The organism is Streptomyces sp. NPDC028305 (assembly GCF_055569495.1).
Genome location: NZ_JBVHTN010000006.1, coordinates 468,546 through 525,032, shown reverse-complemented (window position 1 = coordinate 525,032; position 56,487 = coordinate 468,546). Strand labels below are relative to the sequence as shown.

The window sequence follows — 56,487 nt, the reverse complement described above, 5'->3', positions numbered from 1 at the left end:
CTGCGTCGTGCTGTCCGCGGGCGGGCACATGCTCGCCTCCTGCACGACCGTGCCGCTGTGGACGCTCGGCGCGGGCTGCGCGGTGCTGTTCGCGACGGTGGCGCCGCTGGCCGGGCGGGAGCGGTCGCTGCCCGGGATCGCCGTGGTCCTGGGCGTGGGTCAGCTCGCGCTCCACGCCGTCTTCGCGCTCGGGCAGCGCACCACCCAGCAGACCCCGGCAACGGGCGGCTCCGAGGGCGGGGTGACCGCCATGGCCGGCCGGCTGCTGTGCGGCTCGGGCCCCGTCCGGCTGGACGCCGCCACGGCGCACCGGATCGTCACCCACGCCGGGATCGACCCCGCCACGGTGGGCTCCGCGCCGTCCCGGCCGGGCCCCGAGGCCATGCACCTGGACACCCTGCTGCCGTCGCTGCCGATGGCGCTGGGGCATCTGCTCGCCGCCCTCGCCGTCGGCTGGCTGCTGCGCCGCGGCGAGGTGGCCGTGTGGCGGGCGGTGCGGCTGTCGGCGGACGGGGCGCGCGGGGTCGCGGAAGCCGCGCTCGTGCGGGCGCTGCGCGCCGCGCTGCGGCTGGTCCGGGCGCTGCGCGCCGGCCAGGACGAGCCGCTCGGCGCCTCCGTGCGCCGGCCGCGCACACCCGAACGGGACGAGTGCGCGGCCGAGACCCTCGTACTCCAGCACAGTGTGATCAGGCGGGGCCCGCCTGGCTTCGACCTCGCGGCCTGACCGACGCGGCGCACTCCGGCGGGACCGGGGGCGTTCGCGCTGTCGCCGCACGCGCGCCACCCCCAAATCCCGATTCATTCCTGCCATGGAGTGTTTTGTCATGAACGCCATGCGTCTTCCCCGTCTCCGCCGTCTTCCGATGGCCTGCGGCATCGCCGCCGGAGCACTGGTGCTGTTCGCCGCCACCCCCGCCTTCGCGCACGTCAGCGTGCAGCCGGGCCAGGCCGAGCAGGGTGGCTACAGCACGATCGCCTTCAAGGTGCCCAACGAGAAGGACGACGCCTCGACCGTCAAGCTCGAGGTCACCCTGCCCGCCGACCACCCGCTGGCCTCGGTGATGGCGCAACCGGTGCCCGGCTGGGACGTGAAGCTCACCAAGACCAAGCTCGCCAAGCCGGTCGAGGTGCACGGCGAGAAGGTCACCGAGGCGGTCACCAAGGTCACCTGGAGCGGCGGCAAGATCGAGCCGGGCACCTTCCAGCAGTTCCCGCTGTCGGTCGGCGCGCTGCCCGACGACGCCGACCAACTGGTCTTCAAGGCCCTCCAGACGTACGACGACAAGGAGGTCGTGCGCTGGATCGAGGCGCCCAAGGAGGGTGCGCCGGAGCCCGAGAACCCGGCGCCCGTCCTCAAGCTCGTCAAGCCGGCCGAGGGCTCCGACGGCCACGGCGGCGGCACCCAGAACGCGAAGGCCGAGGCCGACGGCGCCACCGAGAAGACCGCCTCCGCGTCGAGCGATGACGGCGGCGACAACAGCGACACCACCGCCCGTGTGCTGGGCATCGTGGGCATCGTCGTCGGCGTCGCCGGCGTGGCCTTCGGCGTGCTCGCCGGCCGCCGTCGCAACGCCTGATCCCCACCCCGCAGCACCGAGGGACCCGAGGGGTGGTGGGCGCGCTTGCCCGCCACCCCCGCACCACCGATCCACCGATCCACCGATCCACCCGCATCTTTTGGAGAACGACTCCATGCGCAGCACCACATACCTGGGCGCGGCCCTCGTCACCGCCGCCGCTCTCACCCTGACCGCCTGCGGCGGCTCCGGCGGCGACGGCGACCGGACCGAGAAGGCCGCCGATGTCTCCGGCGGCAGCAAGCCCGGCCAGGCGATCGTCCTCGACCAGCCCAAGGCCAAGCCCGATCTCGTCCTGACCGACACCGACGGCAAGAAGTACGACCTGCTGAAGGAGACCAAGGGCAAGCCCACCCTGATCTACTTCGGCTACACCTACTGCCCGGACGTCTGCTCGCTGGTCATGAGCAACATCGGCCTCGCGGAGCAGAAGCTCCCCAAGGCCGAGCGCGACAAGCTCCAGGTCGTCTTCGTCACCACCGACCCCGGGCGGGACACCCCCAAGCGCATGCGCTCCTGGCTGGACGGCCAGGGCGGTCAGGACTTCGTCGCGCTGACCGGCGACTTCGACACCATCCAGGCCGCCGCGCGGCCGCTGGGCATCCTCGTCGAGAAGCCGAAGAAGGAGAAGGACGGCAGCATCACCGTCAACCACGGCGCCGAGGTGATCGCCTTCTCCCCCAAGGACGACAAGAACCACTGGCTCTACACCACCGAGACCACGGCCGACCAGTACGTCAAGGACCTGCCGAAGATCATCAAGGGGCAGAACCCGTGACCGGGACGGCGACCGGCGCGCGGCGGACGGCCGCCGCCGCGCTGGTCCTCACCCTGTCCGCCGCCCTCGCGGCCTGCGGCGGCGAGGACGGTGGCGGCGGCGACCGGCCGAAGCTGTCCGTCAGCGGCGCGTACGTGCCCCAGCCCCCGACCCGGGACATGGCCGCGGGCTATGTGACGGTGACCAACAAGGGCGGCGGCGCCGACGAGCTGACCTCCGTCACCACCTCGCTGGCCGGCGAGGTCACCATGCACACCACCACCGGCACCCGGATGAAGCAGGTGCGGTCGCTGAAGATCCCGGCCAATGGTGAGCTGCGGCTGGCCACCGGCGGAGATCATCTGATGCTGACAAATCTGACCCGCAAGCCGAACGTCGGTGACAAGGTCGGTTTCACCCTGCATTTCGCCTCCTCCGACCCCATCGAGATCAAGGTCCCGGTCGAGCCGACGACGTACCGCCCCAAGGACTGACGCCCGATGCCCTCGCTGCCCCCCTCCCTGACCAGGACGACCAGGTCGGCCTGGACGACCAGGCTGACCAGGCCGTCCAGGCCGACCACCAGGCGACTGCTGTCGGTCTTCGGTGCCCTGCTCGCCGCGCTGCTGTGCGCGCTCAGCTTCGGCGCGTCCTCCGCGTCGGCGCACGCCGCGCTCACGGAGACCGACCCCGCGGACGGCGCGGTGGTCAAGGCCGCGCCGTCGCAGGTGCGGCTCACCTTCTCGGAGGGGGTGCTGCTGTCCGGCGACTCCGTGCGCGTCCTGGACCCGAAGGGCAATCGGGTGGACACCGGCAAACCCGCCCATGTGGGCGGCAAGTCGTCCACGGCCGGCGTCGCGCTGCACGCCGGGCTGCCCGACGGCACGTTCACGGTGGCCTGGAAGGTGGTCTCGGAGGACAGCCACCCGGTGGCCGGGGCGTTCACCTTCTCCATCGGCGCGCCGTCCAAGACGAAGGCCAAGGTGCCCTCGGCCGCGGGCCCCGACGAGACGGTCGAGACGCTGTACGACATCGGGCGGTACGTCGCCTACGGCGGCTTCACGGTGCTGGTCGGCGGCTGTGTCTTCGCCGGGCTGTGCCGCTCCTCGCGGCCGGTCCAGAAGCTCACCGTCGGCGGCTGGGTGGCCCTCTTCTCCGCGACCCTGCTGCTGTTGCTGCTGCGCGGCCCGTACACCGACGGCAAGGGCATCGGCGGGGTCTTCGACCTCGGCGGCCTGAGCGATGTGCTGTCCACCAAGGCGGGCGCGGCGCTGCTGTCGCGGCTGATGCTGCTCGGCGCGGCGGCGCTCTTCCTGGCCGTGCTCTTCGGCTCGTACGCGCGCCGCGCGGCGGACGAGGACCAGGGGCGGCGCCAGGACCTGGCCTTCGGGCTCGCCTTCGGCGGCACCGTCGTCTCGGTGGGCATCGCCGCGACCTGGGCGATGGCCGAGCACGCCTCGGTCGGCATCCAGTCCACCGTCGCGATGCCGGTCGACGTGGTCCACCTGCTCGCCGTGGGCGTATGGCTGGGCGGTCTGGCGGCGCTCGTGGCCACGCTGCGCGCGGGGGAGCCGATCGGGCGGACGGCGGTGCGCCGCTTCTCGCGGCTGGCCTTCGGCTCGGTCGTCGTCCTGGTCCTCACCGGCCTCTACCAGTCGTGGCGGCAGGTCGGCTCCTGGGACGCGCTGACCGGCACCGAGTACGGGCGCTGGCTGCTGGTCAAGGTCGGCCTCGTGGCGGTGCTCGTCGCCATCGCCTCCGTCTCGCGCCGCTGGACGGGCCGCCTCACGGACGAGGAGGCGACGGCGAGCGGTGACGAAGCCGAGGCCGAGGAAGAGAAAGAAGAGGAAGAGGCCAAGGACACGGAAGAGGCTGCCGCCGCCGACCCCGTGCGCACCGCCCAGCTCGCCCGCCAGAAGGCGGCGGTCTCCAAGGCCGCCACCCTCCGCAAGCGCCACGGCGACCTCACGCGCGGCTCGCTCTACCGCTCCGTACTCGCGGAGACGGTCGTGGCCGTCGTGCTGCTCGCCGTCGCCACGGTGCTCAGCACGACCCAGCCCGGCCGGGCCGCGAGCGCCGTCGCGAGCGCGAAGTCCGGCGGCGCGGCCGTGGACACCACCCCGGCCGTCGACCCGATCAGCGTCGAGATCCCGTACAACACGGGGCCCAAGAGCGGCCGCGGCAAGGCGATCTTCATGCTGGACCCGGCCCTCCCCGGCGACAACCTGATCCATGTCTTCACCTTCGACCTGGCCGACCGGCCCGTGGACGCGGAGGAGGCGAAGGTGACCCTGACGCTCCCGAAGGAGAACATCGGCCCGCTGACCGTGCCGCTGGAGCACGTCGCCACCGGCCACTGGAGCGCGAAGAGCTTCCAGCTGCCCATGGGCGGCACCTGGCGGCTCGCCCTGACCGTACGGACCTCCGACATCGACCAGGTGACGGAGACCAGGACCCTGAAGATCGGCCAATGAGCAAGACCCCGAACACCCAGCACACCCCGGACACCCAGCCGGAACCCCCTTCCTCGATCTCCCGGCGCCGCCTGCTGGGCACGGCCGGCGCCGTCGGCGCGGCCGGGCTCGTCGCGGGCGGCGCGGCCGGGGCGTACGCCGCCGAGACGGCCCGCACCGACCCCGACCCGCTCAGCTCCGTCGGCTCGACCGCCGTGCCCTTCCACGGCGAGCGCCAGGCCGGCATCACCACCCCCCTCCAGGCGCACGGCCACGTGGTCGCCCTCGACCTGGCGCCCGGCGCGAACCGCAAGGCGGCCGCCGCGCTGCTGCGCCGCTGGTCGAAGACGGCCGAGGAGCTGACCGCGGGCAGGGCCCCGGCGAACGACACGGGCATCGCGCTGGACGCGGGCCCGGCGTCGCTCACCGTCACCTTCGGCTTCGGCCGCACCTTCTTCGGCAAGGTGGGGCTGGGCGACCGGCTGCCGGAGGCGCTGGCCCCGCTCCCCGACTTCTCCGCTGACGTGCTCGACCCGAAGCGCAGCAACGGCGATCTGTGGCTTCAGATCGGCGCGAACGACGGGCTGGTCGCCTTCCACGCGCTGCGCGCGCTCCAGCGCGAGGCCGGGGAGACGGCCCGGGTGCGCTGGCAGATGAACGGCTTCAACCGGACGCCCGGCGCGACCTCCCGCCCCATGACCGCCCGCAACCTCATGGGGCAGGTCGACGGCACCAACAACCCCAAGCCCACGGACGACGACTTCGACCAGCGGATCTTCGTCCCCGCGCAGGGGAAGCCGGACTGGATGGCGGGCGGCTCGTACGCGGTGGTGCGGCGGATCCGGATGCTCCTCGACACCTGGGACCACCTCTCCCCGGAACGGCAGGAGCGGGTGATAGGCCGCCGCAAGTCGGACGGGGCCCCGCTGTCCGGCGGCACCGAGACCACACCGGTCCAGCTGGACAAGGTGAACGCGGACGGGTCGCTGGCCGTCGCGGGCGACGCGCACGTACGGGTCGCCGCACCCGTCTCGAACCAGGGCGCGGCGATGCTGCGCCGCCCGTTCTCGTACCACGACGGCTTCCGCGCGGACGGCGCGCCGGACGCGGGGCTGCTGTTCATCGCCTGGCAGGCGGATCCGATGAAGGGCTTCGTACCGGTGCAGCGGAAGCTTGACCGGGGCGACGGGCTGTCGCGCTTTCTGCGGCACGAGGCGAGCGCGCTTTTCGCGGTGCCGGGCGGCTGCGCCCCGGGCGAGTACGTCGGTCAGGCACTCTTGGAAGGGTGAACCACGGCGTCAGGGGCCGGACGCTGGGTATCGTTGCGGTTCTCGTCCGTTCCAGGGAGTCAGCGTGATGTCGGCCAGTGTTTATACCTACCTCGGTCCCGAAGGCACGTTCACGGAGGCCGCCCTGCGGTCGCTGCCCGAGGCCGCCACGCGCGAGCTGACCCCCATGGTCTCGGTGCCGACGACGCTGGACGCCGTGCGGTCGGGCGCGGCGGCGGCCGCGCTGGTCCCCATCGAGAACTCGGTGGAGGGCGGCGTGACCATCACGCTCGACGAGCTCGCCACCGGCGAACCGCTGATGATCTACCGCGAGGTGCTGCTGCCGATCGCCTTCGCGCTGCTGGTACGGCCGGGCACCCAGCTCTCCGATGTGAAGACGGTGACCGGCCACCCGGTGTCCCAGCCGCAGGTCAGGAAGTGGCTGGCGGCCAATCTGCCGGACGCGGTGTGGGAGTCGGCCGCCTCCAACGGGGACGGGGCGCGGCTGGTGCAGGAGGGGCGCTACGACGCGGCGTTCGCCGGTGAGTTCGCGGCGGCGACGTACGGGCTTACGCCCCTGGTGAGCGGCATCCATGACGCGCAGAACGCGGCGACCCGCTTTGTGCTGGTCGGCCGCCCGGCGCGGCCCGCCGCCCGGACGGGCGCGGACAAGACGACCGTGGCGATCTGGCTCGGCGACGACCACCCGGGTGCGCTGCTGGAGCTGCTCCAGGAGTTCGCGGCGCGCGGGGTCAACCTGGTGCGCATCGAGTCGCGCCCGACGGGCCAGGGCATCGGCCGCTACTTCTTCTCGGTGGACCTCGAGGGGCACATCACGGACCGGCGGGTCGCCTCGGCCCTGATGGGGCTGAAGCGGATCTGCCCGAATGTGCGGTTCCTGGGCTCCTACCCGCGGGCGGGCTTCGAGCCGTCGGACATGTCCCCGCTGCGGTACGGGACCGAGGACAAGGACTTCGCGGCGGCGGACGAGTGGCTGGCCCGCTGCCAGGACGGCCGGGCCTGACCGAGTTATCCACAGGCACGAGGCGCGGGCTGGGGACAAGTCGACACATCAACCCGGCGTAATCGACAAATCACCCAGCTCGCACCAACCCACCTATCGCCACACCTATCACTCACGTCACCCCATTTCTCTCGACCAACTCTCCGGAGTGAGCAAATCCCACCCGAAAGAGTGTGTGAACGAGGTTTGATCGGGGAATCCATCGCCGAGCACTTCGCGTACCAGATGATCAGCCCGACATCCACAGAACTCACACACAGCCTGTGGATAACTTTGGACGCCACCACCCCACCCTGTGGACAACGCGAGGGTCAACTCCCCGTTCGCACAAGGGAACCCGGTCACCCATAGCCGCCCCTTCGCCCCATTTCAGGGAATGCGCGCTTTCGTCACCACGGCACGCGGATGCACAGACGGGCGAATTCTCAAGAATCCATACCATCCCAAACGCGGACAAAGTGCACCGCAAGGGAATATCGGGTCGAGCACCGGATGGGCACACCGGTAACCTGGTGACGTGATTGACCTTCGTCTGCTCCGTGAGGACCCCGACCGTGTGCGCGCCTCCCAGCGCGCCCGTGGAGAGGACGTCGACGTCGTCGACGCGCTGCTCTCCGCCGACGAGCGGCGCAGGTCGTCCAGCGTCCGCTTCGACGAGCTGCGCTCCGAGCAGAAGGCGCTCGGCAAGCTCATCCCCAAGGCCTCCGGCGACGAGAAGGCGGAGCTGCTGAAGAAGGCGGGCGAACTGTCCGCCGCGGTGAAGGCCGCCGACGCCGAGCAGGACGAGGCCGCGGAGGAGACCCAGCGGCTGCTGCTCCGGCTCGGCAACCTGGTCCACCCCGACGTGCCCATCGGCGGCGAGGACGACTTCGCCGTCCTGGAGACGGTCGGCACCCCGCGCGACTTCGCGGCCGAGGGCATCACCCCCAAGGACCACCTGGTCCTCGGTGAGCTGCTCGGCGCGATCGACACCGAGCGCGGCGCCAAGGTCTCCGGCTCGCGCTTCTACTATCTGACCGGCGTCGGCGCGCTGCTCGAGCTCGCGCTGGTGAACGCCGCGATGGCGCAGGCCACCGCCGCGGGCTTCACCCCCGTCCTCACCCCGGCCCTGGTCAAGCCCCGGGCCATGGAGGGCACCGGCTTCCTCGGCCAGGCCGCGGACGACGTCTACCACCTCGACAAGGACGACCTCTTCCTGGTCGGCACCTCCGAGGTGCCGCTGGCCGCGTACCACATGGACGAGATCCTGGACGCGGGCGAGCTGCCGCGCCGCTACGCCGGGTTCTCCTCCTGCTTCCGCCGTGAGGCCGGCTCGTACGGTAAGGACACCCGCGGCATCTTCCGGGTGCACCAGTTCGACAAGGTCGAGATGTTCGTCTACACCACGCCGGAGGAGGCGGAGGCCGAGCACCAGCGGCTGCTGGAGTGGGAGAAGCAGTGGCTGACCTCGCTCGAGCTGCCGTTCCGGGTGATCGACCTGGCCTCGGGAGACCTGGGCTCCTCGGCGACGCGGAAGTTCGACTGTGAGGCGTGGATCCCGACCCAGGGCAAGTACCGCGAGCTGACCTCGACCTCCAACACGACCGAGTTCCAGTCGCGCCGGCTGTCGATCCGGATGCGCGAGGACAAGCGGGTACGGCCGCTGGCGACGCTGAACGGCACGCTGTGCGCGGTCACGCGCACCATCGTCGCGCTGCTGGAGAACCACCAGCAGGCCGATGGATCGGTGCGGGTGCCCGAGGTCCTGCGTCCGTATCTGGGCGGACGCGAGGTCCTGGAGCCGGTCGCCCGATGAGCGACAGCCCCTCGCTGCCCTACCGCCTCATCGCCACCGACCTCGACGGCACCCTGCTGCGCGGCGACCACCGGGTCTCCGAGCGCACCCGGGCGGCGCTCGCCGCGGCCACCGCGGCGGGCGCGGCGCACATCGTGGTCACCGGGCGGACGGTGCCGGTGGCCCGGCACATACTCGACGACCTCGACTACCACGGGCTCGCGGTGTGCGGGCAGGGCGCGCAGGTCTACCACGCGGGCGAGCACCGGCTGCTGACGTCCGTGACCCTGGACCGGCGACTGGGCGCGCTGGCGCTGGAGAAGATCGAGTCGGAAGTCGGCCCGCTGTTCCTGGCCGTGGCCCGCGACGGGCTCGACGGCAAGCTGCTCTTCGGGCCCGGCTATGGGGTACATCCGGCGGAGCGGTCGGCCCGGTCGCTGAAGGACCGGGCCGATCTGTGGTCCGCCCCCGTCAGCAAGCTCTACATCCAGCACGCGCGGATGGGCGACGACGAGTTGGCCGAGGCCGCCCGCACGGCCGCGGGCGGCCTGCTGGGGGTGACGGTGTCGGGCGAGGGCCTGGTGGAGCTGTTGCCGCTGGGGCTGACCAAGGCGACGGGCCTCTCGCTGGCCGCCCGGCGCCTCGGGATGACCGCGGAGGACACCATCGCCTTTGGCGACATGCCCAACGACACAGCGATGCTCCGGTGGGCGGCCCACGGCGTGGCGATGGCCAATGCCCACGAGGAGCTGAAGGCCGTCGCCGACGAGATCACCGCGTCCAACGAGGAGGAGGGCATCGCCCTCGTCCTGGAGCGGCTTTTCAGCCCAGCGCCTTGACCGCCTGGTAGTACGTCCAGGCGGTGCTGTTACAGGCGGTCTTGGACGCCCCGCTGTAGCCGTTGCACACCCGCTTGAGGTCCTCGTAGAAGGCGCTGTCCAGGCGGGCCTTGTTCGCGCTGAAGGCACCTATCGCCTTGTAGTTGCGGTAGCCGAAGTCATGGCGGGCGCAGGCGGTCTTGAAGGGGAAACCGAAGGGGTTGTCGGGGGACTTGCTGCAATAGTCGGTCGACCAGTCGAACTGGTACGCCGACCAGGCGCCCTGGTTGTTGCGTGCCGCGAGCCACGCGTTGTAGCTGCTCGCGCTCGTCTGGGTCCAGCTGGAGAGCACCTGCGGCTTGTCCGCAGGGGCGGCTTGGGCGGGCCCGGCGAGGGCCACGGCGGTGGCCGCGGCGACCGCGGTGGCGGCGAGACTCGTGGCAAGACGACGCATCGGTTCCTCCGATGTCTGACGGTCCTTCATAAAAGGCCGTAGGGAAGGGAACTGGAACGAGTACGAGGCAGTGCGTTGGCGCACGCCAAGGGTTCGGCAGGTCCCTGACAATCGTCAAGATTTATTGGGTCGTCTGCTTGAACAGAGTTCAACCACCGGGAGTTGGGAGCTTCCTCCAAGTGCCGCCCTGGCCAGGGGATTTGACCGGGGTATGGCGGCAGGTGCGGCGGTACGTCAGGGCGCGCGCCGCGCCGCGCCCCGCGGAGACAGCGGCAGCGGCCCCGCGCCCTTGACCCGGCGGATCGTCGGCGAGGTCTCCATGCCCCGCACCCCCGGCAGCGCGGCGACCCGCGTGGTCAGGTACTCGTACAGATGCCGGACGTCCCGGCACACCACGACCGCCAGCAGATTGTGCGGCCCGGTGGTCGCGCAGACGAAGGCCGCCTCCGGGTGCTCCGCCACCGCCTGCCCGGCGGCGGCGAGGTGGGCCGGCAGCACGGACAGCCACAGCACGGCCGTGGAGCCATGGCCGAACATGCGGTAGTGGTAGTCGACGTCGAAGTAGAGGGTGCCGTCGGCACGCAGCTCCGCCATGCGGCGGCGTACCGTCGACTGCGACCAGCCCGTGGCGGCAGCCAGCTCGGCAAGACCCGCCCGCCCGTCGCGCGCCAGCACGGCCAGAAGCTGCCGGTCGCCGTCGTCCAGCCGGGCGCGGCCGTCCGGCGGGCGGTTGACGACGGGGACGACCAGCCGCTCGATCTGCCGGGGCGTCAGCGTGCCCGACTTGCTGACCAGCCCCTGCGGCCCGCCGAAGTACTCATGGAGCACACAGTGCGCGGCCACGCCCACCACCCGTGGAGTACCCGGCAACTTGCGCAGCAGCAGCGCGTCGCTGTCCTCGCCGGACGCCGCGCGCGTGATGCCGGAGATCTCGGTGCCGCCGGACATCAGGCTCACCCATGAGGTGTCGGGGCGGCGGGCCAGCGCCTCGGCCACCGACATGGCCGCGTCCGGGGTGCACTGCACCCGCAGCAGCCAGACGACTTCGCCGAGCGCGGCGGGGTCGGTGAGCCCCAGCACCCGGATGGCCCCGGCCGTGCGCAGCCGGGTGTAGCGGCGCGCCACGGTCTGGTCGGAGACGCCGAGCACATCGGCGATCCGGCTGAACGGGGCCCGGCCGTCGAGTTGGAGGGCCTGGACCAGTTGCCGGTCCAGCTCGTCGAACGCGTCGGAATTCACCGCAGAAGGCTAGCCGTTGTCGGATAGCGCCACAGATGCGGTGTTGGCTGGAAGGCGCGGGGTCGGCTGACGGAACTTGGGGATCACGGGGGGTACGGCGTCGGGCCGGGCCCCACTCTCTGTGGAACTCGGAGTTCGTCATGCGGAGCAAATGGTGGCCGCTCGCGGCCATCACCCTCGGCAATTTCATGCTGCTGATCGACGTCACCATCGTGAACACGGCGCTGCCGCAGGTGGCGCAGGGGCTGGACGCCTCCTTCACCTCGCTCCAGTGGGTGATGGACATCTACGCACTGGCGCTCGCCGCCCTGCTCATGGCCGCCGGTTCGGCGGCCGACGTCTTCGGCCGGCGGCGGCTGTATCTGCTCGGCCTCGCCGTCTTCGCGCTCTCCTCGCTGGCCTGCGGCCTTGCCCCGGACAGCGGGGTGCTGATCGCCGCCCGCGGGGTGCAGGGCGTCGGCGCGGCGGCGATGTTCGCCACCAACACCCCGCTGCTGATGGCCACATACACCGGGCGGGACCGCGGCATCGCCTTCGGCGTATGGGGCGGGACCAGCGGGGCGGCCGCGGCGGTCGGCCCGGTGCTGGGCGGGCTGCTCACCGAGTACGCCGACTGGCGGGCGATCTTCCTGGTCAATCTGCCGCTGACGGCGCTCGCGGTGTGGATCACGATCCGTACGGTCGACGAGTCGCGCGGCGCCCCCGGCGCGCGGATCGACTGGCCGGGCGCCGCCCTCTTCACGCTGTGCGCCGGGGCGCTGACGTACGGGCTGATACGGGGCGGCGAGGAGGGCTGGTCCGAGGGCGGCACGGTCGTGTCGCTGGTGGTCTCCGCCCTCGCGCTGGGCGTGTTCGTCCTGGTGGAGCGCGGGAAGCGACAGCCGCTGCTGGATCTGGGGCTGATGCGCCGTCCGTCCTTCGCGGTGCTGATGGTCGCGGCCCTGCTGCTCCAGGCGGCGGCCTTCCCGTACCTCACCTACGCGGGGATGTGGCTCCAGTCGGTGCTCGGGCTCAGCCCGGTGGAGGCCGGCCTGGCGGTGACCCCGATGGCGGGGGTCGCGCTGGTCGTCGGCGCGGCGGGCGGACGGCTGCTGGGGCGGGTCGCCCCGGGGCGCGCGCTCGGCGGCGGGCTGCTGCTGGTGGGCGCCGCGGCCCTGGTCACCGCCGTGCGGCTGACGGCCGACTCGGACTGGACGGCCTTTGTCCCCGGGCTGATGCTCGGCGGGCTCGGCATCGGTCTGGCCATGCCCGTCCTGGTGTCGGCGGCGCTCGGCTCGGCGCCGCCGGAGCGCGCCGGGATGGCCAGCGGCGCGGTGAACACCTTCCGGCAGCTGGGGTACGCGCTCGGGATCGCGGTCCTGGGCACGGTGTTCGCGGCGCGGGTGCGCGATGTCGTCGAGGACAGCGGATCCGTCCCGGCGCGCGCCGCCGGACAGGCGGCCGAGGCGATCAGCGGCGGGCACGCGGACGCGGTGATCGCCGCCGCCCCGGCGGGGCGGGCGCAGGCGGCGAAGGCGCTGGTGCACGAGTCCTTCGTGGCGGGTCTGGACCGGATCTGTGTGATCTCCGGGGTCACCGCGCTGGTGGCGGGCGCGCTGGTGCTGGCCGTCGTCCGCGGCGGCCCGGGCACGGCGGCGGGGCCCGGCGCCCCCGAGAAGACCGCGCCCGAGACAGAACCGGCCCGCACCTGAGCCGGGCCCGGTCCACAGCTGCCTCGTAGGTGACGTAGGGCTGATCGACAACTCCGCCCGTCAGGATCGCCTCATCGGCACCGACGAGGATCGGAGGACGGCATGAGCGGCACGGCGGTTGTGGGGCGTACGTCGGGGTGGGTGCGGATGCTGCGGGCACCGTGGACGGTGGCCTGTGTGGCGGCGACCGTGCTGCTCGGCTCGTCCGCCACGGTGGCCTCGGCCCTGGACCGGGCCAACGCCGCCCCTGGGCACAGGACGGCGGTGGCGGCCGCGCCGAGCGCGGCGGCCACCGCCGAGACCGGCGGCCGCTTCACCGCCGTCCCGGCCCGCTGGCGCCCGTAGGGCCTGTCGTCAAAGGGGTCACTCCTCGCCCGCGGTCACTCCTCGCCCGCGAGGGTCAGGGTCCGCAGCTTCCGGCCCGCGAACCAGATGGCGGCCACGGTCACGACGAGCAGCAGCACCACGCCGGTGGACAGGCTGACGACCGAGGTGACCGGCCCGCTGTCGGAGACCTTCTGGGCCAGCGCCAGCGACCACTGCTGGACGCTGAGCGTGCGGGCCCCGGGGACCAGGCTGCCGAACAGCGACTCCCACACCAGGGCGTAGACCAGGCCCACGATCACCGCGTGCCGGGTGACGGTGCCCAGCAGCAGGAACATCGCGCTGTAGGCGACCGAGGCGACGGTGGCGGCGACGGCGTAGGCGACCGCCAGTTGCTGGCCGTTGCCGTTGAGGATGAAGCCCGCCAGCAGGGTGGGCACCGCCGAGAAGAGAACCGTGACGCCGGTCGCGACGACGAACTTGGTGAAGATGATCGTGGGCCGCTTGACGGGCTTGGACAGCAGATAGAGGACCGAGCCGTCGTCGATCTCCGGGCCGATCGCGCCCGTACCGGCGATCACCCCGATCAGCGGGACCATCGTGGCCAGGGCGAAGCCGCCGAGGACGGAGTCGGCGGTGCCGTCGTCGACGCCGGCCAGCGCCCGTACGGCCACCGAGATGGCCAGCAACAGCGCGGGCAGGATGAACAGGATCAGCGCACGGCGGCGGCCGAGCAGGGCCCGGTAGGTGAGCCGGGCGACGGTGGGGTGGTAGAGCGAGGAGGACATCGCCTCTGGGCTCCTTTCCGGCCGCTCAGGCCGCGACGAGGTAGGAGAACACGCTCTCCAGGGACTCGTCGGAAGGCGAGACCGTGAGGAGCCGGATGCCCAGATCGCGGGCGACGCGGGGCAGCAGTTCGGTGAAGCGGGCGAAGTCGACCGCCTGGATGTGCAGCCCGGCTTCGGGCCCGCCGGTCGTGTCCACCTCGATGCCGGTGGTGGAGTGGTCGGCGATGAGGGCCGCAGCGAGCGCGCGGTCGTCGCTGGAGCACACCAGATAGCGGTGCGGACGGTCCGTCATCAGGCGGCGGATCTTGCGGAAGTCCCCGGAGGCCGCGTGCCGGCCCGCGACGATCACCTCGATGTGCGCGGCGAGCTGCTCGACCTCCTCCAGGATGTGCGAGGAGAACAGGACGGTACGGCCGTCGTCCCCCATGCGCCGCAGCAGGTCCATGAGTTGCATCCGCTGGCGCGGGTCCATGCCGTTGAACGGCTCGTCGAGCAGCAGCACCGACGGCTCGTGGACCAGCGCGGAGGCCATCTTCACCCGCTGGCGCATGCCCTTGCTGTACGTGGCGATGCGGCGGGAGCCCGCGAAGTCCATCTCGACGGTCTCCAGCGCCTTGCGGGCGGCGGCGCGGGGGTCGGGCAGCCCGTGCAGCTCGGCGTTGGCGATGACGAACTCGCGGCCGGTGAGGAAGTCGTACATCCCCTCGCGCTCGGGCACGATGCCGATCCGGCGGTACGCCTGCTCATTGCGCCAGATGGTGGCCCCGTCCAGGGTGACGGAGCCGGTGGAGGGCGCCAGGAAGCCGCCCATCATGCTGATGAGGGTGGACTTGCCCGCGCCGTTGGGGCCGAGGAGGCCGGTGACACCGGGGCCGATGGCCATGGTCACGTCGTTGACGGCGACCACGTTCCCGAACCAGCGGGAGACATTGTCGATGGCGATCGTGGTCACAGCCCGACCTTTCGGTAGCGGCGCAGGAGCAGGCCGTAGGAGCCGGCGATCAGGCCGAGGAGGACGAGGAGGAAGAGGAGTCCCGCCTTGGCGTCGGGCCCGAATCCGCCGGGGTAGGCGGAGGTGGCGCCGAGGAAGGCCGTCTGGACGCCGTCGATGATCGTGATCGGCGAGAACAGCCCGATCCAGCTGACCGCGCCGGTGCTGCCCTGGTCCCACGCGATGGCCTGAAGGGTGGACACCGCGCCGTAGGAGATGGTCAGCAGGGCGATGACGGCCGCCACGCCGAAGCCCCGGCGTGGGGTGAGCGCGGCGACGACCAGGCTGATGCCGGCGAAGAGGAGGGAGAGCAGAGCCACGGAGACCAGTCCTTGCGCGAAGGCCTTCGTCTGGTCGGCGAAGTCCAGCTTGGCGAGCAGGGCACCCACGTAAAGGATCACCAGGGGGACGCCGGTGAGGGCGAACAGGGCGGAGGCCATGGCGGCGAACTTGGCCGTCACATAGTCCGCCGCCTCGATGGGGCGGGAGAAGTAGAGCGGAATGGTCTTGAAGCGCAGGTCCCGGGAGACGGACTGGGGGGCCTGGGCCGCGGTGTAGAGGCCGATGACGGCCTGCATGATGACCGCGTAGCGCGTGTACTCGACGGGGAGGCTGTTCTGCTTGGTCACCACGGTGACCGCGACGAGGATCAGGGCGGGCACGCACATCACGGCGGCCAGCAGCATCGGCGCGACCTTGGACTTGGCGGAGCGGCCGAGGCCATAGGCGCCGCGCAGGCTCTGGGAGAACAGCGAGCGGCGGGCGTAGGCGCGGCCGAGGCGAGCGCCGTCGTAGTGGCGGTAGCCGATGTTGTGAATTTCGGCGCGTTGCTGGGTCTGGGTCTCAGGCGGCATCGGCGGCACCTCCGCTTCCGTTTCCGTCGTTTCCGTCGTTTCCGTCGTCGTCGCGGAAGATCTCCGCCATGCGGTGGCGGCGCTGCTCCATGCGGATCAGGCCGAGGCCCAGCCGGGCGATGGCGTCGCGGACCGCGTCGTAGGTCTCGTCACCGTCGACGTCCACGAGCAGCAGATGCTCGGAGGCGGACGCGGCCCCGTCCCCGGAGCGGCCCGCGGCCCGGACCGTGAGCCCGGACTCGGCGAGGGCGGCGCGCAGCGCGGCCGTGCCGTCCGGGTGCGCGGCGGTGTCGGTCACCTCGACCGCGAGCGAGGCCGTGGCCTGGGTGAACTCCCGGGTGGAGCTGGAGCGCAGCAGCCGGCCGCCGTCGATGACGACGACGTGGTCACAGGTGCGCTCCAACTCGCCCAGCAGATGCGAGGTGACCAGGACCGAGATGCCGAAGTCGGTGTGCACCCGGCGGATCAGGCCGAGCATCTCGTCACGGCCCGCCGGGTCGAGGCCGTTGGTGGGCTCGTCGAGAAGGACCAGCCGCGGGTCGTGCACCAGCGCCTGGGCGAGCTTGACGCGCTGCTTCATGCCGGTGGAGTAGCCGCCCATGGGGCGGTACCGCTCCTCGTAGAGCCCCACATGGCGCAGGGTGTCGGCGGTCCGCTCGCGGGCGGCGGTGGGCGGCAGCCCCGACATGCGCGCCATATGGACGACGAACTCGGTCGCCGAGACATCGGGCGGCAGGCAGTCGTGCTCGGGCATATAGCCCACCCGCTCGCGGATGGCGCTGCCGTCGGTGGCCACATCGAGGCCGAGGACGGAGGCACGGCCCTCACTGGCGGGGGACAGCCCCAGCAGGATCTTGATCAGGGTGGACTTGCCGGCCCCGTTGGCACCTACCAGGCCGGTGACGCCCGGCGTGATGTCGACGGAGAGCCGGTCAAGCGCGGTGACCCGGGGGAACCGCTTGCTCAGGCTTTCGGTGGCGATCACAGTCACGTCTTCGACCGTAGTGGTGTGGGACACACCCGACGTCAGTCCAGACGGCTGGATTTCCCTAGTTCTCGGGTCTGACGGTCCCGTAGGGGACCGGCACTTTCGGCAGGCCGACCGGTTGCGAAGAGCGGCGTGTCAGTCACCCATGGTGTCGGTCACCTGTGTGAAGATAGCCCTCATGTTTGGGGGAGGGAACACCAGACCGTCTAGACCGCCTGGTCAAGGCGGCAAAGCAAGCCTGGCCGACCTGGTACGCCAGGAGACCGCCGCGCAGATGTCGGAGCGGGAGAAGTGGGCGGCGCTGCGCCAGGCGCGGCTGTACTTCCAGCGCCCGGAGAACCCGGGATTCCTGGTCTCGGAGACGGCGGAGGCCGGCCCGCTCGTGCCGGTGTTCACCTCGCTCGAAGGGCTCGCGCGCTTCGCGGGGGCGTGCGGGTGGGCCTCTACGACGGCCGAGGACCTGGTGGGCCTGTTGCCGGAGGGCGTACGGGCGTTGGTGGACCCGCTGAGCAAGCGCCCGTTCCTGCTGGACGAGCAGACACTGCGCGAGGAGGAGGGGGCTGACGGTGGCGGATCCTGACGCGAGGGATGTGAACCGGGCCCCTACCGAGGGTGGCGCGGACGGCAAGTACGGCGGTAACGAGGGCGCTGACGGGTACAAGCTCGAGATCGCTGCGGTGAAGGCGCAGATCCTCCCGCTGGAGGAGTCGGTGGTCGCGGCCAAGGCGGTCAAGAACGGCCAGGAGAAGCTGACGGCCTATCTCCAGCACTGCGGCTCGCCCGAACTCCTGGAGTCGGGCAAGGCGTTCGTCAAGGAGTGGGGCTTCGGCATGGGTGAGCTCGCGGACCATGCGGATGCGGTGGTGGAGCGGCTGTACGAGGCCGTGGCCGGGTACATGCTGGCGGACCTGATGCGAGTGAAGGACTTCTGGCCCTCGGACGCGAACATGGCCAAGCTCCCGTCGGGCGCGGCCGGTAAGTGGTCCTGGGAACACATAGGGGCGCCGGAGATGGAGAAGCGCCCGGGGAATACGGCGTTGGCGGAGTTCGCGCGCAAGGCGCTGGGCGAGTACGAGGACGAGTCCTGATGGCAGACCCGGATGCGGTGCGGCCACCGCAGATACGGATACCGGCGGGCGCGAAGCCCAAGGACCTGATCCCCGGAAACCCGGGCGACGTCGACGACCTGGTGCTGGAGCTACGCGCGTATGCGGGCGCCTTCCAGGACGGCAAGGACAAGCTGCGGCCGCTGGACCTGGAGGACTGGCAGGGCAAGGGCGCGGGCGAGTTCCGGAAGGCCGTCGACCGGCTGCCGAAGGAACTGACCTCGGGCCATGACCAGTTCACGCACGCGGCGAGCGCGCTGGCGGCGTATGCGACGAAGCTGCGGTCGGTGCAGAAGCGGTGTGAGCCGATCATCGAGGACGCGGACGCGGCGCGGGCGGCGTCCAAGTCGCACCACAAGAAGGTCGATGCCTACAACGACGCGGTGACGCGGGGCGATGAGCAGTTGCCGGAGAAGCCCGCGGAAACCGATCCGGGCATCGCGGCGATGGAGGACTGTGTCGGTCGGCTGGACAAGCTGGTCGAGGAGCTGCGGTTAGTCGCCGAAGCGTCGAAGAAGAAGATCGACAAGGCGGCGGAGAAGGCCCCGAACAAGCCGAGTAACTGGCAGAAGTTCGGCGAGGGCGTCAAAGACGGGCTGTGGAAAGCCCACTATGGCATCCTCGGCCTGGCCGAGCTCCCCGCCTCGCTCCTCAAGGGCGACCTCGGCGGCTTCGGTATGCAGCTCGCCAATATCGGCGACGGCCTGGAGTACGCCAGACAACACCCGAAGGAGTTCCTGAAGGCGGCCACCAACTGGGATATGTGGTCCAAGGACCCGCTGCGGGCAGCGGGCGAGATCACACCGGAGCTGCTGCTCGCCCTGACCACGGGCGGCGCGAGCGTGCTGCGCAAGAAGCTGGACGTGGGCGGCAGCGCCGCCGAGCGGTTGGCGGCGCGCAAGAAGGCGCTGGGCCGGGACGGTGAGGCGCACGACCGGGCGAACAGCAAGGGCACGGACAAGTGCGGGGTCGAGAAGAAGTGCAAGGGCGACCCGGTCGACGTGACGACCGGCGAAATGGTCATGCCGGCCACGGACGTGTCCCTGCCCGGCGCGCTGCCGCTGGTCCTTGAGCGCAACTTCGTCTCCGGCCACACCTGCGGCGGATGGTTCGGCCGCACCTGGTCCGCCACCCTCGACCAGCGGCTGGAGCTGGACGCGGACGGGATCGTGTTCGTCGCGGCCGACGGCATGGTGTTGCGGTACGCGGTCCCTCGCCCCGAGGAGGACACATACCCGGTGCGGGGCCCGCGCTGGCCTCTGCGCTGGGATGGCACGGCGGGCGGCACGATGCGGATCGAGGTCCCCGAGCAGGCCCGCACCCTGCACTTCACACCCCTGGCCGCCGACGGCAACGAACTCCCCCTCCAGATGATCGAGGACCGCAACGGCCGGTCCATCACCTTCACCTACGACACCGACGGCACCCCGGTCGAGGTGGTGCACTCCGGCGGCTACCGCATCGCGATCGACGCCGACCCGGAGCTGCTGCGCATCACCGCGCTGCGCCTGCTGGGCGTCGGCGACGCCGAGGCGGGCACCACGCTGGTCTCCTTCGCCTACAACGGCGCGGGCGACCTGACCGACGTCATCAACTCCGCCGATGAACCGCTGCGGTTCACCTACGACGACGAGCACCGCATCACGTCCTGGACCGACCGCAACGGCACCAGTTTCGGGTACGTCTACGACCACCGGGGCCGCGTGCTGCGCACCATCGGCTCGGACAACATGATGACCGGCCGCTTCCACTACGACGAAGCGTCCCGCACCACCGTCTACACCGACTCACTGGGCAACCGGACCACCTACGTCTACAACGAGGCGTGCAAGGTGGTGACCGAGACCGATCCGCTGGGCAACATGACCCGCACCCAGTGGGATCCGAAGACCAATCGCCTCCCGCTCTCGGTGACCGACCCGCTGGGCCACACCACGCGCTACGCGTACGACGACAACCACAACCTCATACGCGTCGACCGCCCGGACGGCACGGCGGCCACGGCCGCGTACGACGAGTACGGCCAGCCGCTGGAGGTCCGCGAGCCGGACGGCGCAGTGTGGCGCCACGCGTACGACGACCGGGGCAACCGCACCCGGACGACGGACCCCACAGGCGCCGCGACCCACTACGCGTACGACGAGGTGGGTAACCTGACCTCGATCACCGACCCGCTCGGCCACACCACCCAGGTCGTGTGCGACGAGGCGGGCCTGCCGGTCGAGGTCACCGACGCCCTGGGCAACACGACCACCGTCCGCCGGGGCACCCACGGCCGCATCACCCGCGTCACCGACCCCCTGGGCCATGTCACCCGCCAGGGCTGGACCATCGAGGGCAAGCCCTCCTGGCGCACCCGACCTGATGGCTCCCGCGAGACCTGGACCTGGGACGCCGAGGGCAACCTCACCGAACACACCGACCCGGCTGGCAACACCACCCGCCACACCCACACCCACTTCGACCTCCCGGCGACGCGTACGGACCCGGACGGAGCGACGTACGCCTTCGCATACGACACCGAGCTACGCCTGACGACGGTCACGAATCCCCAGGGCCGGACCTGGACCTATACCTACAACGGAGCGGGGCAGGTCACGGCGGAGACGGACTTCAACGACCGCACGCTCAGGTACGAGCACGACGCGGCGGGCCGCCTGATATCCCGGGAGAACGGAGCAGGGGAAACCCTCACCTACACCCGGGACACACTGGGCCGCACGATCGTGACGCGCACGGCGGACGGCACGGAGACGACGTTCGCGTATGACGCCGGGGGCCGCCTGACGCAGGCAGCGAACCCGGACACGGACCTGCGCCGCACGTATGACGCGCGGGGAAGGGCCCTGACCGAGACGGTCAACGACAAGACCACCGTCTACGCCTACGACCAGGCAGGCAACCGCACCGAACGCATCACCCCGAGCGGCCTGCGGTCGGAATGGACGTACGACGCGACCGGCCGCCCCACAACGCTCACCACGGCGGACAACACGCTGCACTTCGCCCACGACGCGGCGGGCCGCGAGACATCACGCACGTTCGGCGCCGACGTGGCGCTCACCCAGACCTGGGACAACCTGGACCGCCTGACGACTCAGGCCCTCACCCATGGCGACACTTCCACGCTGCTCCAGCACCGGGAGTACACCTACCGCCCGGACGACCACCTCACCGAAATCCGCGAGCTGACCTCCGGCACCCGCCGCTTCGACCTCGACCCGGTCGGCCGCGTCACGGCGGTCCACGCCCACGGCTGGACCGAGACCTACGCCTACGACAGCGCGGGCAACCTCACCCACGCCACCGCTCCCAACCACGAAGCCTCCGGCGACCGCGAGTTCACGGGCACGGTCATCCACCGCGCCGGCCGCACCACCTACGAACACGACGCCCAAGGCCGCCTCGTCCGCCGCACCCGCAAACTCCTCAACGGCCAGACCCGCACCTGGACCTATACCTGGAACCCCGAAGACCGCCTCACCCAGGCCACCACTCCTAACGGCGAGGTGTGGACCTACACGTACGACCCCCTGGGCCGCCGCACCACCAAACAGCACCTGGCGGAAGACGGCAGAGCCGCCGACCGGATCCACTTCACCTGGGACGGCACCCGCCTGGCCGAACAAACCACCACCGACGGCACCACGACAACCTGGGACTACGCCCCAGGAACCCACCGCCCCATATCCCAAACCGAGCGCCACACTCCGCCCGAGCCGATGGACGAAAAGTCATCCATCCTCCAACAGGAGTACGACGCCCGCTTCCACGCCATCATCACCGACCTCGTCGGCACCCCCACCGAACTCGTCACCCCCGACGGCACCCTCGCCTGGCAACACCGCACCACCCTCTGGGGCACCCCACTCCCCGCCCCACCCGGCTCGGTCGACTGCCCCCTCCGCTTCCCCGGCCAATACGCCGACCCCGAAACCTGCCTCCACTACAACTACTTCCGCCACTACGACCCCGAAACCGGCCGCTACGCCTCACCCGATCCATTGGGCCTGGACCCGGCCCCCAATCCCACGGCCTACGTACCCAATCCTCTCGGCTGGCTTGATCCCCTAGGCCTTAACGCGTGCCCTGAGCGTCCTGGGCTTGACGACGAGTCCGAAAAATACATTCGCAGTAAGCACATGCCTGGAGGGAAGTATGCGGAAAGTGACAAGAGTGTATTTAAGGAGGATATTGACCTAGATGAGCTGGTCGAGGCATCCAGCAGCGTAAAGGCACGCGGCCCGAACGAAAGTGGATTTTACGAGCGCGACGTTGACGCGGGACGCGATATCGGGAATGTTTCACAAGATGTGGGCGGCCTCCCGACGACTTGGTATCGAGTGGTGCAAGACAAATACGGGGGTGTGATAACGATGCACCCAATACCCAAGCCGGTAACTTAGGGTATGGTGAGGCTATCCGGGCGGACGGGCGATCCGACTGGATAGCCTCCAGAAAGCAAAGGGGTATTCAAATTGGGCCTCGCCGTTTATCTCGAAAATCAGGTACATGATCGCACGTACGCAGGGCCGAACTCCGGCAAATGGTTGACCAGCCTCCTGCCTTTCGCCACGGAAAGCGGGCAGTTGTCCTGTGTTTCCAGGTACGGCGACACCATGTTCAACATCCTTCAGATGCATCGACTTCTCCGCGAGATTGAGAGAATCTCACTTGAAGTGCCCGATACGACATCAGCCGTAGCTGGTCTCACGGACCTCATTAATGAGACAATCAAGAGGCGCGGATATCTTTGGATATCTGGAGACTGACAGCGCCAACTAAAGCAATGAGAGACAGCCTCAACGCGCCGTTTCCTCCGGGAACTTGACGTTTTCGGCGTCGGTCATCCACTCCCGCCCACCTTCGGCCGGGCGCAGAAACGCGACGCGGGGCCCCGGCATCCTGTGGTCGAAGATGAGATCGTCAACATGACAGACCGCCTGGAGGACACCGACACGCCCCGTAGCGGCGTCGTACGCCTCCTGGCCCACCTTCGGGCCCCTGTACTCCGTCGGCCGACTCATGCGGGCAACCCCCAACGGGCCGTACGGCTCGGCATTTCGTGGGACGGGTGACGGCGGCGCAAGATCTCGTACGTGGTCGCCTTGTCGTAATCCCCATCCCGCTTGGCCTTCTCGCGCAGCGCGGTGTACTTCTCGCACTTCGCGCAGGATTGGGTTCCAGCGGTCATGCCCCGCACCATCAACGACCTCACCGGCGCCTCCCCCGCTCCAGGTGCTTGCGGATCGCCTTGGCCAGAGCCTCCGCGCGCTGCTCCAGCTCCTTGGGTGTGGGGCGAGGGCTGGAACCCCCCTGCGTCTCCTGTGATGGCGTGTCCGCGCTCACCGCGCCGCTCCCAACGCTCGCTCTCGCTCGTACTGGACGACGTACAACCCCACCGGGTCGAAGTCCCAGAGAATCGGGAAGTGCTCAGCAGCAGGGATGCGCGGAAGGCGGAGCGTGGGCGGATCCTCGTAGAGGACAGAGGAGGGCACGGGGGACTCGATGACAGCAGGCTTCGGAGGCGGTACGGGAGTATGGGCGGGGCCAACCGCCACGCATACCGCTACCGCGCTATGCCGACCCTGGCCGATCGCGATGACATGCCGCACGCGCCGCAGCAGCCCTCTGGTTGCGTTCGCCGTCCGGCGTAGCCGGTGAGCTATACGGACGGACACACGTCGGAGATCATTTCTGCTCGCGGCGTCCGGCACGGATTCGCTGATCCGTTCGGGGGAAACCATCACCAGGGGGCCTTCTCTCGTCTGGCGCTCCTGCTCGTGACCAATGGCCACCTTGCGCGGTAACAGCCTGTCGCCCCGCGCGTACGATCTGAAGTCATTGATGTCCCAACCGGCCCATCGGGAAATGAGGTTGCTCGATGCCAGCTCGGCCACGCGCACTGACGCCAGATCGATCCGCCCGTCACCTGTTCGGTTCGGAGATGCGCCGGTTACGTGAAGCGGCAGGGATGTCCCTTGAGGCTCTGGCCAGCGTGACCAAGTTCAGCAAGAGTTCGCTGGCGCGGTTCGAGACAGCAGAGGCCATGATCCCGCCGGAGCTGCCTTCCATGCTGGATGCCGCGTTTGGCACTGACGGCATCTTCGGGAAGCTGTACGCCCTCGCTCGCAAGGAGATCCACCCTGACCAGTTCCGCCGTCGCATGGAGCTGGAGGCACGCGCACAGATCATCCGGGAGTACGCCTGCCAGATCGTGCCGGGCCTGGTGCAGACCGAGGGCTATGCCCGTGCACAGTTCGAGAAGCACAATCCGAAGGCGACGCAGAACGAGATTGATGAGCTGTGGTCGGCTCGCGCGAGTCGGCAAGTACTGCTGCAAGCCGACCCCGCCCCGGACCTCTTCTACATCCTCGATGAGGCAGTGATCCGCCGTCACTTCGGTGGTTCAGTGGTCATGCGGGCGCAACTGGCCCGCCTCATTGAGTTGACGGAAACCCCCACAACCGTCGTGCAAGTTCTACCGTTCGAGCACGGCGGGCATGCCTTGGTAGGCGGAACGCTGACACTGATGACTCTGGACTCCGGTAGTCAGGTTGCCTACGAAGAAAGCATCACGACTGGAACCCTGCTGGAAGGCAAGGAGGCTGTCGCCTTCCTCCAGCGGTCCTACGATCTACTCACAGCGCATGCCCTCTCGCCGGGCGATTCAGCCGCGCTCATCCGGTCCACGATGGAGGCATTACCAACATGAGCACCATCCCCGACCTTTTCCGCGCAAAGTGGATCAAGTCCAGCTACAGCGGCAACGGAGGCGGCAGCTGCGTTGAGTGGGCACCGGACATCGCCGCCTCCGGCCTGGTCCCCGTACGGGACTCCAAGGTCCCGGACGGCCCTGCGCTCATATTCGAGGCCGCCGCCTGGTCGTCGTTCGTGGCCTTCGCCAAGACGTGCGACATCTGACACCCGCAGCGGGAAGGCCCTGGGCCGCTCAACCGGTCATACCTGGCGCGCCCCACACCGGGAACCAGCGGCTCAGGTCCTCCTCCACCCGTAGGTCGTCACCGAGCAGCCCCCGCACCTGGAGCTCAAGCGCGTTGTCGCGCTTCTCGGCGCGGCCGGGCAGCGGCGAGAAGGGGTAGAACGTGCCGCGCTTGTACAGATAAACCAGCGCCAGCGGCCGACCCTCCGGGTCCCGGAAGCCGACCAGCGAGCACAGCAGCTGGGGACCGAAACCGGCCTCCTGGAGCAGGGTGTTGACCGCGTGCAGATCGCTCACCAGGGCCGCCAGGTCGTCCGGCGGCTGCCGGGCCAGCAGCCAGGTGTAGCCGTACTCGTCCCGGCTGAACTCGACGGGCACCCCGCCGCGTTCGGTGTCCGCGTCCAGCAGGTCCCGTACGTCCGCCTGGAGCCGGTCGAAGGCGCCGCCCTCGACGCTCGCGAAGCACACCGAGCCCAGCCCGGTGGGGGTGAACCCCGCCCCCGCCTCCAGCGTCACCGCCGCCGACGGCAGCGCGAAGAGCTGGTCGAGGTCGGGGCGCGCAGGCTTGCTGCGGCCGAGGACCGCGTCCCAGAAACCCATGGCTCCCTCAGCCCCTCTCCGCCTGGCCGAGCTGCGCGGAGACGCGGGCCAGCTGGTCGAGGCGCTGCTCCAGCGTGGGGTGCGAGGCGAACAGCCGGGTCAGGCTCTCCCCGCTCAGCGCCGGGGCGAAGAAGAAGGCGTTGAACGGCTCCGCCCGGCGCAGATCGCTCGTCGGGATGCGGGCCATCTGCCCGGTCACCTTGGTCAGCGCGGCGGCCAGCGCCGAGGGCCGGCCGGTCAGCAGCGCGCCGGCGCGGTCAGCGCTCAGCTCCCGGTAGCGGGACAGCAGCCGGGTGAGCAGGAAGCTGATGGTGTAGACCACGGCGCTCACCAGCGGGATGATCAGCATCGCGATGGCGGTGTTGCTGTCCCGGCTGCTGCGGCTGGTCAGCCCGCCCCACAGGGCGATGCGGGTCATCATGCCGGCCAGCACACCCAGGAACGAGGCGATGGTCATGACCGCCACATCGCGGTGAGCGACATGGGACAGCTCGTGCGCGAGCACGCCCTCCAGCTCCTCCGGCTCCAGCCTGCGCAGCAGCCCCGTGGTCGCGCACACCATGGCGTTGCGCTGGTTGCGGCCGGTCGCGAAGGCATTGGGCACATCGCTGTCGGCGATGGCCACCTTCGGCTTGGGCATGTCGGCGAGCGCGCACAGCCGGTCGACCGCGCCGTGCAGCTCGGGCGCCTGCTCGGGGGTGACCTCCCGGGCGCCCATGGAGTACGCCGCGATCCGGTCGCTGAACCAGAACTGCGCCACGAACAACCCGCCCGCGAGCAGCACGATCAGCGGCCAGGCCCCGCGCAGCAGGGCCAGCAGCACACCGACGAAGACCACATACAGCAGACCGATGAAGAACATCGTGGTCACCATGCGGGTGGTCAGTCCCCGATCAGGGGCATAGCGGGTACGTGGCATGGGTGCCTCCCCAGCGACGGTCACGGCCGGAGTCTCTACACCCGATTCTGCGCCTTGTGTCCGTCTTGCCGGAGTAAAGGCGCCTCGCCGGGTGAATCCGGTGCGGGATCCGGTGCGGGATCCGGCGTGGACCCCGCGTGGACCCCGCGTGGATCCGCCGCTGGTCCGGCTACCCGTCGAGCTGCGCCAGACCCTCCGCGGCGATCTTCTCGAAGACGGCGAGGTCCGCCGCGAAGACCGAGTCGGGGATCGGCCAGTGCAGCACGATCTCGTCGATGCCCAGCCGCGCGTGCTCCCCGGCGAAGTCGACGAAGGCGTCGAGGGAGGACAGCGGCCGCCCCGGGTCCGGGGTGAAGCCGGTGAGCAGGACCTTGCCCAGCTCGGCCGCGTCCCGCCCGGCCTCGGCGCACGCCTCGCCCAGCCGGTCGATCTGGCGGCCGATGGCGGCCACCGACTCGGCCGGAGTGCCCGTCTCGTAGATCTTCGGGTCGCCCGTGGTCACCCAGGCCTGCCCGTAACGGGCCGCGAGGCGCAGCCCGCGCGGGCCGGTCGCGGCGACGGCGAAGGGCAGCCGGGGCCGCTGGACGCAGCCGGGGATGTTGCGCACCTCCCGGGCGCTGTAGTGCCGGCCCTCGTACGTCACCGCGTCCTCGGTCAGCAGCCGGTCCAGCAGCGCCACGAACTCACCGAAGCGATCCGCCCGCTCACGCGGCGTCCACGCCTGCTCGGCGCCGCCCAGCAGCGCCGTCGCGTCGAAGCCGGAGCCGCCCGCCCCGATGCCCAGGGTGATCCGGCCGCCGGAGATGTCGTCCAGGGAGATCAGCTCCTTGGCGAGCGTGACCGGGTGGCGGAAGTTCGGGGAGGTGACCAGGGTGCCGAGGCGCAGCCGGGACGTTGCCGCGGCCGCCGCCGTGAGCGTCGGTATCGCCCCGAACCAGGGGCCGTCGCGGAAGCTCCGCCACGACAGGTGGTCATAGGTGTACGCGGTGTGGAAACCCAGGTCCTCGGCGCGCTGCCACAACTCTCGGCCGCCGTCGGACCAGCGGTGCACGGGCAGGATCACGGTGCTCAAACGCATACCGTCGAGCCTAAGGGCATATGCCGCCGAGCCTGACGGCACTCGTGTCCGGCATATGCGGGAGGATGGTTGCCGTGACCCCAGCAACCGAGCAGTCCGAGCCTCCGGCCGCGCCCAGACCCGTTCCCGCCACCCCCCGGCCCCGGCTGATCGCCACCGACCTCGACGGCACCCTGTTGCGCAACGACAAATCCGTCTCGGACCGCACCGTCGCCGCGCTCGCCGCGGCGGAGCGGGCGGGTATCGAGGTGTTCTTCGTCACCGGCCGGCCGGCCCGCTGGATGGACGTGGTCAGCGCCCATGTGCACGGCCACGGCCTGGCCATCTGCGCCAACGGCGCGGCCGTCGTCGATCTGCACGACGGCGGCCGGCTGCTCGACGCGCGCCCGCTGCCCGGCGAGCGGGCGGTGGCCGTCGTGGAGGCGCTGCGCGGCGCGGCCCCCGGCACCTCCTTCGCCGTCGAGCGCACCGGCGGGATCGCCTACGAGCCGGAGTACCCGCCCTTCAACCGCGACCCGAGCGCCGTGATCGCCCCCGCCGAGAAGCTGCTCGCCGACGGCGGGGAGTGCGACGGCATGCCGATCCTCAAGCTGCTCGCCCACCACCCCACCCTGGCGCCCGACGCCTTCCTGGAGCTGGGCCGCACGGTGGCGGGCGCCCACGGCGACTTCACCCGCTCCAGCCCGACCGCCCTGCTGGAGATCAGCGGGCCGGGGGTGAGCAAGGCGAGCACCCTGGCGCGGTGCTGCGCTCAGCGGGGCATCGCCCCCGAGGAGGTCGTGGCGTTCGGCGACATGCCCAACGACCTGGAGATGCTGGCCTGGGCGGGCACCTCGTACGCGATGGCCAACGCGCACCCGGAGGTGCTGGCATCGACCACCGGCCTCACCGCGAGCAATGAGGAGGACGGCGTCGCGGCCGTCATCGAGCGGATCCTGGAGGGCATCCAGGAGGACACCCGGAAGGACGTCCGGGAGGACATCCAGGAGGGCTGAGGCGCCCGGGCCCGCCCCCCGGCCGGGTGGCCGGAGGGCGGTTCCACGAGCCGCCCGGAATCGGCATGGCCGCGCGGTATCACCAGAAGAAGACGACGTATCCGTCGCCACCGGGGTTGCCCGCCGTGCCGCGCGTATTGGGCGCGCCGCCCGGGCCACCGGCGCCGCCTTCGCCCCTGATCCCGGGCGGGTCGACGATGCCGTCGACCTCATCGCCGCCCGCGCCACCGGTCTGCCCGCTGTCGCCGGTCCGGCTCACACCGCCCGTGATGCACTGGCCCGTGCCGCCGGCCCCGCCCGTGCCGTCGGCGCCGTCCGTGGCGCCCACCCCGGCGTTGCCGGGGTTGCCACCGACGCCGCCGGTGGAGTTGAGAAGGGTGTTGCTGCTGGCATCGGTCACGCTCGTGGTGCCGCCGTTGCCGCCGGTGCCACCGGCGCCGCCGACAGGCCCGGCGGTACCCGCGGTACCGGCGACACCCAGGTTCACCGTGTAGCCCTGGAGGGCCTGGACCGGGATGACGCACCAGGTGAAGCCGCCGGCGCCACCGCCACCACCGGTGCCGCCGATAGCGGTACCGGTCGGGACGGCGCCGCCGCCACCGCCGCCACCGCCGCCACCGGCGCCCCATGCCTGGACATGCACCGTGGTCACGCCCGGGGGAGGCGTGAAGGTCCCGGTCGCGGTGAACTCCCGCACCCCGTGCAGGACGGCGGGGTACTCCGGCGGCCCGAAACCGGGGTCACCGCCGCCCAGAGGGCCCTCGTCGGCGATGGCGGCGGGGGCCGCGGTCAGCAGCTGGCTGCTCAGGGCCACCACCGCCGCGGCGGCGGCCAGGACGGCCCGATGGCGCGTTCGGAATCGTTTGGATGTTGCGCTCTGGCTGTTCACGTGACGACTTCCTTCCCCGCGTCGGGCCAACGACTGTCGCGGAGTGCGATAGGGCGATAAGAGGCAAAGCTGACCAAGCGGCCCGCGAAGCTCATCCCACTGCCCGCCCTGGGGGTGCGCATGCTGACGCCGCAATAGTTGGCCCGCCCAGGTGAGGAGTTGCCCTGACCGGGCTAACTCCCGGCCGGCGGCGGCCTCATCCGGGTTGCCGGGGCCGCCGCGTAAACCGTCCGCCGTGAAAAGTCACCTGGGCAGCGCCGCGGCCCCGGCCAGGGGAGATGGCGCCAGGGTGCCGCCCTCCTGGGCCTCCCGCTCCAGCATCCGCCGGAACGGACCCTCCGCCGCCGCGAGTTGGCCATACGTCCCGCGCTGCACGGCCCGGCCGCCGTCGAGCACGATCACCTCGTCGACCGCCTCCAGTCCCGCCAGCCGATGGGTGATCAGCACGGTCGTGCGCCCCCGTGTGGCCGACAGCAGATCGGCCGTCAGCGCGTCGGCCGTCGGCAGGTCCAGGTGCTCGGCGGGCTCGTCGAGCACCAGCACCGGGAAGTCGGCGAGCAGCGCGCGGGCCAGCGCGAGCCGCTGCCGCTGCCCGCCGGACAGCCGCGCTCCCGACTCGCCGACCAGCGTGTCCAGGCCGTCCGGCAGCCCGTCCACCCACTCCAGCAGCCGGGCCGCGGCCAGTGCCTCGCGCAGTTCGTCGTCGCTCGCGCCGGTGCGGGCCAGGCGGAGGTTCTCGCGCAGCGAGCTGTCGAAGATGTGCGCGTCCTGGGCGCACAGCCCCACCAGCCGCCGTACCGCGTCGGGGTCCATGGCCGCGGTGTCGCGGCCCGCGAGGGTGTACGCGCCCGCCCGCGGGTCCAGGAAGCGGAGCAGCACATGGGCGAGGGTGGTCTTGCCCGAGCCGGACGGGCCGACCACCGCGACCCGGCGGCCCGGGCGCAGCTCCAGGTCGAAACCGTCCAGGGCGGGCTCGCTCCGCCCCGGGTACCGGGCGGAAATCCCGCTCAGGACCAGTGGATACGTCTCTTGTGGGGTCTCCGTGGCCGCCGGGGCGGGGCCCGGTCCCCCGGGCGCGCCGTCCACCACGTCGTACACCCGCCGCGCGGCCCGCCGCACCCGCTGCCGGTGCTGTACCGCGAGCGGCAGCCCCACGACCGCCTCGAACGCGGCAAGCGGCATGAGCACCACCACGGCCAGCCACACCCCGTCGAGCCTGCCGTCGGCCACCGCCCGCACACCGATGAGCGCCGAGGCGGCCACGGTCAGCCCGCAGGCCAGCGCGGACAGTCCGGCGCCCACGCCGGTGGCGGCGGCCGCCCGCCGGGCGATCCGGGTCAGCACACCGTCAGCGCGGCGCACCTCGTCCAGCCGACGCGGCAGCGCACCGGCGACGGTCAACTCGGCGGTGCCCGTGAGCAGATCGACGACCTGGGCCGACAGCGCGCCGCGGGCCGGGGCCAGCCGGCGCTCCGCGTGGCGGGCCAACGCCCCGGAGACGAGCGGCGCCACGACCCCCGCCACCAGAAGTCCGGCGGCCAGCACGGCGCCCGCCTCCGGCAGCAGCCACCAGGTGAAGCCGGCGGAGGCCACGCCCACGGCCAGCGCGGCGCCGACGGGCAGCAGCCAGCGCAGGAAGTAGTCCTGGAGGGCGTCCACATCGGCGACCAGCCGGGAGAGCAGATCGCCGCGCCGGGTGTCCTTCAGCCCCACCGGCGCCAGCCGCTCCAGCCTGCGGTACACGGCGACCCGCAGCTCGGCGAGCACCCGGAGCACGGCGTCGTGCGAGACCAGGCGCTCGGCGTAGCGGAAGACGGCCCGGCCGATCCCGAACGCCCGGGTCGCGGTGACCGCCACCATCAGATAGAGCACGGGGGGCTGCTGCGACGCGCGCGAGATCAGCCATCCGGAGACGGCCATCAGCCCGACGGCGCTGCCCAGCGCGAGGGTCCCGAGCAGCAGCGCGAGCGCGAACCGGCCCCGCCAGGCCCTCGCCGACGCCCGCACCCACGCGAGCGCGGAGCGGCGCTCCCGGTGCGCTTCCGGCGCCGGCGGGGCATCGGGCCCCGCCGCCTTGCCATCCGCCGACGCGTCGCGTGCGTCGCGTGCGTCCTGTGCGTCGCGTGTGCCGTCCATGGGGACGGCCCGCGGGGCCGGGACCCGGGGGGCCGCGGTGGGACCGGGCAGCCGCACCACGCGGTCGGCGACGGACAGCAGGGCCGGGCGGTGGACGACCAGCAGGACCGTGCGGCCCTCGGCCAGCCGCCGTACCGCCTCGACGACCGCAGCCTCCGTCTCCCCGTCCAGATTGGCGGTCGGCTCGTCCAGCAGCAGCACCGGCCGGTCGGCCAGGAACGCGCGGGCCAGCGCGAGCCGCTGCCGCTGCCCGGCGGACAGCCCCGCGCCCATCTCGCCGAGGGGGGTGTCGGCCCCGTGCGGCAGCGCGTCGACGAAGCCGAGCGCGCCCGCGTCCCGCAGCGCGGCCCGCACCGCGGCGTCATCCGCGTCCGGGCGGGCCAGCCGTACGTTCTCGGCGATCGTCCCGGCGAACAGATACGGGCGCTGGGGCACCCAGGCGACCTGGGCGCGCCAGCCGTCGAGGTCGAGCGACGCCAGGTCCCGCCCGCCGATCAGCGCCCGGCCCTCGGCCGGCTCGGCGAACCCCAGCAGGACGTTCAGCAGCGTGCTCTTGCCCGCCCCGCTGGGGCCGACCACGGCCACCGTCTCCCCCGGGAGGATCTCGAACGAGGTCGCGGCCAGGGAGGGTTCAGCGCGGCCCGGGTGGCGGACCACCAGCCCCTCCACGCTCAGCGCCGCGCCGCGCGCGTCGGGAGAGGGATCGCCGCCCGGCGCCCTGGGCTCGCGTTCGAGGACCGCGAAGACCTCGTCCGCGGCCGCCAGCCCTTCCGCCGCCGCGTGGTAGTGCGTGCCCACCTGCCGCAGCGGCAGATACGCCTCGGGGGCCAGGACGAGCACCACCAGCCCCGTGTACAGGTCCAGCTCGCCGTGGACCAGCCGCATCCCGATGCCGACCGCGACGAGGGCGACCGACACGGTGGAGAGGAGTTCGAGCGCGAAGGAGGAGAGAAAGGCCAGCCGCAGGGTGCGCAGCGTCGCCCGCCGGTAGTCGGCGGTGATGGCGCGGATGGACGCGGCCTGGGCCTTGGCGCGGCCGAAGACCTTGAGGGTCGGAAGCCCGGCGACGACGTCCAGGAAGTGCCCGGACAGCCGGGACAGCAGCCGCCACTGACGGTCCATCCGCGACTGGGTGGCCCAGCCGATGAGGATCATGAAGAGCGGGATCAGCGGCAGGGTGACGGCGATGATCAGCGCCGAGACCCAGTCGGCGGTGACGATGCGGGCCAGCACCACCACCGGCACCACCACCGCCAGGCCCAGCTGCGGCAGATAGCGGGCGAAGTAGTCGTCCAGGGCGTCGATGCCCCGGGTGGCGAGGGTGGTGAGCTCGCCCGTTCCCCTCGCCTCCCGCCCGTCAGTCTTCCGCTCGCCCATCCGCTCGGGTCCCAGCCGGGCCGCATGCGCGAGCAGCCGCAGCCGCAGCTCGGACTTGACGGCCGCACCGGCCCGGTGGGCGGCCAGCTCGGTCAGCCAGGCGACCGCGGCGCGGCCGGCGGCGACGGCCGCCAGCAGCGCCAGCGGGCGCACCAGGTCCCCGGGCGCCGTCCCATGGACGAAGGCGGCGACCACCACCTCGGCGATCAGCATGGCCTGCGCCACCACAAGCCCCGCCGCGACCAGCCCCAACGCCACGGACGCGGCGAGGAACAGACGGGTCGCCCGGGCGTGACGCAGCAGCCGGGGGTCGACTGGTTTCACGTGAAACACACCACCCGTGGGGTCAGTGACCGGTCGGCTCGGGAATGTGCTGGGTGCCGATCCGCTTGCGGAAGACCCAGTACGTCCAGGCCTGATAGGCCATCACCAGCGGGGTCATCACGGCCGCGACCCAGGTCATGATCTTCAGGGTGTACGGGCTGGACGCCGAGTCCGCCACGGTCAGGCTCCACCGCGGGTCCAGCGTGGAGGGCATGACGTCCGGGAAGAGCGCGAGGAAGAGCATCGCGACCGCCGCGGCGATGGTCACCCCGGACAGGGCGAACGCCCAGCCCTCCCGGCCGCGCCGGTTCATCACCAGCGCCGCGAGCAGCGCGACCGCCGAGACCAGCAGCGCGGCCAGCGACCGCCCGTTGCCGCTGTCGTGTTGTGTCCAGCCGAGGAAGGCCACCGCGAGCACGGCGGCGACCGGGCCCAGCACCGCCGCGTACCGCCGCGCCCGGGTCCGGATGTCCCCCACCGTCTTGAGCGAGGCGAACACGGCGCCGTGGAAGGTGAACAGCACCAGGGTGAGCACCCCGCCGAGCAGGGCGTACGGGTTGGCCAGGTCGAGGAGGTCGCCGGCGTAGTTCTTGTCCGGTCCGATCGGCACCCCGCGCACCATGTTGGCGAAGATCGCTCCCCACAGGAACGCGGGCAGCAGCGAGCACCAGAAGATCACGTTCTCCCAGTTGCGCTGCCAGCGCTCCTCGGGGCGCTTGTGCCGGTACTCGAAGGCGACACCGCGCAGGATCAGACAGACCAGGATGACCAGCAGCGGGAGATAGAAGCCGCTGAAGAGCGTCGCGTACCAGTCGGGGAAGGCCGCGAAGGTCGCGCCGGCCGCCGTGATCAGCCAGACCTCGTTGCCGTCCCAGACCGGGCCGATGGTGTTGATCAGCACCCGGCGTTCCGTACGGTCCCGGGCCAGCGGCTTGGTCAGCACGCCGATCCCGAAGTCGAAGCCCTCGAGGAAGAAGTAGCCGGTCCACAGGACGGCGATCAGCACGAACCAGACGTCGTGAAGGTGCAGTGACATGGCTCTCTCCGGCTCAGTACGCGAAGGTCAGCGGCTTGTCGGCGTCGTCGTTACCGGTGGCGTCGCCCCCGGTGGCCGACCCGGCGCCCGGTCCGCCGGAGGGCAGCCGCAGCCGGGGGTCCTTGGCCGGCGGCTTCTCGTCGGTGTCCGGCCCGGCCTTGGCGTACTTGGTCAGCAGCTTCACCTCGACCACCGCGAGCACGCCGTACAGCAGCGTGAAGACGCCCAGGGATATGAGGACCTCGGTCCGGCTGACGCCGGGGGAGACCGCGTCGGCGGTCTTCATCAGCCCGTAGACCACCCACGGCTGACGCCCCATCTCGGTGAAGATCCAGCCGAAGGAGTTGGCGATCAGCGGGAAGCCCATGGTCAGGATCCCGATCCGCCAGGACCACTTGGTCAGCAGGGGGCTCATCTCGCGGTTCTTGGTGAGCATGAGCCGCGGCACCTCGTCCTCCCCGGTGCGGAACGCGGGGGAGAGCCACTTCTTGCGCCGGGTCGTCCACAGCCCGATGAGCGCGGCGACGAACGAGGTCATCCCGAAGCCGATCATCAGCCGGAAGCCCCAGTACGTCATGAAGATGCTGGGGATGTAGTCCTCGGGCTGCCCGCCGTAGGCGGCGGCCTCCCGCGCGGCCACGTCGTTGATGCCGGGGACGGAGTCGGTGAAGTTGCTGTGCGAGAGGAACGACAGCATCCCGGGGATCTCCAGCTCGACGCTGTTGTGCCCCTTGCCGACATCGCCGACGGCGAAGATCGAGAAGGGCGCGGGCGCCTGGGTGTCCCAGAGCGCCTCGGCCGCGGCCATCTTCATCGGCTGCTGCTCGAACATCACCTTGCCGAGCTGGTCGCCGCTGACCGCGGACCCCAGGCCCGCGATCACGGCGACCACCAGCCCGAGCCGCAGCGACGCGCGCATCGCCGGGATCTGCTTCTTCTGCTTCTCGCCGAGCTCCTCCCCGCGGTCCTGGCGGCGCTTGGCCCGCCAGAGGTGGAAGGAGGCGATGCCCACCATGAAGGCGGCGCCGGTGAGGAAGGCGGCGGTGAGGGTGTGGAAGACCACGACCAGGGTGGTGTTCTGGGTCAGCACCGCCCAGATGTCGGTGAGCCGCGCCTTGCCGGTGGCCTTGTCGATGGCGTAGCCGACCGGGTGCTGCATCCACGAGTTGGCGGCGAGGATGAAGTACGAGGACAGGATGGTGCCCAGCGCGACGATCCAGATACAGGCGCAGTGGATCTTCTTCGGCAGCTTGTCCCAGCCGAAGATCCACAGTCCGATGAAGGTGGACTCGAAGAAGAAGGCGAGCAGCGCCTCCATGGCGAGCGGGGCGCCGAAGACATCGCCGACGAAGCGGGAGTAGTCCGACCAGTTCATGCCGAACTGGAACTCCTGGACGAGGCCGGTGACCACGCCCATCGCGATGTTGATCAGGAAGAGCTTTCCCCAGAACTTGGTCGCATGGAAGTACTTCTCCTTGCCGGTGCGGACCCAGGCCGTCTCCAGACCGGCGGTCATGGCCGCGAGAGAGATCGTGAGCGGGACGAAGAGGTAGTGGTAGACGGTGGTGATGCCGAACTGCCATCGCGCCAGCGTCTCCGGCGCCAGAGCCAGATCCACGGGAATCTCTCCTTACGGTCTTGCCCGGTTGTGCCCGGTCTTGCGTGCAGGGTTCGCCTGCGCCCCAAGGGAGCTTGTGAAAGTATTCACATTCACAAGCACATCATACGCACACACATTTACGCCCCTTCTCACCGGGGGGTGGAAGGGGCGTAAGCGCAACGTATCGGTATGCTTCTGCCTTTACGACCGGTCGGCGTGGACGCCGGTTCGAGCGGGGCCGCCGCAACTGCTCTACGCCGACGGCCCGCCGCGCGTCACAGCTCCTTGCGGAACTCCTCGGTGACCCGCAGGAAGATGTCGTTCGCCTCCCGCTCGCCGACCGTCACCCGCACCCCCTCGCCCGGGAACGGGCGCACCACCACACCGGCCGCCTCGCACGCCGCCGCGAAGTCCATCGTGCGCTCCCCCAGCCGCAGCCACACGAAGTTCGCCTGCGACTCGGGCACCGTCCACCCCTGCTCGGCCAGCGCCCCGCTCACCCGCGCCCGCTCCGCGACCAGCGCCTCCACGCGCTCGCGCAGCGCGTCCTCGCTGCGCAGCGAGGCCACCGCCGCGTCCTGCGCCAGCTGGCTGACCCCGAAGGGCACCGCCGTCTTGCGCAGCGCCGCCGCCACCGGCTCATGCGCGATCGCGAAGCCGACGCGCAGCCCGGCCAGGCCGTACGCCTTGGAGAAGGTGCGCAGCACGCACACATTGGGCCGCTCCCGGTACAGCTCGATGCCGTTCGGCACCCGCTCGTCCCGGATGAACTCGATGTACGCCTCGTCCAGCACCACCAGCACCTCGGCGGGCACCCGGTCCAGGAAGCGGGTCAGCGCCTCCCGGCCGACCACCGTGCCCGTCGGGTTGTTCGGGTTGCAGACGAAGATCAGCCGGGTGCGCTCGGTGATCGCGTCCGCCATCGCGTCCAGGTCGTGCACCTCGCCGCCGGTCAGCGGCACCTGTACCGGCGTCGCCCCGGAGATCCGGGTGATGATCGGATAGGCCTCGAAGGACCGCCAGGCGTAGATGACCTCGTCACCCGGCCCGGCCGTGGACTGCACCAGCTGCTGCGCCACGCCGACCGAGCCGGTGCCGGTGGCCAGGTGCTCCGGCGGCACGTCGAAGCGGCGGGCCAGCTCGGCCGTCAGGGCGGTGCAGGCCAGGTCGGGGTAGCGGTTGAAGGAGGCGGCGGCCGATATCGCGGTCTCCAGCACCCCGGCGAGCGGCGGATAGGGGTTCTCGTTCGAGGACAGCTTGAAGGCGGCGGGGCCGCCCGCCGCGGCCGGCTTGCCGGGCTTGTACGTCGGAATGCCGTCCAGCGCTCCACGCAGCTTGGGGCTCTTCTCAGTCACCGCGGCTCCTCCTCGACCGTCCCGTCCGTGCGCGACCGCCCGCACACGTCGATACCTCTCACCTTATGAGGCATCCTGGGCCCGGCGTACCGGCGAGCGAGCCCCGGGGCACGGGCGGCGGGAACCGGGCGCGGGGGCGGCCGGGGCCGGCGCGGAGGCGGCTGCGGCCCGGCGCGGGGATGGCACACAGATGAGGGGGAGCGATTCCGCTTCCGCCGTGCGCCGGTGGCGAGCGCCCTGGCGCGCATCGCTCATGAAGGTGAGTTGAGACCTCTTCGAGACAACGACCAATCGGCAGGCGTGGATATGCCAGAGGCGACTACTGACCCGCGAGAACCCCCAACTATCTTGATTTCCAAGGGAATTGGGCGAAGCGCTCATGCAGAAACGTGCCTTCGCCAAGCCGAACGCACCCCCGCGCGGAGGGGCCACCCTCGCCCTACTATCGGCTCGCCATGACAGCAGCAGGGAAGCACCAGGTGAGCCGGTCGACCGGCCGCCGGCTGACACGAGCGGGCATCCGGGACGTGGCCGCCGCAGCCGGGGTCTCGATCACGACCGTCTCCGACGCGCTCAACGGCAAGGGCCGGCTCCCGGACGCCACCCGCCGCCATGTCCGCGAGGTCGCCGACCGGCTGGGCTACCGCCCCTCCGCCGCGGCCCGCACGCTCCGTACCGGCAAGTCGGGCCTCATCGGCCTGACCGTGACCACATACGGGGATGAACCTTTCACCTTCACCGAATTCGCGTACTTCGCGGAGATGGCGCGCGCCGCCACCTCCGCCGCGTTAGCACGGGGCTACGCCCTGGTCATCCTGCCCGCCACCTCCCGCCACGACGTATGGTCCAACGTCGCCCTCGACGGCACCGTCGTCATCGACCCCTCCGACCACGACCCGGTCGTCACCGAACTGCTGCGCCAGGGCATCCCCGTGGTCAGCGACGGCCGCCCGGCCGGCACCCTCCCCGTCACCGCCTGGGTGGACAACGACCACGAGGCCGCCGTCCTCGGCCTGCTCGACCACCTCACCGACTCCGGCGCCCGCCGCGTCGGCCTGCTCACCGGCACCACCACCGACACCTACACCCGGCTGTCCACCACCGCGTATCTGCACTGGTGCGAGCGGGTCGGACAGGACCCGGTGTACGAGGAGTACCCGGCCCACGACCCATGCGCCGGGGCCGTCGCCGCCGACCGCCTGCTGGCCCGCCCCGACCGCCCCGACGCCGTCTACGGCCTGTTCGACCCCAACGGCACCGACCTTCTGGCCGCCGCCCGCCGCCACGGCCTGCGCGTCCCCGAGGATCTGCTGCTGGTGTGCTGTAGCGAGTCCGCGATCTACCGCACCACCGAACCGCCCGTCACCACCCTCTCCCTCAAGCCCCGCCGGATCGGCACCGCCGCCGTACAGCTGCTGATCGACGCCATCGAGGGGCCCTGCGCCGACCACCCCGTCGAGCGGGTGATACCCACCGAACTGATCGTGCGGACGTCCTCGCAACGGCGCCCGCCACGCACCACGGTCAGCGCGCCGCGCAGCCGTGCCGGAGGCTGACGGCCCGGGGTGCGGCCGTAACCTGAGGAAGACTTGAGGATGACGCGACACGCACCGGAGCCCGATCGGCTGCTCCTACCGGGCCAATCCGGGATAAAAGACCGTCCAAGCGGGACGGCTCCCCGATTGACGGCCCCCGGGTGCGTCACAAGCCCGTACGGTCATTCCTATGATGGGCGGACGACACCGCGGACCGCCCTCGACCAGGCATGGTCCACACGGTGGCACGGCGGCGCGAGGGTGGAGGGGTCGATGACTCAGGGGGCCGGTCTGGGAGCCTCGGCACGGACGACGGCGGCGGTTCCGCCCGTGTCCGCGTACGGATCGTCCGCCGTGCCCGGCCCTCTTCCGGGCGGCACGATCCCCACCGCCCCGAACCCGTACGGCGGGATGCCCTACGGCGCGGTCCCGCACGGCCGGGTCCCCCGCGACCCGGCCCAGCCCGCCCCGCCCGCGGCGCGCCCCGCGGAGCCCACCCCGCCCACGCCGCCCTCACCACCGGCGCCCCCCGTCCCGCCGGTGGAGTACACCCCCACCGAGCGCTCCCTGCCGGTCATGGGCCCCGGGCACACTCTCCCGGACACCCCCCTGGTGCCCCCGCAGGACCGCCCGACCGTCGAGCTCACCCCGGTCCCCGACCCCGAGCGCTCCCAGGCTCCCGAGTCCGAGGGGCCCGGCCCGCTCTACGTCGTGGGCGATGTCCACGGCTACCTCGACGAGCTGCGCGAGGCGCTGCTCGCCCAAGGGCTGATCAACGCCGAGGGCAACTGGTCCGCGGGCAACGCCCGGCTCTGGTTCCTCGGCGACTTCACCGACCGCGGCCCGGACGGGATCGGCGTCATCGACCTCGTCATGCAGCTGTCCGCCGAGGCCGCGGCCGCCGGCGGCTACTGCAAGGCCCTGATGGGCAATCACGAGCTGCTGCTCATCGGCGCCAAACGCTTCGGCGACACGCCCGTCAACTCCGGCGCCGGCACCGCCTCCTTCCAGGCCGCCTGGCTGCTCAACGGCGGCCAGCGCACCGACATGGAGCGGCTCGAGGACCACCACCTCCAGTGGATGTCCCGGCTCGACGCGATGACCGAGCAGGACGGCCATCTGCTCGTGCACTCCGACACCACCGCCTACCTCGACTACGGCGACTCCATCGAGGCAGTCAACGACGCCGTGACCGAGGCGCTGCAACGCAGCGACGCCGACGAGTGCTGGGATCTGTTCCGCAAGTTCACCAAGCGCTTCGCCTTCCGCGACGAGGACGCCGGCCCGCTGGCCGCCCGCGAACTGCTCGACACCTACGGCGGGCAGCGCATCGTCCACGGCCACAGCCCGATCCCGTATCTGCTCGGCGAGGTCGGCTCCGAGGACGGCGAGGACGACGGCCAACCGATCGTCGAAGGCCCGCACATCTACGCCGACAACCTCGCGATCGCCATGGACGGCGGCGTCACCATGGCCGGAAAACTGTTGGTTGTCCAATTGCCTCTGAGCGACTGAGGGTTCATATCACGTCGCACGGGGAAGATAGACAGTTTCACCGACGCGGAGTGAATTCGGGAAACCTACTGTCACCCCACGCCGGATCGGCTCTACCATCGGCTTATCCGTAGCAGGCTCTCCTCCGTTTCCGCCCCACTGCCCGGTGACAGCCGGCAACGAGGCCCTACGGAGCATCGGGGGATGCACATGAACAGCGCTCCGCACCTGCTGATCGAGGACCGCCCGGAGTTCGAGCGGGTTCTCGACGAAGCGCTGCGTACCGCGGACCGTCGCGCGGACCTCAGCGGCGTCGGCCAGCGGCTCACCACCGAGCAGCTGCGCACCATGGCCATGAACGCCGCGGCCACCATCGCGGCATGCGCGGCCGACGAATACCAGCACTATGTGGACGCCCGCGAAAAGCTGCGCCAGCCCGCGGCGCCCGACTCCTGGCCCGACACGGCCGACGACGACGAGTTCGCGGCGGCGGACAGCGAGGGAGACGGCGCGGCGGGCGGGTTCGTCGCCACAGTGGGGGACGCCGCGTCCGGGGCGGGACTCGTCGCCGTGCTCTCCGTCCTGGCCCCGGTCCTGGCCGGCACCGCGGCGATCATCTTCCTGCTCGCGGGCTATCTCCTGCGCCTGCTCGACCCAGCGCCGGCGATAGCCCAGCCCATGGTCACTGCGGGGTGGCTGTTCGCCGTGCTCACCGCCGCGGGCCTGCTGATCGCCACCGTCGGCCTCCTGCTCACCGCGCTGCGCAACGGCTCGAGAGCGATGCGGGGCAGCGCGCGCAGCGCCCAGCGCGAAGAGGTGGACCGCGCCAGAGAAGCCTGGGGGCTGGCGCTGCTCGAGCGGGGCGTGGTGCCCTTCCTGCGCGACGCGCTCGCGGACCCGACGGCGGCCGACGGCTCCCACACCTCCCCGGCCCCTTCCCCCGCCTCCTCCCCGACGCGCCCGTCGTCCCCCTCGTCCGCCTCGTCTGCCTACGCCCCCAGCCGCACCCCCCATCTCGGCTACAGCCGCCCCGGCTTCAGCACGGACGACGACGCCCCCAAAACCCGCCCGCGCTACACCAGCCCCGACTTCACCAGCCCCGACTACGGCGGCCCGGAACACCAGCCGGATTAGGCGCTCGACCAGCCCGTTTCAGAGGGCAACGATCTCGCGCCAGCGGAATGATTCACTCCCCACCTTTTGAGCGAACTCGCCCTTAATCGTGGGATGTTCACGCATCGGGATGCATAACGTCCGTCATGGAGGTGATGCTCCGATGAGCACACAGAACACCCCGCCGAACCCGGCGGGCAAGCAGGACGCGATCGACATCAACGACTTCGTCTACGCGGCGACCGGAGCCCGCGTGCGACGGCTCACGCTGCCGGACGGGACCCACTGGTTCCCGGCGGTCGATGTCGCCAAAGACCTGGGATACGTGAACACTCGTCAGGCGCTTATCTTGCACGTTCCCGAAGACTGGCGCGTAAGTCTCGACGAACTTGCGCAAAGCGTCTATGGGCGTGATAGTTCGCACAAAATTGCAGGTCACGGGCTCAAAAGGTCCATGCGCATGGTGAGTCTGCCCGGCCTCGTCCGGCTGGTCAACGGTTGCACCAAGCCGGAGGCCGAGCCGTTCAAGAACTGGGTGACCGAGGTCGTGGTCTCCATCCAGCGGCACGGTTCGTACGAGCTCGAGAAGGCCGAAGTACAGCCCACGGCCCCGGACGCCCCGACCGCCTACGCCATGCCGAAGGAGGTCGCCGACGCCATCGTCCGGCTCGAGGAGCACAACCTGAGCATGGACGCGCAGATGCTCGCCATGCAGCGCGAGGCCCAGGAACTGCGCCGCGAGAGCGCCGAGATGCTGCGGCAGTCCGTGGCGGCGCAGCGCGAGATCGCCGAGGCGATCCGCGAGTCCACCGCCGTTCAGCGGGAGTCGTTCACCGCCGGGCAGACCGCAGCGCAGGCGCTGACGCAGCACGTGAACAAGACCGCCGTGCCGCCCCGGGTGACCCCGGCCTCGGTGATCGCCGAGTGGCGCGAGCGCAATCTCGTGGTCACCGCCGACATCTGGGCCGTGGCCGCGTACATCCTGCCCGCGATCATCGAGCACGGCGAATGCCTCTATCCGCTGGATGCCATCGCGTCCGTCACCGGGCTCACCGAGCACCGCGTGCATGACGCGCTGCGCATGTTGCAGAAGCGCGGCTGCGTCCGGCAGGCCGGGGTGACTTCGGACGGCGCTCCGGTGTACGTCCTGAAGTAGTCCGCCCCGACACGGCCAGAGGGCCCGAAGTCGCAAATCGAAGTTGCGGCTTCGGGCCCTCCCGTACGTTACTGGTGGATCACTCCGCGAGAGGCAGATACACGCGGTTTCCCGCCGCCGCGAACTCCTTCGACTTCTCCGCCATTCCGGCCTCCACCTCGGCCGTGTCCATCGCGCCGCCGTGCTCGCGCCGGATGTCCTGGCTGATCTTCATCGAGCAGAACTTCGGCCCGCACATCGAGCAGAAGTGCGCCGTCTTCGCCGGTTCCGCCGGGAGCGTCTCGTCGTGGAAGGAGCGGGCCGTGTCCGGGTCGAGGGCCAGGTTGAACTGGTCCTCCCAGCGGAATTCGAAGCGGGCGTCGGACAGGGCGTCGTCCCACTCCTGGGCGCCGGGATGGCCTTTGGCCAGATCCGCCGCGTGGGCGGCGATCTTGTAGGTGATGACACCGGTCTTGACGTCGTCGCGGTCCGGCAGGCCCAGGTGCTCCTTCGGCGTGACGTAGCAGAGCATCGCGGTGCCCCACCAGGCGATCATCGCCGCGCCGATGCCCGAGGTGATGTGGTCGTAGGCGGGGGCGATGTCGGTGGTGAGGGGGCCGAGGGTGTAGAAGGGGGCCTCCTCGCAGATCTCCTGCTGGAGGTCGACGTTCTCCTTGATCTTGTGCATCGGGACATGGCCCGGGCCCTCGATCATCGTCTGGACGTTGTGCCGCTTGGCGATCCGGTTGAGCTCACCGAGCGTGCGCAACTCCGCGAACTGCGCCTCGTCGTTGGCGTCGGCGATCGAGCCGGGGCGCAGTCCGTCGCCGAGCGAGTAGGTGACGTCGTACGCGGCCAGGAGCTCGCAGAGCTCCTCGAAGTGGGTGTAGAGGAACGACTCCTTGTGGTGGGCCAGGCACCACGCCGCCATGATGGAGCCGCCGCGCGAGACGATGCCGGTCTTGCGGCGGGCGGTCAGCGGGACGTACGGCAGCCGCACACCCGCGTGCACCGTCATGTAGTCGACGCCCTGTTCGGCCTGTTCGACGACGGTGTCCTTGTAGATCTCCCAGGTCAGCTCCTCGGCCTTGCCGTCGACCTTCTCCAGGGCCTGGTACAGCGGCACCGTGCCGATGGGGACCGGGGAGTTGCGCAGCACCCACTCGCGGGTGGTGTGGATGTTGCGGCCGGTGGAGAGGTCCATGACCGTGTCGGCGCCCCAGCGGGTCGCCCAGGTCATCTTCTCGACCTCCTCCTCGATGGAGGAAGTGACGGCGGAGTTGCCGATGTTGGCGTTGACCTTCACCAGGAATCGCTTGCCGATGATCATCGGCTCGATCTCCGGGTGGTTGACGTTGGCCGGGAGGACCGCCCGGCCGGCCGCGATCTCCTCGCGGACCACCTCGGGGGAGACGTGCTCGCGGAGCGCCACGAACTCCATCTCCGCGGTGATCTCGCCCCGGCGGGCGTATGCGAGCTGTGTCACGGCGGCGCCGTCCCGGCCCCGGCGGGGCCGGCGGGGGCGGCCGGGGAAGACCGCGTCGAGGTTGCGCAGCCCGCCGCGTGGCGCGGTGTGCTTGACGCCGTCGTCCTCGGGCCGGACGGGGCGGCCCTCGTACTCCTCGGTGTCGCCTCGGGCGAGGATCCAGTTCTGCCGCAGCGGTGCGAGCCCGCGGCGGACATCTGTCTCGATCTGAGGGTCGGTGTACGGGCCGGAGGTGTCGTACAGCGTGACGTCCTGGCCATTGGTGAGGTGCACGCGGCGGACCGGGACCCGAAGGTCCGGACGCGATCCGGCGATATATCCCTTATGCCAGCCGAACTCAGGCTTTTCGGGCGCGTGTGCATCCTGCAGAGTCATTGAGACCCACTCCCTACGCCGGCATTACCCGGTAACAGGTTCAGCGGTCGGCGCAGCGAAGTCGGTCAGCGCCCTCTCAGCCCGGTGCTCCGAGCTCCCGCGATTGCAAAGGTGTCACCCACGCTAACGGTTGTCCGGCGACGATGAACAGAGGGCCCCCGGACTTGCGATGATCTGACGGTGACCTCGACACCACAGCGGCAGCACCACCCGGACGAGCCCGGCCACGCGCACGCCGGCGCGTCCAGCCACTCGCACGGCCACGCGCACAGCCATGGCCCGGCCACACCCGTCTCCAACCATCTGCGCAAGGTCATTGCGGCGGTCCTCATCCCCTTCGCGGCCGCCGTCGTAGCCGGGCTGATCGTGCTGTGGCCGGGCGGCACGCCCGACCACAAGGCGCATGAGCGCAGCGGGCTGGGCTTCGACCAGCAGACGGTGGCCGGGCGGGTGGTGAAGGTCGAGGAGGTGAACTGCGCCGACGTCAACGCCCAGCCGCAGCAGCCCGTCGAGCCGGGCCAGGAGGCCGCGAACCAGGAAGGCGGGGCCGGGGGTCCGGCCAAGAAGACCGTCTGCGAGCGGGCGACCATCGAGGTCACCTCGGGCAAGGACAAGGGCCGTACGTTCGAGGAGATCGTGCCGCCGAACGCCTCCCGCAAGTACTCCACCGGGCAGAAGCTGAAGCTGTCGTACGCGCCCAAGGCGCCGAAGAACCTTCAGTATTCGATCTCGGACGTCGAACGGGCCCTGCCCATGGCGCTGCTCGCCGGGCTGTTCGCGCTCGCGGTCGTGGCCGTCGGGCGGCTGCGCGGTGTCTTCGCACTGGTGGCGCTGGCGGTCAGCTTCGGGGTGCTGACGCTGTTCATCCTCCCGGCGATACTGGCGGGCTCCAACCCGCTGGTCGTCGCGGTGATCGGGGGCAGCGCGATCATGCTCATCGCGCTGTACATGTGCCATGGACTGACGGCCCGTACCTCCGTCGCCGTGCTCGGCACGCTCATCTCGCTGCTGCTGATCGGTCTGCTGGGCTCGCTGTTCATCGGCTGGGCGAGCCTGACGGGCAACACCGACGACCAGACGGGGCTGGTCCACGGCCTCTATCCGGGCATCGAGATCCGCGGTCTGCTGCTGGCAGGGGTGATCATCGGATCACTCGGGGTGCTGGACGATGTGACGGTCACCCAGACCTCCGCGGTGTGGGAGCTCAGGGAGGCGGACCCCACGGCGGGCTGGCGCAAGCTGTACGCGGCCGCGATGCGCATCGGGCGGGACCACATCGCGTCCGTGGTCAACACCCTGGTGCTCGCGTACGCGGGCGCCTCGCTGCCGCTGCTGCTCCTGTTCTCGATCGCGGACAGCGGCGTGGAGGCGGTGGCGACGAGCGAGATCGTCGCGGAGGAGATCGTACGGACCCTCGTGGGCAGCATCGGTCTCGTCGCCTCGGTGCCGGTGACCACCGCGCTGGCCGCGCTCGTGGTCTCCGCGGACCGCGCGCCGCGGGTCGGCGCGGAGCGGGGCGGCGCGGAGCAGGTCGGAGCCGGGCAGGTCGGAGCCGGACAGGGAGCCGGCGGGGGCCGGAGCGGGCGCGGACGGCGGCGCCGGGCGCGCGGGCGCTGAGCGGCCGGACGACCCGCCACTAGCCGGCGAACCGGTCCTCCGCGAGGATCCGGTCGAGCTCCGCGTCCAGGTCGCCGACCGGATCGCAGGCCGACTGCTCCTGGCCGAACGGAACCACCCGGTCCGTACGGTCCAGGAAGGCCACCAGCGGGGCGGCACCGGCGCGGAACAGCGCCCGCTCGGCCCCCACTTGGAGCCTGATGAAGACGTCCGAAAGCCCCTCGGGCGAGGCGGGGGCGATCCGCACATCGCCCTCGCCCGAGGGTTTGCTCAGCCCGTCCAGCAGCAGTTCCCGAGCGAAGGCCCAACTCACGGGCGCGTCGCCGGGTAGATGAAAGGTGATCTCGACCGCGTACGGGTCGCTGCTGTCATAGGACAACTCGACCGGGATCCGGAAGGAGAGGTCCTGGGAGACCAGGAAGGTCATCGTTACTTCTGCCTGGACTGTGTCGCGCATGTCACGCATCGTTCGCCGCCCCGAGTTGATTGCGAATGGCCAGGTTTGAACGCCCTGGCCTCTTGACGCCATGGTCCGCTTACCTCAAGCGGGCCATAAAAAGTGAATTTTCAGATATTGATAGGGATCGAGAGGGAGCTGATATCTCGGCCGACTCTGGAGCGTAGCGACTCGACTGCGGGGCGGAGTCGGTTTGCCTCATGTGAGGGACTGGAAATGGCCAGAGTTGCCGCGGCTGTTCCCGCGGCGGCGATCGAGGAGACGGGCGCGGGCGGGCGGATCCGCTCGCCGGGCCGGGCGGGGCGGCGCCGGCCTATGACGTGGGAGTTCGGAGCCGGTTCACCGGCTGCGGCCATGTTCGCTTTCGTCAACAGGCACCCCCGGGGTGTGTTGCGAGGCAGACGCCCGGAACGGGAGACGTCGAGCACTCGAACTCTAACCGGAACGGTGCCACCGAGCCGTCAAGCCGAGGTTTGGAACGCGCGTATCCCCCGCGCGGCGTACCCGTGCTCCGCGGCGCGCCCGTACTCCTCCGCGCATCCGTACTCTTCGGCGCGCCCGTACTCCTCCGCGCATCCGTACTCTTCGGCGCGCCCGTACTCCTCCGCGCATCCGTACCCTTCGGCGCGTCCCCGGCCCGCGGCGCACCCGCGGCGCCGGGTCACCAGTCGCCGCGGGACGAGGAGGACGAGCTGAACTTCCGTACGACGTAGATCAGACCGGCGACGAGCGCCACCAGCAGCAGCGCCTTGAAGACCAGGCCGACCACAAAGCCGACCACGCTCATGACCAGGCCGCCGAACACGGCCAGCACGAGGATCGGCACCGCGACCCATGTCACCCACCACGGCAAACCCTGGAATATGCCCTTCGTCGCCACTTCGGTCCCTGCTTTCTTCACTGAGCCAGTCGGTCCGGCCGTCGGCTTCAGCACCGGCCGGGATCCCTCCGCATTCGATGCTAGGGCGGCCGACGAGCGAACACAGGCCCCCGCGTCCCCCGTCCTCCCCTGACCGGACCCCTACGGGACGCGGGGCCCGCGCATCAGCTCTCAGGGGGAGAGAAGACGACCATGACCCGCAGGTCCTCGGTGATGTGGTGGAACTTGTGGGCCACTCCGGCCGGCACATACACGACACTGCCGCGCGCCACCTGCGTGGTCTCCATCCCCACCGTGATCGACGCCCGCCCGCTGACCACCAGGTACACCTCGTCCTGGCGGTGCGGCTGCTGCGGGTCGGTCTGGCCCGCGTCCAGCGCGTACAGCCCGACGGACATGTTCCGCTCGTGCAGGAACTGCAAGTACGCGCCGTCGTTCGCGGCCCGCTCCGCCTCCAGCTCATCCAGCCGGAACGCCTTCATTCGCCTCTCCGCCCCTTGCTCCCCGGCCCTGCCCAGCGCGGGGCCTGTTCTGCGACGATCTCAACCATGAAGAATCTTCTCGTCAAGACGATCGCCAACGCGGGCGCCCTCTGGGTGGCCATCTGGCTCCTCAAGGACATCACGCTGACCGGTGACAACACCGGCCGGAAGGCGATCACGCTCATTCTCGTGGCGCTCGTATTCGGCCTGGTGAACGTCGTGGTCAAGCCAGTGGTCAAGCTGCTGGCCTTTCCGCTTTTCATTCTCACCCTCGGGCTGATCACCCTGGTGATCAACGCCCTGATGCTGCTGCTGACCTCCTGGCTGGCCGGCAAGTTCGACCTGACCTTCCATGTCGAGGGCTTCGGCACGGCCGTGATAGGCGCGTTGATCATCTCCATCGTCTCCTGGGCGCTGCACGTCGTGCTTCCCGACGACAAGGACTGACCGCCGTCGAGGATGATGGGACGCATGAGAGCCCCGTCGCCCTACCGTGTCTGTTTCGTCTGCACCGGCAACATATGCCGCTCGCCGATGGCCGAATCCGTCTTCCGCGCCTACGCCGAGGAAGCCGGGCTCGACGGCCGTGTCGAGGTGGACAGCGCGGGCACCGGCCCGTGGCACGAGGGCGACGGAGCGGACCGCCGTGCCATCACCACGCTCACGGCCCACGGCTATGAGCAACGTCACATCGCGCGCCAGTTCCAGGCCGCCTGGTTCTCCGGCCTCGACCTGGTGATCGCTCTCGACAGCGGCCATCTGCACGAGCTGCGCGCCCTGGCCCCGACGCCGGAGGACGCCGCGAAGGTGCGGCTGCTGCGCGGCTACGACCCCGAGGCCGACCCGGACGCCCCCGGCGGCCTGGACGTGCCCGACCCGTACTACGGCGGGCCGGAGGAGTTCGAGACCTGCCTGGTGATGATCGAGGCGGCGAGCGAGGGGCTGCTGGACGCGGTGAGCGAAGCCCTCGCCGCCTCGGAGCCGACCCCGGGACCGGCCGCGGAGGCGACTGCGGAACCGGCCGCTGAGCCGACCGCGGCGCCCGCCGCCCGGAAAGAGGACGCATGACCGGCGACGGCACCCGGGCGGTGCGGGCCGGGCTGCCCGAGCCCGAGGCGTACGAGCCGACCCTGCCGGGCCCGGCCTTCGCCGCCCACTACCACCTGCCCGGCGACGCGGACCTGCTCCGCGGCCCGTACACCTACGGCCGGGACGCCAACCCCACCTGGACCCGGCTGGAGCGGGCGATCAGCGAGCTGGAGTCGCCGGACGCCGAGGCCGAGACGGTGGTCTTCGCCTCCGGCATGGGCGCGATCTCCGCGGTGCTGCTGTCCCAGCTGGGGCAGGGCGACGCGGCCGTCCTGCCCTCCGACGGCTATCAGCTCCTGGCCCCGCTGGGCGAGCGGCTTGCGGGCTACGGCATCGAGGTGCGCACCGCGCCCACCGGCGGCGACGCCCAGCTGGCCCTCCTGGACGGCGCGCCGGACGCCGACGGCGGGCCCCGGCCCGTCAAGCTGCTGTGGATCGAGTCCCCGGCCAACCCCGGCCTGGACGTGTGCGACATCCGCCGCCTGGCCGACGCCGCCCATGAGCGGGGCGCGCTGGTCGCCGTGGACAACACCCTGGCCACCCCGCTCGGCCAGCGCCCCCTCGAACTCGGCGCGGACTTCTCCGTCGCCAGCGGCACCAAGGCGCTCACCGGCCACGGCGACGTCCTGCTCGGCTATGTCACCTGCCGCGACCCAGGCCTCGCCGCCTCCGTGCGCACCTGGCGCAAGATGGCCGGCGGCATCCCCGGCCCGATGGAGGCATGGCTCGCGCACCGCTCCCTGGCCACCCTCCAGCTGCGCGTCGACCGCCAGGCCGCGACGGCGCTGGCCCTGGCCGAGGCGCTGCGCGGCCGCCCCGAGGTCACCGGGCTGCGCCACCCCGGGCTGCCGACCGACCCGGCGCACCGCGTGGCGGCGGCCCAGATGCACGGCGGGCGCTTCGGCTGTGTGGTCTCCTTCGTCCTCCCCGGGCAGGAGCACGCCGATCGCTTCCTGGCCGCGCTGCGCCTGGTCGACGGCGCGACCAGCTTCGGCGGCGTGAGGTCCACGGCCGAGCGGCGCGGGCGGTGGGGCGGCGACGCCGTGCCGGACGGCTTCATCCGGTTCTCGGTGGGCGCCGAGGACCCGGACGACCTGATCGCGGATGTGCTGCGGGCGCTCGACAAGGCACTCGACAACGCCCCCGACAAGGCTTGACGCGTCACAAGCGGTCACGCGCCCCGCGGGATCAGGCCATGCTTCACGGGCGTCTCAAGCCTCCCCCCTCGTGGCTTGAGACGCCCCGGTTCCCTCGTGGAGAACCGCTCGAACAAGGCTAGTTGACTCAGCGTCAGTGTCCAATCACAGTAGCGACATGGACCTATCGGCATATTTATAGTTGGCCTGCGGCGGGGGTGCGTCGAGCGGAGGGGAACCGCATGGATCTGGCCCTCTTACGCACATTTGTCACGGTTCACCGGGCCGGGTCCTTCACCCGCGCCGCCGCGCTGCTCGGGCTCTCCCAGCCCGCCGTCACCGGCCAGATCCGTACCCTCGAACGCCAGCTGGGCCGCCCCCTGTTTCTGCGCACCGCGCGCGGGGTCGTCCCCACCAGCGTCGGCGAGGAGCTCGCCCACAAGGCCGCGCCCCACCTCGACGCGCTGATGGAGATCACCGAGGCCGGGCTCGACGACAGCTCCGTCGCCCGCACCCTGCACCTCGCGGGCCCCCCGGAGTTCACCGCGCTGCGGGTCCTGCCCGCCCTCGCCCCGCTCATCAACCAGGGGCTGGGGGTGCGCTGCGCCTTCGGCAGCGCCGAGGAGCTGTTCGAAGGGCTGGCCGCCGGCCACCACGACCTGGCCGTCACCACCGCCCGGCCCCGCGGCCGGCTGCTGGCCGCCGTCCCGCTGTGCGACGAGGAGCATGTGCTGGTGGCCGCCCCCCGCTGGGCGGCCCGGCTCGGCGGCCCCGCGGTGTTACAGGTCAAGGGCGTCAGCGCGCTGGAGCGGCTGCCGGTCGTCGAGGTCCATGAGAGCCTGCCGCTGATCACCCGCTACTGGTCGGCCGTCTTCGACGCCCCGCCGATCACCGCGGGCACGGTCATCACCCCCGACCTGCGGGCCGTCCTCGCCTGCGTCGCGGCGGGCGTCGGCCTCGGCGTGCTGCCGCGCTATCTGTGCATGGACGCGCTGGACGCCGGGGAGGTCGTCGCCCTGCTCAACCCCTCGGTGCCGCCGCTGCGCACCTACTTCCTGGTCATCCGGACGGGCGCGCTCGCCCTGCCGCACATCGCGCGGGCGCACGAGTGGCTGCTGCGCGCCGCTGTCGACTGGTGAGTCGAGAATGACCGGTGAGTCGCCCTTGACCGGTGGGTCGGGGTTTCACCGGGCAGCACATGCGGCAGATCTCCACCATGACCGAACGACCTGTGGTCAAGCGCACCGCCCGTGCCATCCTGCTCGACGGGGCCGCCGAGCCCCGGCTGGTCCTGATCAAGCGGACCAAGCCCGGCGAGGAGCCGTACTGGATCACGCCGGGCGGCGGGATGGAGCCCGAGGACACCACGGTCGTCGACGCGCTGCACCGCGAGGTCGACGAGGAGCTCGGCGCGAAGGTGACGGATGTGGTGCCCGCCTTCGTCGACACCGTCCCGCACCCCGACGAGGCCTCGGCCGGCGTGAAGGTGCAGCACTTCTTCGTCTGCCGCCTGGGGTCCATGGACCTGTCGCGGCGCCATGGCCCGGAGGTGGACGAGCCCTGCGGGGAGTACGAGGTGGTGCGCGTCCCCTTCACCCGCGAGGGGATCGCCTCGGTGGGAGTGGTGCCGCCGTCGCTGCGCGCGTATCTCGACGCGAACATCGAGGGCGTGCTGGCGCTGCTCGCCGACGACCTCGGCTGACCCCGGCCCCACCGGAGCCGGACCGGCCAGCTACCCGAACCAGCCGCTGAACGGCTGCCCGGCGCCCTCGGGCGCCCGCTCCCGCGCCCTGGCCAGCACGCGCTCGGCCTCCCGCTGCCACGCCTCGGGGCGCACGGGCACGGTCCCTGTCCCAGGCCCCGCCGCCCCTGCCGCGGGCTCCGGCTGCGGCTCGGGCTCGGGCTCCGGGCGGGTCATGGGCTCGCGACGCCCCTCGCGCACATCGGCGGCCGCGCCGAAGAAGTCGCCGCCCTTGCGCTTGAAGTCGTCCGTGCCCCAGTCCCGCTCCCGTTCGGCGGAGCCGCCGGCCCCGCCGCCGTCCGCGCCCCCGACCGCCGGGGCACTGTGCCGCCGCTGCGAGGACACCTTCTGGAGGTGCGGGATGTGCTTGGCGCAGTGGATGTACGCCTCCTCGACCGTCACCTCGACCCACACCACCGCCCGCCGCCCCGGCACCGGGTCGACCGGCAGCCCGGGGTGGGCGGCGCGCATCTCGGCGTCCGCCACGACCCGCGCCCGGCCGTTGATGTGCAGGCCGATCCGGTCGCGCATGAAGTCGATCATGAGAATCCCGAGGTGGGGATTCTCCTCGATGTTCCCGAGGCTGGCCAGGACGCCATTGCCCCGGTACTCGGGGTAGGCCAGGGTCCGGTCGTCGAACACCCGCAGAAATCCGGGCGGCCCGGCGCGGAAGGTGCTGTCGCACTCGCCGTGCCCGTCGGCCGTCGCCAGGAAGAACATCTCCTGGCGGGCCACGAACTCCCGCATTCGGTCGTTGAGCCGGTCCAGCACCTGCTCGTCGTAGAAGCGGTCGGCGCGGTCGACCGTGTCCAGGCGCCGCTGAAGCCGATGTTCGCCTTCGCTGCCCGGACGGCTCGTACGGTCCAGGTCGGCCACGGGCGCGCCGGCCGCCGCGGTCCGTGCCGCCGCGATCCGTGCTGTCGCCGTCGTCGCCGTCGCCCGCTCGTGCTCGACGTCGTCCACGCTCACTCGTCCCTCACCCTGCGTTCGCTCGAGTCAGTGATCCACTGCTCGCCCAGCCCCCAAGTCCCCTGCTCCTCACTACTCACTACTCACTACTCACTACTCACTACTGCGTCACGGCCCCCCGCCGTGTTGCAGTTCCCGTCGCCCGCGGGTCCCCGCCGACCCCCCGTCGGCTAGTCCCCCGCCGCCACGAGCTCTTCGAGGGAGTCGTGCCGGATGCGGTGCGAGGGGATTCCGATGCCTCTCAGGGTGTCCACCCCGCTGCGGATCATCCCGGCCGGCCCGGAGAGATACGCGTCGTACGTACTCCAGGGGCCGTACTGCCGCACGGCGTCGGGCAGCCGGCCGCTGAGCCCGTTCGTCGGGCTGTCGGAGACGACCGGGCGGACCGAGAGCCAGTGGTGGGCCTGCGCCAGCCGCAGCATGGTGTCGATGTCGTACAGGTCGTGGTCGCTGCGGGCGCCGTAGAAGACCTCGACCCGGCGGTTGCGGCCGTGCTCGGCGACGTCCTCGACCAGGGCCTTGATCGGCGCTATGCCGGTGCCGCCGCCCAGGCAGAGCAGGCCGTTGTCGCGGGAGTGGTCGATCACCATCGAACCGGCCGGGGGGCCGAGGCGGATCACATCGCCGGGGCGGGCGCGGTGCACCAGCGCCGAGGACACCCAGCCGGCCGGTACCGCCTTGACGTGGAAGGACAGCAGACCGTCCGCGCGCGGCGCGGAGGCGAAGGAGTAGTGCCGCCACACCCGGGGCCACCAGGGGGTCTCCAGGGAGGTGTACTGGCCGGCGAGGAAGGGGTACGGCTGGTCGGGGCGCACCGTGATGACCGCGATGTCCTGGGTGCGCAGCTCATGGCCGACGACCTCGGCCTGCCACCACGCGGGCGCGCGCAGCTCGTCCTCGGCGGCCGCGTCGATCATGATCTGCGAGATGGCGGTGTACGCCCGGACCCAGGCGCCCTCGGCCTCGTCGCTCCAGGTCGTGGTCGCGTAGCGGGTGAGCGCGCCGATCAGGCACTCGCCGACGGCCGGGTAGTGCTCCGGCTGGGTGCCGTACTTGCGGTGGCCGCGGCCGAGCCCGGAGAGGTACTCGGTGAGGATGTCCGGGTCGTCCACCAGCTTGGCGGCGGTCAGCAGGGCTCTGAAGAGCCGGTCGCGCTGGGCGTCCATCGCGGCGGGGAACAGCGGCCGCAGATAGGGGTGCTGGACGAACAGCAGCGCGTAGAAGTACGAGGTGACCTTGTCCGCGATGGGCTCGACCTCGGCCATCGTGCGGCGGATGAGGATCGCGTCGGGCGACGCCGTCGGGTCCCCGATGAACTGGTCCTCCGGCCGGACGTCCTCCGGCCGGACGTCCTGCGCGCCGGGCGCCTCGTCGGGGCGCTGGTGCTCCTCGCGCTCCCGTACGGGCCTGGCCTCGACTCCGGCTCCGGCCCTGGAAGGAGACGGCGGCGGAGGCGGGGGCGGGGGCGGCGCGGGGGATGCGGTCGGCGCGGGCGGTGCGGGCGGTGCGGGCGGCGCGGGCGGTGCGGGCGGCGCCGGGGTCTGTGTACGGCGGTCGGCGCCCGTGCCGACCGGCCGTATCGGGCTCACCGGGCGGCTGGGCGCCTGGCGGCCGGCTTCCTGGTCCGGACCCGGGGACGCTTCCTCGTCCCGCCTCCTGCTCGGGGTGAACCAGCCCCAGTCGCCACTGCTTCCGCCGGTGCCGCCGGTGCCGTCGTTGCCGGCCGACGACGTGGTGGTCGGAGCGTCCATGGTTGCCTCGCCTCGAACGTCTTTCTGTCGGTCTTCGCACTTCCGAAGCCGGAATGTGCCCGCAATTCCCCGCTCTGTGCCACTGGTTCAGGTGAGTTTGGTCCGGATGGCCCGCCCCGTACTTCTCCATGGGCAGCATGCCATGCTTGTCCACCGCACAGGACAGATAGTCGGAACTCCGGGTAACGGCACCTGTGTTCCGTTAGGCTGGATTGTCCCGATGTAGCCCTGCGACAACAGCCGCGCAGAACCCGGATCCGACCCTACCGGGCCCGGATGAATTCACAAGCCCCAACTCCAGCGGTTCCGTTACACCCGGCAACCTGCGTAATTACTGGTAGCTACCTGCCAATTCGTAGGCCTCTCGCAGATCGCGGCCGGTATAGCCGTGCGATGCGATTTCGCTCACATGATGGTCGGCGTTGACCGCGATCGAGACCGGCACCACGGCGAACAGCTCCGCGTCCGACATCGAGTCGCCATAGGCGACGCAGTCCTCCCTGCTCAGACCGAACTTCGCACAGAGTTCATCGGCGATGCGCACCTTGGCCGCCGGGGTGAGGATGCCCTCCGGATCCAGCGGCTCGCGGAACGGCACGGCCGGCCAGCGCGACCCCTGCGCGGCGTCCGCGCCCCATTCCAGCAGCCGCTCCACGAAGAAGCCGGGAGAGAGCGAAATCACCGCGCACCGCTCCCCGCGCTCCCGGATGTCCGCCCACACCTCGTGGATACCCGCCAGCCACGGCGCGCCCTCGAACGCCGCCGCCACTTGCCGCTCCGTCAGCTCCCCCCACAGCGCGCAGGCCCGCACGGCGAACTGCGCGGTGCTCAGCTCCCCGTCCGCGAACGCCCGCTCCAGCTCGCCGATCTCCCGCTCCACCCCGAGCTGACGGGATATCTCGACGGCTGCGGCCGAGCCGTGGATGAGCGTCCCGTCCAGATCGAACAGATGCAGTCTGGTCATGAGGGCGAGCCTAGGGCCTGCCCGGGCCCGGGGCGTGTCCGGGCTCAGGGCCTGCCCACGGCCCGGTACGCGCGCGGAGTACGGCGGGAGTACGCCCGAATACTCCCGCCGTCAGACGCGGTGCGGACCGCCGCGGACGACCGTGGAGACATGAAGCCGAACCTTTCGCGGCCCGCCCGCAGGGCCCTTCTCGTCGTCCATGTCGTCGTCTCCGTCGGCTGGCTCGGGCTCACCCTGTGTCTGCTCGCGCTGGGCATCGCGGGGGCGGCCTCAGGATCGGCGGACACCGCCGAGGCCGCCTATCGCGCCATGAAGATCTTCGGCGACTGGCTGATCGCGCCGATCAGCCTGGCGTCCCTGCTGAGCGGGGTGGCGCTGTCGCTCGGCACGCCCTGGGGACTGGCCCGGTACCGCTGGGTCGCCACCAAGTTCTGGCTGACGGTGCCCGCGGCGGGCGCCTCGATCTTCGCGCTGCGGGCCGAGATCGCCTCCGCCGCGGCCGACGCCTCGGCGGGCCGGGCCGTGCCGTCCTCCGTCGATCTGGTCATCGCGCCCTCGGTGGCGCTGGGCGTCTATCTGTTTCTCACCGCCATCTCGGTCCTCAAGCCGTGGGGGCTGACGGCGCGCGGGCGGCGGCTGCGGGCCGGTTCCCGCCCCACCGGGGCCGGGACGCGCTCCGGCCGCCGCGTGGCCGCCCGCTCACAGGCGTGAGGGGGGCCGTGCGTACAGGCGACGGGCGGCAGCCGGGCGACGGGCGGGCGGGCGCGCAGCGCTTCCGTTGAGGGTGGTGGTGGGCGACGGGCGAGAAGGCGGGCGCGCAGCGCTTCCGTTGAGGGTGGTGGTGGGCGACGGGCGAGAAGGCGGGCGCGCAGCGCTTCCGTTGAGGGTGGTGGTGGGCGACGGCG

At 71.1% G+C, this 56,487-nt stretch carries 50 protein-coding genes and 1 pseudogene (1 of these 51 cut by a window edge); 28 read left to right on the top strand and 23 right to left on the bottom strand.

Annotation, left to right across the window (positions count from 1 at the left end; translation table 11 throughout):
- The 9 genes from ACZ4WQ_RS27775 to ACZ4WQ_RS27735 all read left to right on the top strand — a co-directional run.
- Positions 1-724 carry the 3' portion of a hypothetical protein gene (locus ACZ4WQ_RS27775; RefSeq protein ID WP_398376126.1) on the top strand. It extends 68 nt beyond the left edge of the window, so the window shows 724 of its 792 coding nt (coding positions 69-792); its start codon lies beyond the left edge, outside the window; it ends in the stop codon at positions 722-724.
- A 100-nt stretch (positions 725-824) separates the two neighbouring features.
- Positions 825-1,577 (top strand): YcnI family copper-binding membrane protein, encoded by a 753-nt coding sequence (locus ACZ4WQ_RS27770; RefSeq protein ID WP_311726067.1) that lies wholly within the window; start codon positions 825-827, stop codon positions 1,575-1,577.
- Positions 1,578-1,692: 115 nt separating this feature from the next.
- A complete protein-coding gene (locus ACZ4WQ_RS27765) occupies positions 1,693-2,355 on the top strand; it encodes an SCO family protein (protein ID WP_311726066.1) in 663 nt (220 codons plus the stop codon).
- Positions 2,352-2,828 carry a copper chaperone PCu(A)C gene (locus ACZ4WQ_RS27760; RefSeq protein WP_385342324.1) on the top strand — a complete coding sequence of 159 codons (477 nt, stop codon included), beginning with the start codon at positions 2,352-2,354 and terminating at the stop codon, positions 2,826-2,828. Before ACZ4WQ_RS27765 ends, ACZ4WQ_RS27760 begins: the two co-directional genes overlap by 4 nt.
- Positions 2,829-2,834: 6 nt before the next feature.
- Positions 2,835-4,808, top strand: coding sequence for a copper resistance CopC/CopD family protein (locus tag ACZ4WQ_RS27755; protein ID WP_385342322.1), 1,974 nt, complete (start codon positions 2,835-2,837; stop codon positions 4,806-4,808).
- The gene (gene efeB, locus ACZ4WQ_RS27750; protein ID WP_398376131.1) at positions 4,805-6,076 is read left to right on the top strand and encodes an iron uptake transporter deferrochelatase/peroxidase subunit; all 1,272 of its coding nucleotides are present in this window, start codon (positions 4,805-4,807) and stop codon (positions 6,074-6,076) included. The genes ACZ4WQ_RS27755 and efeB overlap by 4 nt, the downstream gene beginning before the upstream one ends.
- Positions 6,077-6,143: 67 nt before the next feature.
- Entirely contained in the window at positions 6,144-7,079 is a 936-nt protein-coding gene (gene pheA, locus ACZ4WQ_RS27745; protein WP_311726062.1) for a prephenate dehydratase, read from the top strand.
- Between the two features lie 517 nt (positions 7,080-7,596).
- The gene (gene serS / locus ACZ4WQ_RS27740) at positions 7,597-8,874 is read left to right on the top strand and encodes a serine--tRNA ligase (RefSeq protein WP_311726061.1); all 1,278 of its coding nucleotides are present in this window, start codon (positions 7,597-7,599) and stop codon (positions 8,872-8,874) included.
- Complete coding sequence (locus ACZ4WQ_RS27735) at positions 8,871-9,692, top strand: HAD family hydrolase (RefSeq protein ID WP_398376133.1); 822 nt, start codon at positions 8,871-8,873, stop codon at positions 9,690-9,692. The genes serS and ACZ4WQ_RS27735 overlap by 4 nt, the downstream gene beginning before the upstream one ends.
- On the opposite strand, the gene ACZ4WQ_RS27730 is transcribed toward ACZ4WQ_RS27735, so the two are convergent.
- Positions 9,676-10,125: a phospholipase gene (locus ACZ4WQ_RS27730; protein ID WP_311726059.1), complete on the bottom strand. Its 450-nt coding sequence runs from the start codon at positions 10,123-10,125 to the stop codon at positions 9,676-9,678. The genes ACZ4WQ_RS27735 and ACZ4WQ_RS27730 overlap by 17 nt on opposite strands.
- A gap of 234 nt (positions 10,126-10,359) precedes the next feature.
- On the bottom strand, positions 10,360-11,364 hold the full coding sequence (locus ACZ4WQ_RS27725) for an Lrp/AsnC family transcriptional regulator (RefSeq protein WP_468022504.1): 1,005 nt from the start codon (positions 11,362-11,364) through the stop codon (positions 10,360-10,362).
- Positions 11,365-11,504: 140 nt separating this feature from the next.
- Here ACZ4WQ_RS27725 and ACZ4WQ_RS27720 point away from each other — a divergent pair, with 140 nt between their 5' ends.
- Positions 11,505-13,055, top strand: a complete 1,551-nt coding sequence (locus ACZ4WQ_RS27720) for an MFS transporter (RefSeq protein WP_398376138.1) — start codon at positions 11,505-11,507, stop codon at positions 13,053-13,055.
- A gap of 102 nt (positions 13,056-13,157) precedes the next feature.
- Entirely contained in the window at positions 13,158-13,400 is a 243-nt protein-coding gene (locus ACZ4WQ_RS27715) for a hypothetical protein (RefSeq protein ID WP_311726056.1), read from the top strand.
- A 35-nt stretch (positions 13,401-13,435) separates the two neighbouring features.
- Here ACZ4WQ_RS27715 and ACZ4WQ_RS27710 read toward each other — a convergent pair whose 3' ends face one another.
- The 4 genes from ACZ4WQ_RS27710 to ACZ4WQ_RS27695 are packed head-to-tail and all read right to left on the bottom strand — an operon-like array spanning position 13,436 to position 17,030.
- Entirely contained in the window at positions 13,436-14,167 is a 732-nt protein-coding gene (locus tag ACZ4WQ_RS27710; protein WP_468022503.1) for an ABC transporter permease, read from the bottom strand.
- A gap of 25 nt (positions 14,168-14,192) precedes the next feature.
- Complete coding sequence (locus tag ACZ4WQ_RS27705; RefSeq protein WP_468022502.1) at positions 14,193-15,119, bottom strand: ABC transporter ATP-binding protein; 927 nt, start codon at positions 15,117-15,119, stop codon at positions 14,193-14,195.
- Entirely contained in the window at positions 15,116-16,012 is an 897-nt protein-coding gene (locus ACZ4WQ_RS27700; protein WP_385342306.1) for an ABC transporter permease, read from the bottom strand. Before ACZ4WQ_RS27700 ends, ACZ4WQ_RS27705 begins: the two co-directional genes overlap by 4 nt.
- The gene (locus ACZ4WQ_RS27695) at positions 16,002-17,030 is read right to left on the bottom strand and encodes an ABC transporter ATP-binding protein (protein ID WP_398376143.1); all 1,029 of its coding nucleotides are present in this window, start codon (positions 17,028-17,030) and stop codon (positions 16,002-16,004) included. The genes ACZ4WQ_RS27700 and ACZ4WQ_RS27695 overlap by 11 nt, the downstream gene beginning before the upstream one ends.
- Before the next feature lie 244 nt (positions 17,031-17,274).
- Between ACZ4WQ_RS27695 and ACZ4WQ_RS27690 the strand changes: the two genes are divergently transcribed.
- From ACZ4WQ_RS27690 to ACZ4WQ_RS27680, 3 genes are read left to right on the top strand one after another with little or no spacing between them, the layout of a single operon-like run.
- Positions 17,275-17,580 (top strand): SseB family protein, encoded by a 306-nt coding sequence (locus ACZ4WQ_RS27690; RefSeq protein WP_311726199.1) that lies wholly within the window; start codon positions 17,275-17,277, stop codon positions 17,578-17,580.
- Entirely contained in the window at positions 17,567-18,088 is a 522-nt protein-coding gene (locus ACZ4WQ_RS27685) for a hypothetical protein (RefSeq protein ID WP_311726051.1), read from the top strand. Before ACZ4WQ_RS27690 ends, ACZ4WQ_RS27685 begins: the two co-directional genes overlap by 14 nt.
- Entirely contained in the window at positions 18,088-22,512 is a 4,425-nt protein-coding gene (locus ACZ4WQ_RS27680; RefSeq protein WP_468022501.1) for a putative T7SS-secreted protein, read from the top strand. The genes ACZ4WQ_RS27685 and ACZ4WQ_RS27680 overlap by 1 nt, the downstream gene beginning before the upstream one ends.
- A 617-nt stretch (positions 22,513-23,129) precedes the next feature.
- Here ACZ4WQ_RS27680 and ACZ4WQ_RS27675 read toward each other — a convergent pair.
- A complete protein-coding gene (locus tag ACZ4WQ_RS27675) occupies positions 23,130-23,300 on the bottom strand; it encodes a hypothetical protein (RefSeq protein WP_311726048.1) in 171 nt (56 codons plus the stop codon).
- A gap of 20 nt (positions 23,301-23,320) precedes the next feature.
- Positions 23,321-23,455 carry a hypothetical protein gene (locus ACZ4WQ_RS27670; protein WP_311726047.1) on the bottom strand — a complete coding sequence of 45 codons (135 nt, stop codon included), beginning with the start codon at positions 23,453-23,455 and terminating at the stop codon, positions 23,321-23,323.
- A 535-nt stretch (positions 23,456-23,990) separates the two neighbouring features.
- Between ACZ4WQ_RS27670 and ACZ4WQ_RS27665 the strand changes: the two genes are divergently transcribed.
- Both ACZ4WQ_RS27665 and ACZ4WQ_RS27660 read left to right on the top strand, forming a co-directional pair.
- On the top strand, positions 23,991-24,821 hold the full coding sequence (locus tag ACZ4WQ_RS27665) for a helix-turn-helix domain-containing protein (RefSeq protein ID WP_311726046.1): 831 nt from the start codon (positions 23,991-23,993) through the stop codon (positions 24,819-24,821).
- Complete coding sequence (locus tag ACZ4WQ_RS27660) at positions 24,818-25,030, top strand: DUF397 domain-containing protein (RefSeq protein ID WP_311726045.1); 213 nt, start codon at positions 24,818-24,820, stop codon at positions 25,028-25,030. Before ACZ4WQ_RS27665 ends, ACZ4WQ_RS27660 begins: the two co-directional genes overlap by 4 nt.
- A 28-nt stretch (positions 25,031-25,058) precedes the next feature.
- Here the strand turns inward: ACZ4WQ_RS27660 and pspAB are convergent, their stop codons facing one another.
- From pspAB to ACZ4WQ_RS27645, 3 genes are all read right to left on the bottom strand, one after another.
- Positions 25,059-25,649, bottom strand: a complete 591-nt coding sequence (pspAB, locus tag ACZ4WQ_RS27655) for a PspA-associated protein PspAB (protein ID WP_468022500.1) — start codon at positions 25,647-25,649, stop codon at positions 25,059-25,061.
- Positions 25,650-25,656: 7 nt separating this feature from the next.
- Positions 25,657-26,568, bottom strand: a complete 912-nt coding sequence (gene htpX / locus ACZ4WQ_RS27650) for a zinc metalloprotease HtpX (protein WP_311726043.1) — start codon at positions 26,566-26,568, stop codon at positions 25,657-25,659.
- 169 nt (positions 26,569-26,737) lie between these two features.
- A complete protein-coding gene (locus ACZ4WQ_RS27645; RefSeq protein WP_311726042.1) occupies positions 26,738-27,646 on the bottom strand; it encodes an LLM class flavin-dependent oxidoreductase in 909 nt (302 codons plus the stop codon).
- A gap of 65 nt (positions 27,647-27,711) precedes the next feature.
- Between ACZ4WQ_RS27645 and ACZ4WQ_RS27640 the strand changes: the two genes are divergently transcribed.
- Positions 27,712-28,641 (top strand): HAD family hydrolase, encoded by a 930-nt coding sequence (locus tag ACZ4WQ_RS27640; RefSeq protein ID WP_398376169.1) that lies wholly within the window; start codon positions 27,712-27,714, stop codon positions 28,639-28,641.
- Positions 28,642-28,720: 79 nt separating this feature from the next.
- On the opposite strand, the gene ACZ4WQ_RS27635 is transcribed toward ACZ4WQ_RS27640, so the two are convergent.
- From ACZ4WQ_RS27635 to hisC, 5 genes are all read right to left on the bottom strand, one after another.
- Positions 28,721-29,530, bottom strand: coding sequence for a hypothetical protein (locus tag ACZ4WQ_RS27635; protein WP_468022499.1), 810 nt, complete (start codon positions 29,528-29,530; stop codon positions 28,721-28,723).
- Positions 29,531-29,773: 243 nt separating this feature from the next.
- Positions 29,774-33,367: a thiol reductant ABC exporter subunit CydD gene (cydD, locus tag ACZ4WQ_RS27630; RefSeq protein ID WP_468022498.1), complete on the bottom strand. Its 3,594-nt coding sequence runs from the start codon at positions 33,365-33,367 to the stop codon at positions 29,774-29,776.
- Positions 33,368-33,389: 22 nt separating this feature from the next.
- Positions 33,390-34,397: a cytochrome d ubiquinol oxidase subunit II gene (gene cydB, locus ACZ4WQ_RS27625; protein WP_311726198.1), complete on the bottom strand. Its 1,008-nt coding sequence runs from the start codon at positions 34,395-34,397 to the stop codon at positions 33,390-33,392.
- 19 nt (positions 34,398-34,416) lie between these two features.
- Positions 34,417-36,021 (bottom strand): cytochrome ubiquinol oxidase subunit I, encoded by a 1,605-nt coding sequence (locus ACZ4WQ_RS27620; protein WP_468022497.1) that lies wholly within the window; start codon positions 36,019-36,021, stop codon positions 34,417-34,419.
- A gap of 257 nt (positions 36,022-36,278) precedes the next feature.
- Positions 36,279-37,358, bottom strand: a complete 1,080-nt coding sequence (gene hisC, locus ACZ4WQ_RS27615; protein WP_468022496.1) for a histidinol-phosphate transaminase — start codon at positions 37,356-37,358, stop codon at positions 36,279-36,281.
- A gap of 455 nt (positions 37,359-37,813) precedes the next feature.
- On the opposite strand from hisC, the gene ACZ4WQ_RS27610 reads away from it, so the two are divergent.
- The 4 genes from ACZ4WQ_RS27610 to ACZ4WQ_RS27595 all read left to right on the top strand — a co-directional run bounded on the left by ACZ4WQ_RS27610 (position 37,814) and on the right by ACZ4WQ_RS27595 (position 42,656).
- Positions 37,814-38,914, top strand: a complete 1,101-nt coding sequence (locus ACZ4WQ_RS27610) for a LacI family DNA-binding transcriptional regulator (RefSeq protein ID WP_311726036.1) — start codon at positions 37,814-37,816, stop codon at positions 38,912-38,914.
- Between the two features lie 252 nt (positions 38,915-39,166).
- Entirely contained in the window at positions 39,167-40,408 is a 1,242-nt protein-coding gene (locus tag ACZ4WQ_RS27605; protein ID WP_468022495.1) for a metallophosphoesterase, read from the top strand.
- A gap of 183 nt (positions 40,409-40,591) precedes the next feature.
- Positions 40,592-41,521: a hypothetical protein gene (locus ACZ4WQ_RS27600; RefSeq protein ID WP_398376187.1), complete on the top strand. Its 930-nt coding sequence runs from the start codon at positions 40,592-40,594 to the stop codon at positions 41,519-41,521.
- Positions 41,522-41,663: 142 nt separating this feature from the next.
- Complete coding sequence (locus ACZ4WQ_RS27595; protein WP_311726033.1) at positions 41,664-42,656, top strand: BRO-N domain-containing protein; 993 nt, start codon at positions 41,664-41,666, stop codon at positions 42,654-42,656.
- Positions 42,657-42,735: 79 nt separating this feature from the next.
- On the opposite strand, the gene thiC is transcribed toward ACZ4WQ_RS27595, so the two are convergent.
- On the bottom strand, positions 42,736-44,496 hold the full coding sequence (gene thiC, locus ACZ4WQ_RS27590; protein WP_398376190.1) for a phosphomethylpyrimidine synthase ThiC: 1,761 nt from the start codon (positions 44,494-44,496) through the stop codon (positions 42,736-42,738).
- 180 nt (positions 44,497-44,676) lie between these two features.
- Between thiC and ACZ4WQ_RS27585 the strand changes: the two genes are divergently transcribed.
- Positions 44,677-46,113 (top strand): YibE/F family protein, encoded by a 1,437-nt coding sequence (locus ACZ4WQ_RS27585; RefSeq protein ID WP_468022494.1) that lies wholly within the window; start codon positions 44,677-44,679, stop codon positions 46,111-46,113.
- Positions 46,114-46,132: 19 nt separating this feature from the next.
- On the opposite strand, the gene ACZ4WQ_RS27580 is transcribed toward ACZ4WQ_RS27585, so the two are convergent.
- The 3 genes from ACZ4WQ_RS27580 to ACZ4WQ_RS27570 all read right to left on the bottom strand — a co-directional run bounded on the left by ACZ4WQ_RS27580 (position 46,133) and on the right by ACZ4WQ_RS27570 (position 47,932).
- Positions 46,133-46,570 carry an SsgA family sporulation/cell division regulator gene (locus tag ACZ4WQ_RS27580; protein ID WP_311726030.1) on the bottom strand — a complete coding sequence of 146 codons (438 nt, stop codon included), beginning with the start codon at positions 46,568-46,570 and terminating at the stop codon, positions 46,133-46,135.
- A gap of 661 nt (positions 46,571-47,231) precedes the next feature.
- On the bottom strand, positions 47,232-47,450 hold the full coding sequence (locus ACZ4WQ_RS27575; protein WP_311726197.1) for a DUF5326 family protein: 219 nt from the start codon (positions 47,448-47,450) through the stop codon (positions 47,232-47,234).
- A 164-nt stretch (positions 47,451-47,614) separates the two neighbouring features.
- Entirely contained in the window at positions 47,615-47,932 is a 318-nt protein-coding gene (locus ACZ4WQ_RS27570) for a cupin domain-containing protein (RefSeq protein WP_311726029.1), read from the bottom strand.
- A 66-nt stretch (positions 47,933-47,998) separates the two neighbouring features.
- On the opposite strand from ACZ4WQ_RS27570, the gene ACZ4WQ_RS27565 reads away from it, so the two are divergent.
- The 5 genes and pseudogenes from ACZ4WQ_RS27565 to ACZ4WQ_RS27545 all read left to right on the top strand — a co-directional run bounded on the left by ACZ4WQ_RS27565 (position 47,999) and on the right by ACZ4WQ_RS27545 (position 51,859).
- On the top strand, positions 47,999-48,379 hold the full coding sequence (locus tag ACZ4WQ_RS27565; RefSeq protein ID WP_311726028.1) for a phage holin family protein: 381 nt from the start codon (positions 47,999-48,001) through the stop codon (positions 48,377-48,379).
- Positions 48,380-48,403: 24 nt separating this feature from the next.
- A pseudogene (locus ACZ4WQ_RS27560) lies at positions 48,404-48,895 on the top strand (low molecular weight protein-tyrosine-phosphatase); the annotation flags it as partial.
- Between the two features lie 101 nt (positions 48,896-48,996).
- Positions 48,997-50,178, top strand: a complete 1,182-nt coding sequence (locus tag ACZ4WQ_RS27555) for a cystathionine gamma-lyase (RefSeq protein WP_311726026.1) — start codon at positions 48,997-48,999, stop codon at positions 50,176-50,178.
- Between the two features lie 221 nt (positions 50,179-50,399).
- Positions 50,400-51,296, top strand: a complete 897-nt coding sequence (locus ACZ4WQ_RS27550; protein ID WP_311726025.1) for a LysR family transcriptional regulator — start codon at positions 50,400-50,402, stop codon at positions 51,294-51,296.
- A 77-nt stretch (positions 51,297-51,373) separates the two neighbouring features.
- Positions 51,374-51,859 (top strand): NUDIX hydrolase, encoded by a 486-nt coding sequence (locus tag ACZ4WQ_RS27545; RefSeq protein WP_311726024.1) that lies wholly within the window; start codon positions 51,374-51,376, stop codon positions 51,857-51,859.
- Positions 51,860-51,889: 30 nt separating this feature from the next.
- On the opposite strand, the gene ACZ4WQ_RS27540 is transcribed toward ACZ4WQ_RS27545, so the two are convergent.
- The 3 genes from ACZ4WQ_RS27540 to ACZ4WQ_RS27530 form a co-directional block, all read right to left on the bottom strand.
- Positions 51,890-52,765 carry a pyridoxamine 5'-phosphate oxidase family protein gene (locus ACZ4WQ_RS27540; protein WP_398376234.1) on the bottom strand — a complete coding sequence of 292 codons (876 nt, stop codon included), beginning with the start codon at positions 52,763-52,765 and terminating at the stop codon, positions 51,890-51,892.
- 272 nt (positions 52,766-53,037) lie between these two features.
- Positions 53,038-54,618 carry a globin domain-containing protein gene (locus ACZ4WQ_RS27535; protein WP_468022493.1) on the bottom strand — a complete coding sequence of 527 codons (1,581 nt, stop codon included), beginning with the start codon at positions 54,616-54,618 and terminating at the stop codon, positions 53,038-53,040.
- A gap of 331 nt (positions 54,619-54,949) precedes the next feature.
- Positions 54,950-55,582 carry an HAD family hydrolase gene (locus tag ACZ4WQ_RS27530; protein WP_311726022.1) on the bottom strand — a complete coding sequence of 211 codons (633 nt, stop codon included), beginning with the start codon at positions 55,580-55,582 and terminating at the stop codon, positions 54,950-54,952.
- 150 nt (positions 55,583-55,732) lie between these two features.
- Here ACZ4WQ_RS27530 and ACZ4WQ_RS27525 point away from each other — a divergent pair, with 150 nt between their 5' ends.
- Positions 55,733-56,293 (top strand): DUF2269 family protein, encoded by a 561-nt coding sequence (locus ACZ4WQ_RS27525; protein WP_311726021.1) that lies wholly within the window; start codon positions 55,733-55,735, stop codon positions 56,291-56,293.
- Positions 56,294-56,487 lie beyond the last annotated feature (194 nt).

Bases quoted from the DNA above. Each gene is read 5' to 3' on its own strand.
- ACZ4WQ_RS27535 (WP_468022493.1), bottom strand. From the start codon at position 54,618: ATGGACGCTCCGACCACCACGTCGTCGGCCGGCAACGACGGCACCGGC.
- htpX (WP_311726043.1), bottom strand. From the start codon at position 26,568: ATGCCACGTACCCGCTATGCCCCTGATCGGGGACTGACCACCCGCATG.
- ACZ4WQ_RS27710 (WP_468022503.1), bottom strand. From the start codon at position 14,167: ATGTCCTCCTCGCTCTACCACCCCACCGTCGCCCGGCTCACCTACCGG.
- ACZ4WQ_RS27690 (WP_311726199.1), top strand. From the start codon at position 17,275: ATGTCGGAGCGGGAGAAGTGGGCGGCGCTGCGCCAGGCGCGGCTGTAC.
- ACZ4WQ_RS27555 (WP_311726026.1), top strand. From the start codon at position 48,997: ATGACCGGCGACGGCACCCGGGCGGTGCGGGCCGGGCTGCCCGAGCCC.
- ACZ4WQ_RS27665 (WP_311726046.1), top strand. From the start codon at position 23,991: ATGCCAGCTCGGCCACGCGCACTGACGCCAGATCGATCCGCCCGTCAC.
- ACZ4WQ_RS27700 (WP_385342306.1), bottom strand. From the start codon at position 16,012: ATGCCGCCTGAGACCCAGACCCAGCAACGCGCCGAAATTCACAACATC.
- ACZ4WQ_RS27645 (WP_311726042.1), bottom strand. From the start codon at position 27,646: ATGCGTTTGAGCACCGTGATCCTGCCCGTGCACCGCTGGTCCGACGGC.
- ACZ4WQ_RS27735 (WP_398376133.1), top strand. From the start codon at position 8,871: ATGAGCGACAGCCCCTCGCTGCCCTACCGCCTCATCGCCACCGACCTC.
- ACZ4WQ_RS27565 (WP_311726028.1), top strand. From the start codon at position 47,999: ATGAAGAATCTTCTCGTCAAGACGATCGCCAACGCGGGCGCCCTCTGG.
- thiC (WP_398376190.1), bottom strand. From the start codon at position 44,496: ATGACTCTGCAGGATGCACACGCGCCCGAAAAGCCTGAGTTCGGCTGG.
- ACZ4WQ_RS27610 (WP_311726036.1), top strand. From the start codon at position 37,814: ATGACAGCAGCAGGGAAGCACCAGGTGAGCCGGTCGACCGGCCGCCGG.
- pheA (WP_311726062.1), top strand. From the start codon at position 6,144: ATGTCGGCCAGTGTTTATACCTACCTCGGTCCCGAAGGCACGTTCACG.
- ACZ4WQ_RS27660 (WP_311726045.1), top strand. From the start codon at position 24,818: ATGAGCACCATCCCCGACCTTTTCCGCGCAAAGTGGATCAAGTCCAGC.
- ACZ4WQ_RS27550 (WP_311726025.1), top strand. From the start codon at position 50,400: ATGGATCTGGCCCTCTTACGCACATTTGTCACGGTTCACCGGGCCGGG.
- ACZ4WQ_RS27675 (WP_311726048.1), bottom strand. From the start codon at position 23,300: ATGACCGCTGGAACCCAATCCTGCGCGAAGTGCGAGAAGTACACCGCG.
- ACZ4WQ_RS27770 (WP_311726067.1), top strand. From the start codon at position 825: ATGAACGCCATGCGTCTTCCCCGTCTCCGCCGTCTTCCGATGGCCTGC.
- ACZ4WQ_RS27720 (WP_398376138.1), top strand. From the start codon at position 11,505: ATGCGGAGCAAATGGTGGCCGCTCGCGGCCATCACCCTCGGCAATTTC.
- ACZ4WQ_RS27545 (WP_311726024.1), top strand. From the start codon at position 51,374: ATGACCGAACGACCTGTGGTCAAGCGCACCGCCCGTGCCATCCTGCTC.
- pspAB (WP_468022500.1), bottom strand. From the start codon at position 25,649: ATGGGTTTCTGGGACGCGGTCCTCGGCCGCAGCAAGCCTGCGCGCCCC.
- ACZ4WQ_RS27730 (WP_311726059.1), bottom strand. From the start codon at position 10,125: ATGCGTCGTCTTGCCACGAGTCTCGCCGCCACCGCGGTCGCCGCGGCC.
- ACZ4WQ_RS27605 (WP_468022495.1), top strand. From the start codon at position 39,167: ATGACTCAGGGGGCCGGTCTGGGAGCCTCGGCACGGACGACGGCGGCG.
- efeB (WP_398376131.1), top strand. From the start codon at position 4,805: ATGAGCAAGACCCCGAACACCCAGCACACCCCGGACACCCAGCCGGAA.
- ACZ4WQ_RS27525 (WP_311726021.1), top strand. From the start codon at position 55,733: ATGAAGCCGAACCTTTCGCGGCCCGCCCGCAGGGCCCTTCTCGTCGTC.
- ACZ4WQ_RS27580 (WP_311726030.1), bottom strand. From the start codon at position 46,570: ATGCGCGACACAGTCCAGGCAGAAGTAACGATGACCTTCCTGGTCTCC.
- ACZ4WQ_RS27715 (WP_311726056.1), top strand. From the start codon at position 13,158: ATGAGCGGCACGGCGGTTGTGGGGCGTACGTCGGGGTGGGTGCGGATG.
- ACZ4WQ_RS27530 (WP_311726022.1), bottom strand. From the start codon at position 55,582: ATGACCAGACTGCATCTGTTCGATCTGGACGGGACGCTCATCCACGGC.
- ACZ4WQ_RS27755 (WP_385342322.1), top strand. From the start codon at position 2,835: ATGCCCTCGCTGCCCCCCTCCCTGACCAGGACGACCAGGTCGGCCTGG.
- ACZ4WQ_RS27680 (WP_468022501.1), top strand. From the start codon at position 18,088: ATGGCAGACCCGGATGCGGTGCGGCCACCGCAGATACGGATACCGGCG.
- ACZ4WQ_RS27570 (WP_311726029.1), bottom strand. From the start codon at position 47,932: ATGAAGGCGTTCCGGCTGGATGAGCTGGAGGCGGAGCGGGCCGCGAAC.
- ACZ4WQ_RS27640 (WP_398376169.1), top strand. From the start codon at position 27,712: ATGGTTGCCGTGACCCCAGCAACCGAGCAGTCCGAGCCTCCGGCCGCG.
- ACZ4WQ_RS27765 (WP_311726066.1), top strand. From the start codon at position 1,693: ATGCGCAGCACCACATACCTGGGCGCGGCCCTCGTCACCGCCGCCGCT.
- ACZ4WQ_RS27595 (WP_311726033.1), top strand. From the start codon at position 41,664: ATGAGCACACAGAACACCCCGCCGAACCCGGCGGGCAAGCAGGACGCG.
- ACZ4WQ_RS27600 (WP_398376187.1), top strand. From the start codon at position 40,592: ATGCACATGAACAGCGCTCCGCACCTGCTGATCGAGGACCGCCCGGAG.